This window comes from Flavobacterium sp. HJSW_4, from assembly GCF_042436695.1.
Classification (GTDB): Bacteria; Bacteroidota; Bacteroidia; order Flavobacteriales; family Flavobacteriaceae; genus Flavobacterium.
Map to the genome: position 1 here is coordinate 1 of NZ_JBHNPP010000009.1, position 57671 is coordinate 57671.

The window sequence follows — 57671 nt, forward strand, 5'->3', positions numbered from 1 at the left end:
ATAAATGGAACGACTTTAACAGGGAATGCTCAGACAATAACAGTTTCAAACGGAACGGTAGATATCTCGGCTTCAGGAGTGATTACTTTCACGCCTTCGGCTAATTTTAATTCAACAACCCCAATCAGCATTCCTTATGTAATAAGCGATGGGCATGTTGGAAGTACAGCAACAGCTAATATCAAAATCACAGTTACGGCAGTAAACGATGCTCCGGTTGCAAACGACGACCCTTACACGGTTGCAGAAGACAACACAGTTACTTTAACTCCGTTAAGCAATGACACGGATGTTGAGGACGATGCGCTTTCCATCGTTTCAATCAATGGAACAGCTCTGACAGGAAATGCCCAGACAATAGCAGTTTCAAACGGAACTGTAGATATCTCAGCTTTGGGAGTTATTACTTTCACGCCTTCGGCTGACTTTAACTCGACAACCCCAATCAGCATTCCTTATATTATTACTGACGGGAATTTAACGGCAACAGCCAATATCAAAATCACGGTTACGGCAGTGAATGATGCTCCAGTTGCAAACGACGACCCTTACACGGTTGCAGAAGACAACACGGTTACTTTAACTCCGCTAAGCAATGACACGGATGTTGAAGGCGATGCGCTTTCCATCGTTTCAATCAATGGAACAGCTCTAACAGGAAATGCCCAGACAATAGCAGTTTCAAACGGAACTGTAGATATCTCGGCTTTGGGAGTTATTACTTTCACGCCTTCGGCTGACTTTAACTCGACAACCCCAATCAGCATTCCTTATATTATTACTGACGGGAATTTAACGGCAACAGCTAATATCAAAATCACAGTTACGGCAGTAAACGATGCTCCGGTTGCCAATGACGATCCTTACACGGTTGCAGAAGACAGCACGGTTACTTTAACTCCGTTAAGCAATGACACGGATGTTGAAGGCGATGCGCTTTCCATCGTTTCTATCAATGGAACAGCTTTAACAGGAAATGCCCAGACAATAGCAGTTTCAAACGGAACTGTAGATATCTCGGCTTTGGGAGTTATTACTTTCACGCCTTCGGCTGATTTTAACTCGACAACCCCAATCAGCATTCCTTATATTATTACTGATGGGAATTTGACTGCAACAGCCAATATCAAAATCACGGTTACGGCAGTGAATGATGCTCCGGTTGCCAATGACGATCCTTACACGGTTGCAGAAGACAATACGGTTACTTTAACTCCGCTAAGCAATGACACTGATGTTGAAGGCGATGCGCTTTCTATCGTTTCAATAAATGGAACAGCTTTAACAGGAAATGCCCAGACAATAGCAGTTTCAAACGGAACTGTGGATATCTCGGCTTCGGGAACGATTACTTTCACGCCTTCGGCTGACTTTAACTCGACAACTCCAATCAGCATCCCTTATATTATTACTGACGGGAATTTAACGGTAACAGCCAATATCAAAATCACGGTTACGGCAGTAAACGATGCTCCGGTTGCAAACGACGATCCTTACACGGTTGCAGAAGACAACACGGTTACTCTAACTCCGTTAAGCAATGATACGGATGTTGAAGGCGATGCGCTTTCCATCGTTTCAATCAATGGAACAGCTCTAACAGGAAATGCCCAGACAATAGCAGTTTCAAACGGAACTGTGGATATCTCGGCTTTGGGAGTTATTACTTTCACGCCTTCGGCTGACTTTAACTCGACAACCCCAATCAGCATTCCTTATATTATTACTGATGGAAATTTGACTGCAACAGCCAATATCAAAATTACGGTTACGGCAGTGAACGATGCTCCGGTTGCCAACGACGACCCTTACACGGTTGCAGAAGACAACACGGTTACTTTAACTCCGCTAAGCAATGACACGGATGTTGAAGGCGATGCGCTTTCCATCGTTTCAATCAATGGAACAGCTCTAACAGGAAATGCCCAGACAATAGCAGTTTCAAACGGAACGGTAGATATCTCGGCTTCGGGAACGATTACTTTCACGCCTTCGGCTGACTTCAACTCGACAACCCCAATCAGCATTCCTTATATTATTACTGACGGGAATTTAACGGCAACAGCCAATATCAAAATCACGGTTACGGCAGTAAATGATGCTCCGGTTGCCAATGACGATACAAACGGAAGTATTCCATCAACAGCAAATGCAACATTAATCAATGCGCTAACAGCAACAGATATTGATGGAACAATTGTAAATTATACTGTTGTAACACTTCCTGCACATGGTACTTTAGCTTTAAGCGGAACAGCAGTAACAGTAAATCAAATTTTGACTCCTTTAGAAGTTGCAATGCTGACTTATGATCCGAGTGGTTCATTTACTGGAAATGACACATTTACTTTTATCGCAACTGACGATTTAGGAGCAGATTCTGCACCAGCGACAATTACAATTATTGTTGGAAACAATGCGCCAACAGCAATCGATGATGTAAATAATGGAATTCCATCAAATGCGGGTGCCACAGCAATTAATGCTTTAACAGCAACAGACACAGACGGAACAATTGTAAATTATATTGTAGAAACGTTACCTTCTTATGGTGTTTTAGCACTTTCTGGTGTTCCAGTAACTGCTAATCAAATTTTGACACCAGCAGAAGCGGCAATGCTGACTTATGATCCAAGCGGAACATTTTCAGGAAACGATTCATTCACTTTTACAGCAACAGATAATAATGGAGCTGTCGATGCTACACCAGGAACAATAACAATTCCAGTTATTAAGAGAGATCTTGTCGCAATTAAAGACGAAATTGGTTCTGTTGTAGGGATCAATGAAGTGGTTAAAGTTATCAATGTTTTAGATAATGATACTTTAGATCGTAACCCACTGATAATTTCAGATATTAATTTGAATGTACTGACTCCAGATCCTAATAATGTATTAACATTAAAACCAGACGGAACAATTGAATTAATTCCAAATGCTCCGGCAGGAACTTATACTTTAACGTATGAAATCTGCGAAAAAGCCAATTCAAGAAACTGTACTTCTGCGACTGTTTCAGTTACAGTAGTAGCACCGACAATGACTATTAAAGCAGAAAGTTATTGTTCGAATAATGCAGCTTACGTTTCTTATAGCGTAACTCCAGACAACTTTACACCAACGGGGTCATTAACAATTAATTGGATTGACAGCGCAAATAACGTAGTGGCAACACAAACGAACATGTCTTTAAGCGGAAATGTATTATGGCCGGGAACAGTTGTGGATGGAAATAATCGTCCGACAGACTGGCCGGGATGGGTATTAGTGAATGGACAATGGATGGAAGGTGCTGACGGATTTGAATTGACCAGACCAGCAGTAACAATGCAGTTTACTTTAAATCCGACTCAATCGGTAATTGTAAACTATCCAGCAGCAACGGCTGGTTGTAACGCAAAACCTCAATTCGGAATCGAAGCTGGAAATGACAATGATATTGCAAGAGCAGACGGAATCAATGGTTCATTAGAATTGATCAATGTTTTAGACAATGATAAACTAAATGGACTACCAGTTAATCCGGAAGATGTTATTTTAACAGGAAACAATTTCCCTGCTGGAATTACCTTAAATGCTGACGGAACGATTGATGTTGCTCCTGGAACGCAAGGTGGAAATCATACTTTGACTTACCAAATCTGTGAAAAAGCAAACAGCAATAACTGCAGCACAGCAACGATTCAGATTTTTGTTGAAGTGCCTTCGATTGCATTAATCATGAAAGTTTCTTCTGATGACAATAATGGAAATGGAGCAATAGAAGCTGGAGAGACTTTAACGTACACTTTTACAGTTACGAATAATGGAAATGTACCGCTTAAAAACATATCTATTTCTGATCTTTTACCAGGAGTTATCCTAAAAGGAGGGCCAATTAATTTAGCAGTGGGAACTAGTGACGGTACAACATTTACCGCTACTTACACTTTAACACAAGCAGATATTAATTCAGGAATGGTAAGTAATCAATCTACTGTTTCGGCGATTACGCAAAGTGGTATTGCAGTGACAGACAAATCAGATGCTGAGAATACGGGCGGTGATAAACCAACTGTAATCGAATTCAACGGTTGTGATATTAAAATCTTTAATGCAGTTTCTCTAAATGGAGATAATATGAATGAGAGATTTTACATCCGCGGTATCGAATGTTATCCAAACAATACAGTTCAGATATTTAACAGATGGGGAGTTCTTGTTTTCGAAAGAGATCATTACAACAACAATGATGTAGTGTTCAAAGGATATTCAGAAGGAAGAACAACCGTAAAGGAATCAAACGGATTGCCGGAAGGAACATATTATTACATTTTGAGATATAAAGACAATCAGTCTAAGCCTCGACAAGAAGCTGGATATTTATACTTGACTAAATAATTTTCCTATACTAATAATAATGGCTTAGCAATAGGTTAAGCCATTATTTTAAATCTATAATAAATGAAAAAATTAGCATTAGTTTTATTGTTTTGTTCTGCAGCAAGTTTTGCCCAGCAGGATGCGCAGTTTACGCAATATATGTACAATACCATTAACATAAACCCAGCTTATGCCGGTTCAAGAGGCGTAATGAGTGTTTTCGGATTGTATCGTACGCAATGGGTAGGGCTGGACGGAGCACCCGAAACAAGTACATTGTCATTAAATACTCCTTTAAATAACAAAAACATCGGATTGGGGCTTTCATTAGTAAATGATAAAATCGGGCCTACAACAGAAAATAATATTTCGGCAGATTTCTCCTATTCTATTCAAACATCAGCAGATGCTAAATTGTCTTTTGGTATCAAAGGATCGGCAAATATCTTCAGCCTTGATCCTAATAAACTGAGACCAGAACATCAAGGAGATCCTCAGTTTTCAGACTTTAGAAACAAATTTACACCAAACGTTGGAGCGGGTGTTTATTGGCATTCAGACAAAGGTTATGTTGGTCTATCTGTACCCAACTTTATCCAAACAAGCCGTTACGATGATAATGATACAGCCATTTTTAAAGAGCTGATTAATTATTATCTAATTGCGGGTTATGTATTTAATTTAGATCGTTACGAAATGATCCAATTTAAACCAGCTGTTTTGGCAAAAATGGTAGATGGTTCGCCGCTTCAATTAGATGTTTCTGCCAATTTTCTATTTAATGAAAAATTCACGGCTGGAGTTTCTTACAGATGGAGCGCTGCTTTAAGTGCTATGGCTGGATTTCAGATCAATAAAAGCATGTACATAGGTTATGCTTACGATCGTGAAACCACCAAATTGAACAATTACAATTCAGGCTCGCACGAGATTTTCCTTCGTTTTGAGTTCATGAATAATTTCAACCGAATAACATCACCAAGATTCTTCTAATTATGAATTTTAAAAAAATACTATATACGATTTTTTTGTCTTTCTTCTTTTTTAGCGGAATAGCACAAAAAGCCCTTTTAGACAAAGCTGAAAAAGAATACAATAATTACGCTTACGCGGATGCAATTGAGATTTACGAAAAGCTTGCAGCAAAAGGTTACGAAGAACAAAAAATGTTTCAGCGACTTGGAAATGCCTATTACTTTAATGCAGAATTGGTAAAAGCGGCCAGCTGGTATCAAAAACTTTTTGCATTGAATGCACAGCAGGAACCAGAATATTATTATAGATATGCGCAATCGCTTAAAACATTGGGCGACTATAAAAAAGCAGATCAAATGCTGACTGAATTCAATAAAAAAGCAAGTACAGACACCAGAGGTATTTTGTTTGAAAACAATAAAAACTATCTGGATCAGATTAAGCTGAATTCTGGAAGATTTGAAATTTCGGCGTCGAATGTCAATTCTGAAAATTCAGATTTTGGAAGCGCATTTTTAGGCAGTAATTTAGTTTTTAGTTCAGCTAGACAAATTGGAAAAAAAGAAGGCAAAACCTTTAAATGGACCAATAAAAACTTTACGAATTTGTATGTTGCCGAACTTAAGTCAGATGGAAATGCTAAAACGGTGATGCTTTTAAACAAAGAAATCAATTCTAAATTTAATGAGTCAACTCCTGTTTTTACCAAAGACGGAAAAACAATGTATTTTACCCGTAACAACTTTTTAGACGGAAAAAGAGGGAAAGACGAAAAAAACATTACGCTTTTAAAATTGTATAAAGCAGAACTTGTAGAAGGAAAATGGTCGAACATTAAAGAACTTCCATTTAACAGTGATGCTTACAGCACAGCGCATCCAGCTTTGAGTGTAGACGAAAAGAAATTGTATTTTTCTTCGGATATGCCGGGAACACTAGGACAGTCTGATTTGTTCAGCGTTACTATTAATGGTGATGGAAGTTTTGGGAAACCAGAAAATCTAGGACGCAGCATTAATACCGAAGGAAGAGAAACTTTTCCGTTTATTTCTGGAGATAACGAGTTGTATTTTGCAACTGATGGACGCCCAGGATTAGGAGGATTAGATATTTTCGTTTCTAAAATTTTAAATGACGGCACTTTTGATCAAGTGCAAAATATCGGTGAACCCGTAAATACAAAGTTTGATGATTTCGCTTTTATCATAGACAACAATAATCGTAAAGGTTATTTTTCTTCTAATAAAAAAGGCGGTTCAGGAAACGATGATATTTACAAATTTACAGAAACCAAAAAGTTAGTTTGTGAAAGAACACTTACCGGAACTATTTTAGACAGTAAAGCCAATGAAGCTATAGAAGGTGCCAAAGTAACGCTGCTCGACGAAAATAAACAACCTTTAGGAGAAGTAGTAACAACAGCCGACGGAACTTATAGTTTTAAAGTAAACTGCAGTAAAAACTATTTTATTAAAGTAGAAAGAAAACAATATCCATCAAAAGAAAATCAGGTTGCAATTGCTTACGGTTTGGAGAATAAATTGGACTTTGTTTTAGAAAAAGAAAAAATCGCTGTTATTGCAGCACTTCCAATTTCAGAAGTTAAAAAAATCAAAATCGGAACTGATTTAGGAAAATTGCTTAATATTTCGATGATTTATTTCGATTTAGGAAAATGGAATATTACCGATGCCGCTGCAGTAGAATTGCAGAAAATTCTGGAAGCTATGCAGGAATATCCAAAAATGAGAATAGATATCCGTTCGCATACGGATAGTAGATCATCAGCAAAATCAAATTTGGTTTTATCTGATAAAAGAGCCAAATCGATTATGTCATGGCTGATCGAAAAAGGCATTGCTGCCGATAGACTAAAAGGAAAAGGTTACGGCGAAAGCAAATTGCTTAACAGATGTAAAGACGGCGTAAAATGTTCTGAAGAAGAACACCTAAAAAACAGAAGAAGCGAGTTTTTGATTATCTCGATGTAATAAATTAAAGTTTGGAACAGAGGTCATAATAGCTTCATCCAGATTAAAATCCCCCAAAAGCCTTCAGGATCAATTTTTGATTTTTGGAGGTTTTTGTTTTTTTGACTAGAGCGAGAACGTTCTGTTTTTTTGTATTTATTGTTATTCAGTTTTGTTTTTTAATTCCATGTCTATTCTGTGCATTCCCAAGGCATAATAATTCTCGGTTTCTTTTTTTGTTACAAATCCATATTTTTCAAAGAAACCTGCGGAATGCTGGGTTGTATCAATGATTACGGAAGAATTTTTATACAATCGTTTGATTTCCTCCAATCGATATGATAAAAGTTTTTCTCCAAATCCTTTTTTGTGAAAGTCATTGTGAATGAGTCCCCATGCCAATGTAAAAACTTCATTATTTTGATCCTTCGCATAACCTCCACAGCCAATTACTTTTTGATTATAACTAAGTACATAAAACGGTATGTCATCGATTCCTTTCTCAATTCTCTCCAGAAAATCTGCGAAGTCAAAAACCTCCTGATCTGAAAAGAATTTAGGAACATTCGTTTTAAACGCATCCATACATTCGTTTTTATCGGTATCTCTATATGCTCTGATTGTGATTTCCATTTTTAATTATTATTGATATTTTTTCAAAAGTAAAAGAGCTGAATATTTATGGTAAACAAAAATATAATTAAAACAGCATTTTATTCTTACTTTTTTGCAGTACTTTAAGGGATTTGATGATAATTATTTGGTAAAAATAATGTTTTATTGATATTAAATTTATATTTGCGTATATAAAGAACAGCCAAAAATTAGCTCAGAACAAGAAAATATCAAAATTGATGAAGCGTACTACAAAGAACTCTTTTATTCTTTGTATCCACGCCTTGTGAGCTACAGTTTAAATTTTGTAAAAGATAATTTTCTTGCCGAAGAAGTTGTAGAAAACGTCATGCTGCAGCTTTGGGAAAATCGAGTAAAATTTGAAAAAATAGTCGACGTTAAATCGTATCTCTATACAATGGTTCGAAACGGTTCTCTTTTAATCTTAAAAAAAGAACAGAAAATTGTTGAGCTTGATCATAAACTTTCGGATGAAACCGCAGAATTCGATTTTAATATTTTAGAAGAAGAATTGTATTCAACTTTAATTGAAGCTTTAAATTCATTACCAGAAAAATGTAAAGAAGTTTTTGAACTTTCTTGTTTAGAAGGAATGAAGTACAAAGATATCGCTGAACAGCTCAATATTTCTATCAATACAGTGAAGTCACAACGCGCCCGCGCCATCGAATTACTGAAGGAAAAACTTAAAAATCACTCCGAACTTTTATTTATTTTGCTTTTTCTTTAAAAAAAACAAAAATCTTTCCACCCTTTTTTGATATTCTGCACTCTTAGTTATATAACATTTACTTAAAGTGTTAATAACCGATACTTAATATCAAAAATATGGCTTCAGGAAAGAAAGAATTTATAATCGCTGATCTTATAAGAAAGGAATTGCTTGTAGGGGACTTATCGATCGAAGAAAATGCTTTTTTGCAGGATTGGCTTTCTGTACCCGAAAATCATGAATATTATCAAAAAGTTATTGATTTAGAAACTTTAAAGTCAAAAGAGAGATTTTATAAATCGATTGATGTTGATTCGGCATTCGAACGAATTAAAGAAAAACTAGATTTTAATGACGCGCCTGTAATTTCACTTTTTAATTACAAAAAGGTATTGAAATATGCGGCGGTTTTAGTTCTTTTAGCAGGAATCACTTCTGTTTTCTTTTACCTCAATAAAGAAGAAACAGTAAAAAAACAAGTGGTTGTGGTGAAAAGTATTGTGCCTAAATACAATAATCCGACTTTGGTTTTGGCAGATGGAACCGTAGTTTCTTTAGAACCTAAAAAAGAAAAAATCGTTTCTAAAAATGGTGTAATATCAAATGTAAACCATGTATTGGTTTATGATGCAAAAGCAATGAAAGGTACAACTGGAGGTGAAAATACATTGATTGTTCCTATTGGTGGAATCTACGCTGTTAATCTTTCAGACGGTACAAAAGTATGGCTTAATTCAAAATCTACTTTGAAATATCCTGTGGAATTTAGCGGAAAAACTCGTAATGTGTCTCTCGAAGGTGAGGCCTATTTTGAAGTTGCTAAAAACCAGCAAAGCCCTTTTACGGTTAAAACCAAATCTGGAAACGTAACCGTTTTAGGAACTCATTTTAATGTGAGCGCTTACGCGGAAGACCAAAATTTTGAAACCACTCTTGCTGAAGGAAAAGTAAAAGTTTCGCAAGAAGACGAATCTGTTCTTTTAAAACCAGGACAGCAGGCTCGTTCTAAAAATGCGGGATTAAAAGTAGTAGAAGTTGATGCATCAGTTTATACGGCTTGGAAAGATGGCAAGTTTTATTTCGAAAATGAAAATTTAAAAAACATCTTAATTAAAATGGCAAGATGGTACAACTTTAATGTCAAGTTCGAGCAAAAATCATTAGAGCAGATCAAATTTACCGGAATTGTTTTAAAGGATGAACCTATAGATCATTTCTTGGATATCATTAGCAAAACATCGAATGTGAAATATAAAATAACCAAAGTAAACCAAACGTATGAAGTAACCGTAAGTAAGTAAAAAAGAAAACCGGAAAATATTGGCGTATTTCCCGGCAAGTATTTGTTCAAGTCGAAAAAAGAGTTCGAAGTCTATTAACCAACCAAAACATTTTAAAAGTATGAAAAAAAACCTATCCGCAAAAGATTGTGGGGTAAAATCCGCGCTTTGGGATAAATTTCTTGATCTCATGAAGAAATCCCTAATATTAACGATATTTCTTTTCAATATAGTGGCTTTTGCTTATTCGCAAAAAGTGAGCATAAACGCCAGAAACCAGTCAGTATCATCTGTATTGAAAACAATTACGAGAAAAACCAATGTTGAGTTTTTCTACAGTGATGATGTTTTTGATGCACAAAGAATGGTAAATATATCGGCCAACAATACCGATATTATGGTAGTTCTTAAAGAATTATTGGGAGATAATTATAAAGCAGAATTTGTAAATAATAAACTGATTGTTATTGCTTTAAATACAAAGGCAAAAATTGGAACAGCATCAGTTTTAGAAGAAAAAGTAAAAATAAAAGGTGTTGTCACCAATGCTAAAAAGGAATTTTTAATTGGTGCAACAGTTTGGGTGAAGGGTACAAAAGACGGCGCGATCACCAATTTTGACGGTTCTTACGAAATCATGGCCAAAAAAGGAGATATTCTTGTTTTTGAATATTTAGGATACAAAAAAACAGAAGTTACCGTTAATGACAGTTTGATTATTAATCCAATTTTATTGGAAGATGTAAGTAAGCTTGATGAAGTAAAAGTAGTTTCTACAGGTTATCAAAAAATTGATAGAGAACGTTCTACGGGATCTTTCGCTGTTATAACTGCTAAAGAATTGGAGAAAATTCCAACTTCTAACGTGATAAATAGATTAGAGGGGCAGGTTGCTGGTCTTCAGATTGATTTGATGGAATCTGATAATACATTTGTATATGGTACAGTGTTAGGAAGTGCAGCAGCTGCAACAAGCTATAATTTTGCGATTAGAGGTAAATCTACTTATAGTTCTAATGATATGCCTTTGATTGTTTTGGATGGTACGCCAACTGAATTGGATATCAGAACAATAAATCCGAATGATATTGAAAAGATTACATTCTTAAAAGATGCCGCAGCAGCTTCTATTTATGGAGCAAGAGCAGCAAACGGAGTAATGGTAATTGATACTAAAAAAGGAAAATCAGGAGCACCAAGCATTAATTTTTCACAGAGCTATGGTTTTTCAAATAAACCGACATTGTCTAGACTTCCATTAATGAATTCTTCTCAGGTTTTAAATCTAGAACAAGAATTGGTTGATAAAAGAATGATTATTGATCCGGCTGGTGTTACAAGCTATCTTCCGGCTCCAATTAGTCAAGGAATGGAATTAATGTTCCAAGAAAAAAGAGGACAAATTACAGCATCTGAAAAAGAAGCTGCATTGAATGTTTTGAGAGGCCGTAATACTTATGATCAGTTAGAAAAATACATGCTTCAGGCGTCGACAACGCAAAACTATGATTTGTCTATTAGCGGAGGCGGACAAAATGACTATTCTTATTTAGTTTCTGGATCTTATTCTAAAGAAGAAACTCAAGCGGCTGGAACAGACGGACAACGTTTGACTTTCTTAGCCAATCAGGATTTTAAATTATTCAATTACATCAAATTGAATACAAGTCTAAGAGGTTCTATTTTTAAATTCAACCAAAACGGATTAGGACTAGGGCCATTAGCTAGATCTAGATCTACGTTATTGCCTTATGACCAAATTGTAGACGATAGCGGAAACTCTGTTGGATATTATCAGCATTTTTACAGCGGAGTAACTATTCCGTTGGAGCAAAGAGGTTATCTGCCTTGGAAATATAACTATATAGATGAGCTTAATAATTTGGACAAAACTATTGATGAGCAAAATTATGGTGCTACTATTTCGGCTACTATTCCTTTATTAAAAGGATTAGATGCTGTAGGAAATTATACGATAGAACGTTCTTATTTGTCTAATCCAAATATGTATAATGAAGACACCTATTTTACAAGAGATATTATTAATACAGCCACTTCTGTAGACAGTTTTGGCGAATTATCATATGGTGTTCCAAGAGGTGGAATTTATCAAGGAAGTAAGTATGATAAAAATAGTTATACGGTTAGAGGTCAGTTAAATTATGACGGTATCATTGGCGAAGATCATTTGATTAACGCAATGGGAGGTATTGAAGCAAGACAGGTTAAAGAAAACATTGATGGTGGTACCTTGTATGGATACAATTCTAAGACGCAAACCTCAATTGATATTCCTGCGCAAAATTATCCAGATGTAAGTGGTTATATTGGTTATGCCAGTTATAATAATGTTCTTAAAGAAAGCCGAAGAAGATTTTTGTCTTACTATGCAAATGCTGGTTATACCTTCAAAAATACGTATACTTTAACGGGTAGTGCGCGTTTAGACGATTATAATAATTTTGGTGTAGATAAAAAATTAAGAAGAACTCCGCTTTGGTCTACGGGTGCAAAATGGATCATTAAAAATGAATCTTTCTTAAAAGATGTAAATCTTGTAAACAGTCTTGCGCTTAGAGCAAGCTACGGTTTTAATGGAAACATCAATATGGAGACTTTTCCATTTACCAATATTACTTTAAACGATTCAGATTATTATTCTCAACAACCTTATGCTGGTATTACTTCTCCAGCAAATCCAAATTTACGTTGGGAAAAAACTGGAATTTTGAACTTTGGAATTGACTATGCTATTTTAAATAATAGATTGAGTGGTACAATTGAATATTATACGAAAGACAGTAAGGATTTAATTGTTGAATTCCCTGTGTCTCCTTTTTACGGATTGGTTAATGATAACCTTGTTCGAAATGCAGCAAATTTAAAAGGAAAAGGACTAGATTTTAGTTTAACTGGAACCATTGTAAAAGCTAAAGATTTTTCATGGAATTCAACTTTAATTGTTTCTTATAATAAAACGGAAGTTACCGATTCTCGTTTTACAAGTTATAGCAATTACTTAAACGGTACGGGATCAACACCACCAATTGCAGGTTATCCATTAAATAGTGTTTTTGCATTTAGATCTGCAGGATTAGACGCTACAGGTATGACTCAGGTTTACGACAAGTCAGGAAATATTGTAAATTCTTTTACTTCGCTAAAAGACATTGATGATATGAAATATATGGGAACTAATATTCCTGCTTATTACGGTAGTTTTAGCCATACTTTCAATTATAAGAAGCTTTCATTATTCATTTTGGCAACTTACAAATTAGACTATGTTATGTTTAAACCAACCTTTACGGGTTATGTAAGCCGTGGGACTTTTGGATCTTATGACTTAAATGCAGATATCGATAAGAGATGGAGAAATCCAGGAGATGAAGCAACAACAAATGTTCCTGGAGTTCAAGGTATGGGAGGTTACAGCTATAGCAGATATGTTTTTAGCGACAGCCAAGTTATTGACGGAGATCATATTCGTTTTAGAGAACTTTCATTAAAATATGATTTATCAGATTTAATAAAAAGCAGAGTGGTAAGAAGTGCGGGAGTTACTTTTTCTGCAAGAAATCTAGGTTTCTTTTGGAGAAAAAACAAAGAAGGTATAGATCCAGATTTTCCTCCAGTTACAGGAGCAAACATCAAAACTCCTCCAGTAGCATTGTATTCAATTGGTTTTAATGTTAATTTTTAATTTTTGATGATGAAAAAATATTTAAAATATATCGCCATTACTGCCATAAGTGCATTTGTGGCTAGCTGTGATAATTATGTAGATATTCAGACAGAAGGGAAATTGGTTCCAGAAGAAACTTTAAATTATAGATATCTTCTGAATAACACAAGAATGTTTGACTATACATATGATCTTATAGATGCCGCGTCAGATGATGCTAATTTTACAAACGATACGCAGATAACATCATTAGAATCATCGACTTATTATCGTCCTTTTTTTAATACGTATAAATGGTCAGATCAAATTTATTATGATGGTGAAAAAGATTTCGATATGGAATCTTTGTACGACGGATTGTACTATACAAATGTTATCATTACTGAAGTAATGAAAAGTAAAAAAGGTACTGAAGCAGAAAAATTAGCGATAAAAGGAGAAGCTCAAGTTCACCGCGCTTTTATTTACTTAATGTTGGTAAATACTTATGGAAAAGCATACGATGCTTCTACATCAAATACAGATTTGGGAGTTCCGATTTTTACAACTCCGACAGTTTCTCAAGATATCAGAAGAGCATCGGTTCAAGAAGTTTATAATTTAATTCTTGCAGATTTAAATGATGCTGTAAATTCAGGTTTAAAACCTGTAAATTCAGGATTGAATGTTGCGTTTCCTTCACAAGCATCGGCTTATGCGCTTTTGGCTAGAACGTATTTGTTAATGGGGAATTATCCAGAAGCAAGAGGAAATGCTGAAAAGGCATTGGCATTGCAAAACAAGCTGGTTAATCTGGCTGATTATGAATTTAGTACGTATCCAACAAAGAGGTTTGATTCAGAAATTATTTTATCAAAAGGGAGTTATAATAAACTTCAATATTCGCCAAAAGTTTTACAGTTAAGTGATGAATTGCTTAATTCTTTTGATTCAAATGATTTGCGTTATGTTATGTTCACACAGCCAGCTTCAAATTTTGATTCATCATTTACTTTAGGAAGAGTTTATGCAAAAGAAAGCCTAACAGATGAAGGAAGAAATGCGGGGCCAAGTGTACCGGAAATGATGCTGATTAAAGCAGAAGGAGAAGCAAGAGCGGGATCTGCAAGTGCTGCAATGGCAACAATTAATAAGTTAAGAGAAAGCCGTTTTAGAACTGGAGAATATGTAGCTCTTACTGCAACAGATAATAACGATGCTTTAGTAAAAGTGTTGGCAGAAAGAAGAAGAGAATTGATGGGAACAGCAGGTTTTAGATGGTTTGATTTAAAAAGGCTAAACAAAGATCCTCGATTTGCAAAAACTATAACGCATAATCTTTTAGGTCAGACTTTAACGCTTGCTCCAAACGCAGACCGTTATCAGATGCCATTTGCACCAATTTACTTTGATTATGCTCCACATTTAGAACAAAATAAATAATTAAGTAACTCATAAAAGTGCACTCCTTTTTTGAGTGCACTTCATTTCAAAAAACAAACAAAAAATGAAAAATTTAAAACTGATACTATTTCTTTTTGGTATCACAAGTCCATTACTGGCTCAAACTAGCGGAGAAAAATTCTTTTTAACGCCAGAACATCCAAACGCGGGCGAAGAAATTACAATTACTTACAATGCGACAGATACTCCATTAGAAAATGCAAAACACGTTGAAGGAGTTGTTTATACTTACGATAATTTTAGATGGTTGGCAGACGATATTACTTTAAAATCGACTGGAGATAAAAAATGGCAGACTAAAATGAAGCTTTCTGATAAAGCAGCTTTCATTACTTGCGTTTTTAAATCAGATACAATTAAAGACAATGGTGGAAAAATGACCTATTCTTGGATTCTGGATAAAAATGATGGTTCTTATGTAGCTTGGGGATTTTTAAGAAGTCCTGATTTACAGGATCAGGTTCCGAATATTGTTCATGATAGTGCTTATATCAAAAAAGAAGTTTCTTTATTCTGGATCAATAATGAGTTAAAATACCATCCAAATGCACGTACGCATGTATTTTATGAAGGTTCAAAATTGAAACAATTAGAAACTGGTCAACCACAGCCAAAGCTAATTATGAGAGAAGTTCGTTTTGTTTTAACAGAAAAGAGCTTAGACAATCCAACACAATATAACATTCAGAAAACGATTGGTTTGTTGGAACCTGAACATAAAGTTTTTGCAGATTCTGTTCAGAATGTTTTATTGAAAAGATATCCAAATGGAGTTTGGGCTCGCGACATTGAAATTAAAAAAATATTTAACGAAGGAGATTTCAATAAGAAAGTGGCTATGTATACTGCTTTTGAAAAAAACTTCCCGCAAAGCAATTTCCTAGATGTCAATACAGATACAGAAAGTTTGTTTTATGATAAAATGTTTAAAGGAATTGCTTACAACTATATCGTAAAAAACAAAGATTATAGCTACTCAATCAATAGTGTAAAAAAAGTTTCTTACAATATTTTAGTTGATTATGCTTGGCATTTAATTTCAATTCCTTTTGATAGAGATCAAGAAGGAACTGAAAAAACATCATTAGAAACTTTAAAGAAATATGCAGATGCAATTATTCGTGAAATGGAAAGCAGAGAAGCATTTGTACCCAAAGAATATGTTGGAAAATTATCTTTAAAAGAATGGCAGGCTCAAGCATTGCAAAATGCAGCAAGAGAATATTTTACTTATGCTAAACTTTTAGAAATCTTCAAAAGTTATGATTTATCTAAAAAATACTTAGACAAAATCAAACCAATAATGAAATTTGAAGACGCACAATACAATGAAGTGTATTCTAGAATGTTGTTAAGAGAAGGGAAAACAGCTGAAGCAAAAGCTTATTTGGTTGCTGCTACAAAAGCAAATAAAATTACACCAGAATCTATTGCAACTTTTAAAGATTTGTTTGTAAAAGAAGGTAAGAAAGAAGCTGAGTTTGATGCTTATTATCATTCTTTAAAAGCAGATAATAATGAAGAACACAAAAAGAAATTGATTGCAGAATTAATCAATCTTCCAATCGATGGATTTGAGATGGAAAGCAGCCGTGGTGGAAAAGTAAAATTAGCTGACCAAAAAGGTAAAATTGTGGTTCTTGATTTCTGGGCAATGTGGTGCGGACCTTGTAAAAATGCAATGCCAGGAATGAATATGGCAGTGAATAAATACAAAGAAGATCCGAATGTGAAATTCTATTTTGTTGATACAATGGAATACATCAAAGATTTTAAAGCGCAGACTCAGGCTTTCATTAAAGAAAAAGGATTTGATTTTACAATTTTGTATGATAGTAAAAATCCGAAAACAGGAAAATTTGATGCCGTTTACGACAAGTATTCAAAAGCGTTTCATTTCTCTGGAATTCCGGAGAAAATGATTATCGACCAAAACGGAAATTTAAGATGGATGTCGAATGGTTATTTTGGAAGCCCAAGCGAATTGCTTGACGAAATTTCGATCATCGTTGAATATTTAAAATCTGAGAAAAAATAATTTAGTTAAAAAAAAGGTTAAGTAATGAAAATTGTTCATTTTTTATTTCTCAGTATTTTAGGATTGTACTGTCAGACTGGTTTCGCGCAAACCATCTGGCAGGGACAATACCATTCTTCACGAATCATCGTGGCAGGCGATTTTGACAGTAAAAAAGATTCACTTTTACTGAGTATTCCAGAAATGTCCTATGACTCTATTAAAATAGGAATTAGAACAGAAAAGGATAGTGTTTTCTTTAAAAATGAAGTGTATAATTTTGTTTTTAAAGGAAAATACAACGCTGATAAAACTGCAATTTCTGGTATTTTCAATAATTATTCATTTCCAAATGTTTCAATGGTTTTGAAGAAACAAAATGCTGTTGAACCTTTGTTTTTCTCACAGCACCCTAAGAAACCATATCCGTATCAGGTTATTGATATGACGTTTTTAGGAAAAAACACAAAACTAACTTACGGAGGAACATTGACAATTCCGCAAGGAAAAAAGAAATATCCGTTAGCGATTTTAATCTCAGGAACGGGACAGCACGATCGCAATTATACCTACATGGGAAGAGAATTTTTTACTGTTTTAGCAGATTATTTGGCGCGAAACGGAATTGCTTCTTTACGTGTAGACGATAGAGGAATTGGTAAAACAACAGGCGATTTTCAAAATGCGACAACAGGCGATTTTGCTGATGATATTGATGCAGAAATTACTTATTTGAAAAGTGATAAAAATATTGATGCATCGCACATCGGCCTGATTGGCCATAGCGAAGGCGGAATGATTGCATCGATTGTAAGTTCAAGAAACAAAGATGTAAAATTCATGATCAGTTTATCAGGAGTTGGTGTAAGCGGATTAGAAATGCTGAATCTTCAAAATACAGCGATTCTGAAAAGCTATAATTTCTCAGACAAAGTTGTAGCAAAACAGATGGAAATGTACAACATCATGTTCGATCTTGTTTACAATACCAAAGACGGCGAATCGGCGCAGCCAGCAATGGAAGTAAAGCTGAAAGAGTGGATGCAAAAGCAGGATTCGACTACATTAAAAGAAATACATCTTTTGGACGGGCGCGACAAGGATTTCTTATACCGCTACGGAAAAGATGCTGATAGAAAATGGTATCGTTATAATATTCATTATAAACCAGAAAATTATCTGCCAAAAATTACCATTCCTGTAATGGTGGCAAATGGAGATAAAGATATTCAGGTTCCGGCAGAAGAAAATATCAATTCATTTAAGAAATATCTTGGCACAAAAGATCTTACGACAAAGATTTATCCAGGACTGAATCATATGTACCAGCATTGCAAAAACTGCACGCAGGGCGAAGTCAAAGAACTCGATGAGGTTTTTGCCGAAGAAGTATTGGCAGATGTTTCAAAATGGATTTTGACCCGTTATAAAAAATGATGACAACTACATCTTTGTCAAAGTTTTAAACTTTGACAAAGATTAAATCATCAAACTTTCAATTGTAGTATTTCATTCTAAAATCATGAAAAAAATCTTCCTTTTTATCGCATTTTTCTTTGCGATAAGTAACCTTACTGCCCAAATTTACGACCCTGTTTCGTTTACCACTTCGGTTAAAGAAATAGGAGAGAACAAATATACTTTGAGTATAATTGCCAAAATTGATAAAGGCTGGCATGTTTATTCTCAGAACGTTCCATCTGGCGGACCAGCACCGACAAGTTTTACTTTTCCGAAGTCTAAAAACTACAAAACAATCGGTTCTGTAGTCGAACCTGCGGGACATGAAGTAGATGATCCGGTTTTTAATATGCGAATTAAATACTTTGCAGATAAAGCAGTTTTTACACAAAATATTGAAAGAAAAACAAACGATGCTTTTACTATTGATGCCATCATATTTTTTATGGTTTGCAATGATAACAGCTGTTTGCCTCCAGGAGAAAAAGAAGTAAAATTTACTTTCAAAAAATCAGATACACCGGTTAAAAACGAAGACGCAGCTGCAGTAGCGACAGACGAAAAAAACACAGATTTGCCTGCAAAAGACGAATCAATTACTAAACAGGATACCACAAACAACACAACAAATTCTGTTAACACTGTCAGCAAAGACACTCCTGAAAGTTTAAATAAAACAACAGAAACTAATTCAGGAAAAACAGCCCCTGAAGAAAGTCTTTGGACTTTATTTTTCTTCAGCTTTTTGGGAGGTCTTGCTGCTTTGTTTACGCCATGCGTTTTCCCAATGATTCCGATGACGGTTAGTTTTTTTACCAAACAAAGTAAAAACAAAGCGGCGGGAATTAGAAATGCGATGATGTACGGTATTTTCATCATTGTTATTTATGTGATTTTAGGAAGTTTAGTGACTGCAATTTTTGGTGCAGATGCCTTAAATGCTTTGGCGACAAACGTAGTTTTTAATATCGTTTTCTTCCTGCTTTTATTAGTTTTTGCATTATCATTTTTAGGTGCTTTCGAAATTGTTCTGCCAAGCTCGTGGCTGACCAAAATTGATCAGAAATCAGAAATTGGAGGAGCATTCGGAATTTTCTTTATGGCATTGGCTTTAGCCGTTGTTTCATTTTCTTGCACTGGACCAATCGTAGGTACATTATTGGTTCAGGCGGCAAGTCAGGCGGGAATTGCTCCAATTGTTGGAATGTTAGGATTTTCTTTAGCAATTGCATTGCCGTTTACTTTATTTGCGGCTTTTCCAGGCTGGATGAATTCGTTGCCAAAATCAGGCGGATGGTTAAATTCGGTTAAAGTGGTTTTAGGCTTTTTAGAATTGGCTTTAGCGCTAAAATTCTTGAGCAACGCCGACTTAGTTTTACAATTGCATTTATTAGAAAGAGAAGTATTCCTAGCCATTTGGATTGCGATATTCACTGTTTTAGCTTTTTATTTATTTGGAAAAATCCAACTGTCGCATGATTCACCTTCGACTCATATTTCTGTGGGGAGATTGAGTTTAGGAATTATCGTGCTGTCATTTGTGGTGTATATGATTCCGGGATTATGGGGAGCCCCTTTGCAATACATCAGCGGATTTCCGCCAGCTAAACAATACAGTGAATCGCCAAATGGCTTTGGAAATGCAGTAACTCAAAATGCAGAGAAAAATGAACTTCCTGAAGGTGCCGAAAGCGGTCCAAACGGAATTCCAACTTTCCATAATTATGACGAAGGTTTGGCTTACGCGAAAAAAGTAAACAAACCCGTAATGATAGATTTTACAGGTTATGCCTGCGTGAACTGCCGAAAAATGGAGGAACGTGTTTGGCCAGATCCAAAAGTGCTTTCGGTTTTAAATAATGATGTCGTTTTGATTTCGTTGTATGTAGACGACAAAAGACCTTTGCCAGAAAACGAACAAGTTGTTTCTAAAATTACAGGCAAAGTTTTAAAATATACAGGTCAAAAATGGAGCGAGCTTCAGATTTTAAAATACAAAACCAATGCCCAGCCGTATTATGTTTTAATGGATCATAACGAAAACGATCTGAATAAACCATCAGCTTACAATCCAGATATAAATGCTTATTACAACTGGCTTCAAGAAGGAATCCGGAATTTTAAAAAATAACTAAACATATTGTTGGTTTAATTTTTAAACACATAGAATCATAGGATTATGATTGCGTGAAGAGGCATTTCATTTATTTGAACGAACATAGAAAGTAATCGTAATACTATGTGTTGAGAAACGAGTTTCTCTTCAATTGCCTTTTTAAAAGAAAAATCTATGTTTCTATGTGTTAAGAAAAAGCGGTCCAATAATCAAAAATCAAAAAATATCAAATGAAAATCTTTCAATCAAAATATTGGCTTTTTGTCCTTTTAATTGGATTTAAGGGCGCTGCTCAGTTTTCAACAACAGTTCCGCTGAGCAAAGATGTAGTTTCAGGAAAACTGAAAAACGGAATGAAATATTATGTTCTTCATAACGAATGGCCAAAAGATCGCGTGTGTTTTTATTTCGCACAAAATGTGGGAGCAATTTTAGAAAATGACGATCAAAACGGATTAGCGCATTTCTTAGAACACATGGCTTTCAACGGAACACAAAATTTTGAAGGAAAAGGTATCATTGATATGCTAGAGAAAAAAGGTGTGAGTTTCGGGGCAGATATTAATGCTTATACAGCACAAGATCAAACGGTTTACAATTTGAGTAATGTACCAGCAGGAGATTCAAAATTAATTGATTCTTGTCTTTTGGCATTGCATGATTGGTCTGGTTTTCTTTCTTTAAAAGATACAGAAATTGATGCAGAACGCGGTGTAATTCGTGAAGAATGGCGTACAAGAAGAAACTCAGATTTTAGACTTCGTTTGGAAACAGATAAAGTTTTGTACAAAGATTCTAAATATGCAAAGCGTGACGTAATTGGAGACTTAAATTTGATTAACACTTTTGATTATCAGGTTTTAAGAGATTATTATAAAAAATGGTACAGACCAGATTTACAAGCTGTTATTGTTGTCGGAGATATTGATCCGAAGGAAATTGAAAAGAAGATTATTGAGACTTTTTCTTCTATCCAAATGCCTAAAAATGCGGCTGAACGTTATTATGTTTCTGTTCCTAAAAACAAAGGAATTAATTACGTTTTAGCGAAAGACAAGGAAGCGAATGAAACCAATGTGGTTTTGTATTTCAAAAAGGAATTTGATAAGGTAAAAAGCAACGAAACCATCAGAAGAGATTTAGTGAATAATTTGTGTACGGATATGATGAATAGACGTTATCAGGAATTTATTCAAAATAATGAAACTGCGGTTTTAGGAATTGGAACAGGAACTTCAGAAGTTTCGAGATTGACCAATTCGTATTATTTGTATGTAACGCCAAAAAACAATAAAACGCTTGAGGGTTTCAAAGAAATGATGGTTGAAACCGAAAGAGCCGTTCGTTACGGATTCACGCAGAAAGAATTAGACCGCAACAAAGAAGCAGTTTTGAGTTCTTACGAAAATTTATTGCAGAATAAAGACAAGTTTGAAAACGATGCACTTTCGGAAGAATTGGTTAATTATTTTCTGAAAGCAGAGCCTTTTGAAAGTATCGAAACACAATATGAAAATGTAAAAAAGAGATTGGCTACGATTACATTGGCTGAAATTAATCAGGCGGTAAAAAAACTGCTGACAAACGATAACATTGTCATGGTGGTTACAGGACCAGATAAAAAAGAGGCGGTTTATCCGTCAGAAGCAGAGTATGTGAAAGTAATGACGGATGTAAAGAAAATGCCTCTTGAAAAATACAATGAAACGGATACCGATAAGCCTTTAGTATCTGCTGAATTAAAAGGTTCTAAAGTGGTAAAAGAAACGCCAATTGAAGGAATTGCTGGAGCAAAAAGCTACGTTTTAGCAAACGGCGCAAAGATTGTTTTGTACCCGACAACTTTAGCAAAAGACGAAGTTTTGTTTTCAGCATTTAGTTTTGGAGGAAGTTCTTTAATTAAAACAGAAGATATTCCGTCGGCGCAAATTGCGGTGAGTTTAGTAGAAAGTTCTGGTTTGGGTGCTTTTAGAAGCACAGATTTGAAAGATAAATTGAACGGAAAAATCATTGATATAAAACCATATATCACAGAATTGACAGAAGGATTTAGAGGTTCTAGCAATCAGAAAGATTTTGAAACTTTATTGCAATTATTGTATTTGTATTTTGAAGAGCCAAGATTTGATAAAGAAGCTTACACTAGAATGATTACGGGTTTCAGCAACTCATTAGAAAATACTTTAAATACGAATCCGAAAGTTTTTCAGGATACTATTTCTCAGTTAAATTACAATCACAACAAAAGAGTTCCGCTTTTAGATCATGAGTTTTTAAAACAATTGAGTTTTGAAAAAGCATCAGAACTTTATAAACAAAGAATTCAGAATGCAGGAGATTTCACTTTTGTATTTACAGGAAATCTTCCAGAAAATGTAATTTCTTTAATCGAAAAATATATTGGAAGTATAACATCAGACACAAATAAAAAAGAAAATTTTGTAGACAATAAATTGGATCCAGCACCTGGAATTGCTAAGAAATTATTGGTTCGCGAGATGAATGTGCCAAAAGCAAGCGTTTATATTCGTTTTGTGAAGCAATCACCATACAGTTATAAAAATGTATTTACGTCACATATTTTAGCAGAATTGCTTTCTAAAAAATATCTGGATTTAATTCGTGAAGAAGAGGGTGGAAGTTATGGCGTTCACGTGCAATCTGGAGTGAGTCGTTTGCCGTCAGATGAATATACGATGACAATCAATTTTGACAGTGATCCTGAAAAAGAAGAAAAACTGACAAAAATTGTTTACGAACAAATCGACCTGATTCAGAAAAAAGCGCCAAAAGAAGAAGATGTTCAGACTGTTAAAAACACACTTTTAAAAGGAAGAGCAGAGAAAGTAATGACCAACGGATTCTGGTTAGGCAGTTTAAATAATATGCTGCTAAACAACGAAACTTTTAAAGACGATGCGACGTACAAAAAAGCTTTAAACGAAGTTACACCAGAAGATGTGAAAGCTTTTGCAAAAGAGTTTTTTGCGAAACCAAGTACTGTAGAAGTTATTATGAAATCGAAATCTGAAGCTGCGGCACCAAAATATTAAATGCATTAAGGTTTTTCATTCGTTTTAATTTTAAGAAGTATTTGAATTAGTAAACTTGTACAACTACTTGAAAGACCTATAAAGAGCTGTTTTTGCCAACAGCTCTTTTTTTTGTTTTATAGCGTTTTTTAGACAAAAAAATGTCCTATAAATTTTATTTTTTGAGTTATTCTGTTTTAATTTGACAAAGACGATAAAATCTTAATTCGTCATTTAAGAACGAATCTTTAGATTATAAAGAGTAATTCAAAATTTAATAAATCCTTTTAAGCGCCAAATAGTTAATGATTTATACCAAAGAAAATTTTCCAAAAATAGATTCAGAACGTCATCTGGTTTTTACTATTGTAATGTACGCAATGTTCGGACTTTTGTTTATTGCGATGCTAGGTTTATTAGTCGCACTTCCATTGAGCATTCAGCTGGAGCACAATAGCCAAATGTCTAACAATGAGATGATCTTTAATGTTATTTATTATCCTTTAGTTCTTTGGGCAATTTGGGGACTTTATAAAAATTATCAGCGTCATAGGCTTAAAAAGGTAATCTTGATTTCTATTGATCGTGACGGTCTGCATCACCAACAATTTGATGGTACGGTTAAAAGTGTTTTATACAAAGAACTAGGAAAAAGTACAGAACCGTATATAAATGATATTGATAGAAAAATCGGGACGAAATATTCTCCGAGTTATATTTTTGGTTTTAAAGATGGTGTTAGAATTCCGATTCATTTTTCTACAGCAGAGAATGGACTGTCGTATGTTCCGAAAAATAAATATCAATTAATTGCTCATTTCCTGAAAGGTGCGACTTTATTTTGTCCGCACATAAAAATTTCTCCTGCTGTTTATTCAGATTATTTTATTGATTCTGAGACTTTAGAATTCAATAAAAAAGTCCAGAGCATTACGTATTTGATAGTTTTTATAGTATTGATCATCATCCTTCTTGGAATCGATTTGCTTACAAAATATACAATGGGCTTTTCGTTATTGTTTTAATAGCAAAGTTGCTAGAAGATTTGAAATATTATTTCTGAGCTTTTTTCTTCTTTCTTCCCGTCCAAATCAATAAGCCGGTAATAGGTAAAGTAGCGGCAAAAAGACAGACTAAAAATGCCAAAATTTTGGTTGGATAACCGTAAATGCTTCCCGTGTGAATCGGGTAAATTAAACGTCTTATTTTGTCTCCATTACTGAAAGATTCATAAGGTTTTGTTTTTAAAAATTCGCCTGTATATTTATCAAAATAAACCATACTCGAAATATTCGGAATTGATTTTTCAGTATTCAGTTTAATGACCATCAGACTGTTAATGGTATCAGATGGAATTCTGATTTGTGTGTCTCCTGTGAATTTATAAATACTGTCCGTTTTAGAAAATATCTTTTGATAAAAAAATGCTTTGTCGTTTTTCGGATCAATTTTAGTCGGATTTTCTACTTTGGCAGAAGGCTTTTTTGCTGTTCCGTCTGCTAATAAATAAATACCACTTTCAAACCATTTGTACGACCAAGTTAAACCTGTTAAAGAGATAATCAGCAGAACTAGAAAAGTATAAAATCCAAAAGTGGAATGAAAATCCCAATTGACTCTTTTAAATGATGCACTCCATTTTACGGTTAATCGCTGTTTCAGATTTTTAAGTTTTTTCGGCCACCACAAAACCATTCCTGATAAAAGCATAAAAACAAAAATAAGACAGCTGATTCCCGTAACTGCTTTTCCAAATTCACCCAAAATTAAATGACGGTGCAAGTCGAGCACAACAGAGAAAAAACGGCCTTTTTCGGGGATTGAAGTTTGTACTTTTCCCGTATAAGGGTCAATAGCAAAAATCAAATCTTTTTTGTTTGAATCAGTTCCTGTAACAATTAAAGTTCTTTCGGGATCGTGAAAAGTATGAATGCGTTCGATTTCAGTAATCTTATATTCTTTCTCAATTTTCGCCAGTATAACATCAACCGGAAGTTTTTCGTTTTTGACCGTTGCTACTGTATAAAATTCAGGATTAAAAAACTCGTCAAGTTCTTCTTCAAATACCAATATGCTTCCTGTGAGTGCCACTATAAACACAATTAGCCCGGACGCAAGTCCGAGCCAAAGGTGTAGTAAACCAATATTTTTTTTAAATGTCTTATTCATTTTATTGCGTTCGCATTTTTTTCAAATATAAACAATGCTTTTTAAAATGAATACCCCAATGTTAACAGCCAGTTTGAAGGTGCTCCAGGGAATAAACGGATATAATCGTATCCTCCAACCCAGTAAGTTTTATTCAAAATATTATTAGCATTCAGCTGAATTTTAAATTTATTGATGTTGTAATATAAAGCTCCGTTGAAAAGCGTATATCCAGGAAGCGTTTCTGTAGTTGTCTGGCTCATCGTACGCGTTGTTGCAAAATTAGATCCCATTGCGATTCCGAAATCTTTTAAAGCGCCTTCAGTAAAATTATAACGAGTCCAGATATTTCCTTGCTGTCTTGGCGTGTTTGCTTTTTGTCTTCCAACTTCAACTTCGATTGGACTTTCTGTAATATAAGCTTCATTATAAGTGTAAGCCGCAGAAATACTCCAGTTGCGTGTAATATTTCCGTTCAAATCGATTTCGATACCTTTCGATTCTTCTTCACCCACAGAACGCATTAAATCAGGATTTGTAGTATCATTAGCAGGATATAAAGTATTTTTCTGCTGAATTTTAAATAAAGCTACAGTCACGAAAAGTTTTTCTTTAAACCAAGATGATTTTCCTCCAAATTCAACCATATTACTTTCTAACGGATTAAATGGCCCTCCTGCATTTGGATTTGCCAAAGTCGATGCCGTTTGTGGATTGTAACCTTGAACGTATGTTCCGTATAAGTTAATATTTGGATTAAGTGTATACGTTAAACCAAAACGTGGTAAAAACGAATGCTGTTTTACTTTAGTTTCTGTCGCTTTTTTGTAGTTTACTTTATCTGAATATTCGTCGTAGCGAACACCAATTAAAGCTTGAAAAGCACCAAATTTAATATGATCTTGAAGGTAAACTCCGTACAACGAATAGTAAGTTGGATCAACCTGACGCGCTACGTAGAAATATTTACTCATATCCTTCAATTGCTGCGATGCAAATGGATTGCTTAAATCAAAATGAGCTACGTTTGGAACTGGATTTCCTTTAGAATCCAATAAATAATTGGCTTTGTTCGCAGGATTGTAAGTAGCGATAAAACCATTGTTGGCCGCATTTCTGTAACCGCTTGCTGTTAATTGCGAACCGCCCACAGGAACTTCTTCCTGAGCGTAATCAAAACCTGCAATTAAATTATGGTCTAAAGCGCCTGTCTTAGCTTCATATTTGAAGAAAGTAGAAAGATTGTCGATATAACGTTTACGCTTACGCATAAAAACCTGCATTTCGATTGCAGTCGGGATTGTAGTTCCGTCTCCTGCAGATGCATATTTATTGGCACCACGGTGTTCTAAAAGATCTTCGTTATATCCTGTTCTAATGTACGATCCAGAAAACGATAAACGATCTGAAAACTGATGATTTAACGAAGTTGTAACGATATAAGTTTCTTCTTTTAAATAATCGTTTGTTGAGTTTAACGAATTTGAAGTTTTGGTAGAATACAGATTGTTTTCATAAGTAGACTGTCCGCGGTCCAAGTTTCCGTTTGAGCTGCTGTAAATCAAATCAAAGTTTACGCTTGTTTTATCATTTGGAAGGAAAGAAAGGGAAGGAGCTACCACAATATTCTTATCATATTGTAAATCTCTGAATGAATTGGCGTTTTCATAACCCAAATTCAAACGGTATAAAAGTGATTTATCTTCCGTTAAAGGGCCTGTAAAATCGGCTAAAGCTCTAAGAGTGTTAAAACTTCCTGTAGAAAAACTCACGCTGTTTGCAGCCTGATCTAATGGTTTTTTGGTCACACGGTTCAAAACTCCTCCTGGAGATGCATTTCCAAATAAAGCTGATGATGGGCCTTTTAGAACTTCAACACGCTCTAAATAATTTGCAAGAGGCTGTTTCCAGAATCCTGTCGAAGTACGCATACCGTTAAGTAGCTGGGTGTTACTTCCTCCGTTAACTCTAAAACCTCGAATAGAGATATCATCATAAAAAGTAAACTGGCTCACACCGCTGAAGTTTTTTACCACTTCACCCACACGAATTGCACCTTGATCGGCAATAAGTTCTTTTGTAGCATAAGAAACCGCTTGAGGAAGATCTTTTAAAGCAATTTCAGTTTTTGCTCCGATAAAAGATTTTGTATTTCGGTATGACTTTTCTTTTCGTCCCGTAATTTCTACGGTCTGTAATGTATTGACGTTTTCCTGTAAAACGATTGAAATTTCAACGTTCTCGTTTTCATGCACTTCAACTGTTTTTTCCTGTGGAGTAAAACCCATTGCTGAAAAGAAAATGTTATAAGTTCCAGGTGAGAGGTTTGTAATTTCGAAATTTCCTTTATCATCGGAAATAGCGCTTTTTTTAAGACTTTTTATTGCAATTGAAGCATAAGAAACTGCCTCATTAGATTCGGAAGAAAGTTTTCCTGTGATTTTTGCATTTTGTGCGATACCTACATTCGCGAAGGCGCAAAAAAGCAATAAATAAATGAACTTCATGATGGTTATTTAAGATTTTGGGACAAAATTAATTTTATTTAGATTAATTACAAATAAAAAAGCAAGTTGTTTCAAGATTAAAAAAATAAAAAATGTTATCAATGTATTTTATTAAGATTTAGCTGATTATTTAAGTTGACAGCTATTTTATTGAGTGGTCGAGGATCGATATTTTTAATATTCTCCTGAACGGGTAATGATTATTTTTAAGGCACTAACTTTTCACAGAAAAATGCTGAAGGATCTTTTTCGGGGTTGCGACAGTTTTCATATGAATAGAATCAAACCATTGCACTTCGCTGCTAATTTCGGCACAGCATTCGTTTTTAGAATTGAAAAAAGCACTTTTAAAATTGATTTTATCTTCAATATTGAACTGGTTCATTTCTACTAAAAAAGGTTCGGTAAACATTAGATTTTTATAACAGACCAATCCATGATTTCCTTGCTGAATGCCTAGATTTAACGTAGTGAGTTTCTCTCTCGAAAATCCATTTTCATATAAAAAGCGATATAATAATCTTATGGTATAAGAAACATAAGCGGTATTTTCCATTACCATAACATCATTTACATCTTCACCTGTAACAGTATAATTTTTCCAGATCATAAAAAGCGGGTTAGGTTAGTGGTAAAAAGAGACCGGCTAAGTATGAAACCGGCCTCAGATTGAATGTCAAATCATTCAGAAAACATTTATTTAGTCAGTAAAAAGTTGTAATCGATTTTGACTTTATCAGCAATTTTCTTTCTCACCAAACTTGGAATTTCAATATTGTAATCTTCTGGTTTTGCTTCAAATGAACCATTTAGAGTGATTCCATTAGCTGCTTTCGAAATTTTTACAATAATGCTCACAGGATTTGTTTTGCCATGAATGGTTAAATCTCCTTTTAGAGTAAAATTTTTAGGCGTATTGGTGATTTTAGAAATATCAAAATCGACTATTTTTCCTTTTAATGTAGCTTTTGAGAACTTTTCAGATTCCATATAATTTTCATTGAAATGTTCTTCCATCAAAGCCACTTTAAAGCGGAAGCCTTTTATAAGCACCAATGAAGCAAAATCTCCAGTTGTTTGTTCTAATATTGCAGAAACACTTTTGTTTTCGGCAGCAACTTCTTCATAAGAAGGCATAGTAGCCTGAAACTTGATATTTCCGGTTTTAGTGATCAGTTTTTGTGCTGATGCATGGTTTATTCCAAGTAAAAGGAATGCGATCAGGCAATTAAAAAATATTTTTTTCATAGTAATTAATTTTCTTTTAATCCGTCTGTATTCCATTTTACAATCGCATCAATATTTGCCTGAGACATTCTTCCTCCTTGAGGCATAATACCTTGCTGACCGGTTTGGAGTTGTATTCTGCTCAATAATCCTGCATTTTCGACTGCAACCTTTACTTCAGCATAAGTAGTTAAAGGTCTGAAACCTGCAGATCTTCCACTTTGATGGCAGCCAATACAATTAGCATCGATAATAGATTTTACATTTTTAGTATAAGTTACTGCGGTTGCCGGCTCAGGATCTGGATTCGGATTCGGGGTTGGATTTGGCGTTTCTGTTGTCGGCGGTGTTTCGATATCTTGATAAGTGTCTGAATCGCTGCAGCTTGTAAATATTGCCATTAAAATTGTTAATGCTAGTACCTTTTTCATAGTTTGTTTTTTTTGTTGTTAATTAAAATACTCTGTATAAGTTAAATCCAAAGAAGAAGTCTCCTTTGCCCCAGTCTCCTGATGCATTAGTGATGTATCCGCTTTCGCTCATGGATTGTGAGTTAGTGAAAATAAGCTGGAAAACGTGCCCTCCGGTTTCTATATCAAGACCGACAGACAGAGGGTTTTTATAAAAATCAGGTTTGTCAAAATTGTGCATGTACTCTAAGTTTACAGACAATCTTTTCGTGATTTTATAGCGTCCGCCTCCGCCAAAAGAAAACTGATTGTCTCTTTCAATGTCAGGATTGTAAAGGTTTTTGTGTATAAAAGAAGGAACTAATTCAAACGATAGTTTTTCACTGAATTTTCTCGAAATCAATAATTGCTGTACGTAAGTCACTCGATGTTTAAATTCTAAACCTGGATATTGATCTTTTTCTAAAAATGTATTGATGTCGGCAACACTATATCCCACAATATCTACAGGAAAATGATCGTCTTGTCTTACTAATCTGTACTTTAAACCTGTTTCATACATTTTATTTAAAGTATGTCTCGAAAGACTAGCAGAAAGCCAATCTGTAATTCCGTAAATGCCGCCCAGTTTTGTAGTAGCATTATCAAGTCCGAAAAAGCTGTCAAGACCATCTTTTACAGTGCCAAAACGATGCGAAACAACAAAATAGAATTCCTTTTTTGCAGGCATTTTTGTGGTTTGTAAGGTTACCAGCTGTAAAGCTTTAAACGTTGCGGTAGAATAGTTTGCATCTACCTGAGTAGAATCGAGGCTGTTAAGTAAATCGTCCTGCGAATAAGCCATAGTAGCGATAAAGAAGCAGAAAGGGATTAAGAATTTTTTCATAAATGGTTAATTGTTTGGATTGTTAATCGTGCACTGGTCTAATTTGATTTCCTGAAATAGCTCGTCATAACCAATGCATTTTCCTTTAATGATTGCATTAGGACTTAGGAGATTGTGTTTTGTTTTTTGAGCGAAAAGGCAGAAAACAGTATTTTCAAGTATCATAACAGAATCGGTTTCTTTGGTTACTATACCTGTTACCTCGATAGTTTTGTTGAGGTATTTTAAATCTGCTTTTTTAGGATCGGAGTTGTAATCCTCGATTAGTGTTGCTGCAGTTACGCTGGTTTCCGGATTTTCGGTTGTTATGTTACGGGCTTCTTTAAAAAGAAAACCGTAATAGAAATAGATACCGCCCGAAACGATTATAAGCAAAACTGCAAGGAGTGTGACTGCTTTTTTTCTTTTCATTTTCAATTTTTTTTGATGGGTTCAATAATAAAACAGGCTTGATGCAGATTACCCTACCAAAAAATTGTGATTTTGTCAGAAAAAAATAAAAAATGATTACAAACCTACTTTCGATGTTTGTATGCTGTAGTCTATAAAGAAACTCTAAAACTCACATTTGGAGTTCTTTGCAATGCAAAAGTTTCAACTTCTTCGATAGAATTGGTAAGCGAACTAATTCTATAATATTCGCCTATTTCGTTTTTTCGATTTAAGATATTCAAAATAGATAATCCAATTTTATACTGAATTCCATTAGCGGTTTCCCATTTATAAGTAGAAGAAAGGTTAACCTGCGAAAAAACATGAAGATTGGTATTGTTAGGTCTGTTGTAAACCAAAACAGGGTCTGAAGGATTTATATTAGAATTGTCTGTAGAAGTTCTAGGCCTTCCTGAAGACCATCTAGTTCCCAGAGCGATTTTGAAATTGTTTTTCTCATACATTACAGCCCACGAAAGAGTGTGTGATAGCTCAAAATTGTTTGGAAATATTTGAAATTCGTAATTAGGAAAATCATAGTTGTTATCATTAAAAGTATAACTCAGCCATGTCAGAAAGTGATTAAACTTTTTCTGAATAAGGATTTCTGTCCCTAATACTTCATAATCTCCCGTTGTTCTTACAAATTCTAACTGATTCTGAAAGCCCTGACTTGCAGTGATAATACCGTTTACTCTTTTATAAAAATTTTCTATATCCAAAAGCCAGTCATTCTTTTTGTAGAATAAACTTAAAGACAGCTGTTTGCTTCTCTGAATAGGAACTGTTGCGTTATTAGAAACAATCCAACGCCTTTTTTCGATTCCGAAATAATCTTTTTGCAAATCAATAATCTGTTGCGAATTTTGACTTTTGAGTTCACCTAATAATTCTAGATTAAGGTTTTTGTTAATGCCATAATTAAATTGAACTCGTGGTTCAACAATGCATTTTTGAAATTTTTCAATATAATTAATTCGTGCTCCAGCTTTAAAATATAATCTGCTGATTGTATCATTATATTTTCCTTCAAAAATTAAAGCATGAGTTCTAAGAACATCTTTGACTTTACGATAAAATTCAGGATTGTTTACACGCTCGAAATTGGTAATACCGATTTCATTGAATTGATAACCATCGCTCAGAACAAATTTAGAATTTAGAATATGCTGATTTTCTAAATTGATTCCATTATTGTTTACAGTATTTTCCTGAATCGCAATTTGATTTCCTATACTGTTTTTCTGATTGCCAAGAAGTTCATAAGCCGAATTGTAAATATTGATTTTTGTTGTATTAAAGCTATTCCAGTTTCTATGCCATGATAAATTACCGCCATAATTTTGTTGACGCAAAGTGCTGTTTTCCGATCTAAAAATATCGTAGACTGTTGCACTTTGAAAAACTTCCAGATTATCCTGAATTGTTATCAAATCAAGTATCAGCTGGTCTTTGGTTCCTATTTTTTGGACATATTTGAAAGTAGCATCATAAAAACCGAATTTTTTATCACTTTGGTAATCGACATTCTGCTTTTGATTGAAATCAGTAATAGTGGTATTTTGGAAAACTTTATTGAAATATTCTTTATAAGTAGGTGTTTCTACAAAATCGGTAATCGATTTGCGGGCAGAGATTTCGATAAAACTTTTTTTAGAAAGATTGTATTTTCCATAAACATCAGCGTTTATCATATTGATTCCTGCGCTGAAACTGTTTTTTTCTTCCGTTTGTGGAGTAGTAGAAATATCAACTACACTCGATACGCTTTCGCCAAAAAAAGCAGAACTTCCATTTTTATAAATCGAAATTGTGTGTGCCAAATTCGGATTAAACACAGAAATCAAACCAAAAAAGTGACCAGTTTGAAACATTCGAATTCCATTCCATAAAAACAAATTCTGATCATGCGTTCCTCCGCGAACATTGATACTCGAAACGCTTTCATCGATGCTGTTTACACCCGGAATCTGCTGCATGGCCTGCAATGCGTCTGGTTCAATAAGCCCAGGAAGAATACCAAATTTCTTAGGTTTAATTTCAAATGATCCGTCTGTATTTTTAGAAATACCAGAAGCAAGAATAGATCCAGCTTTAATTTCTTTAAGTTCTGTAACTTCTGGCTCCAAGAATAATTTTAAGCAGTTTTTTGTATCAGCATTGCCAATTGAAATTCTTTTTGAACAAAATCCAACATGACTAATTAAAAGCGAGTTTTTATCCGTTTTCTCTAATTCAAAATAACCTTCTGAATTGGTTGTAGCATGAATTTTTCCTGATAAGTTGAGGTTGGCGTCTTCAATAGGTTTTTTATCTGATGAAGAAAAAATATATCCGCAGATTATCGGAGTTTTGTCTTTGTTTTTATAAACATTAATGAATTTGTTGTCAATGTTTTCAAATGACAAATCTGTGTTTTGAGAAAGATAGCGCAGTTTCTGTTCTAAAGAAAGTGCTTTATTTGGCGGACTTAATTTTATTCCGACAACATTGTCTTCCAGATAATTAAAACTTACCTGATGCTGCTGTTCAATATCAATAATGATTTTATTTAATGGCACAGCTTTTCCTTTCTCCTGACCTAATAAATTGAGGACATAGAAAAAAATGCAAAACAAAAAATGATATTGTTTTGGGCGCAGCATTTATTTTTCGTCAATAATTATTTTATGGTTTGAAACTTTTTGAATTTTTAAGTTATAAGTTGTGCTTAGAATCTGTAATGCGGTATCGAGATTTTCGGCAGGCAACTTTCCTGTAAACAAAGATGTTGTGTCTGTAGTTTTCAACTCAATACTAATATTATATTGTCTTTCAACTTCATCCAAAATTGTTCGGATGTTTTCTTTGTAAAAACTTATCTGATGGTTGATCCATTCTGGTTTTAGCGAATTGGTTTCCATTTTTATCTGATTTCCATTCTGAAAACTTACACCTTGACCATGCGTCAAAAGAACTTGTTTTCCAGCATAGTTGACTTTTACTCTTCCTTCATAACAAACTACATCAAACCTGTTTTTTCTGACCTTAACATTAAACTGTGTTCCTAAAACGGCCACTTTTCCTAGTTTGGTTTCTACTTCAAAACGTCTTCCTTTTGCTACTCTAAAATAGGCTTCTCCTTGTAGTTCAAGATGTCTGTTTTTGTTCCAGTTCCATTTTTTATACTCAATTTCAGAACCTGAATTTAGAACCACTTCAGAATTATCAGGCAGAGAAAAAGAATTTTTTTCTGCAAAACCGGCTGTTTCTGTTTGAGGTACAAGCATATTAAAAGCAAGTGTGATTCCGAGAGCCAGAATAAAAATTGCTGCTGCACGGAATAACCCTGTTTTGTATAACGGAATTACTTTTGGAGCTTCTTTTTTCTGTTTCAAAATAGAAGAAAGCATAGCATTTTCATCCAAATCATCCACCGTTAAATGATCTGTATAATTTTTAATTTTTTGATATTTTTCAAAATCGGGACTGGCTTTAAAAGCAGCTAATTCTTCTTCAGTCAAATCATCGTTAAGCCATTTGGCTAGTAAGTGATTTTTTTTCATTATACCGGTATTATGTTATTAAAACAGTTAGAAATAAATTTACCCTACTTTTAGAGATCAATTTCTTTACGTAAGCTTAACAAAGCTAAATGAATGCGTTTTTCTACCGCTTTTACGCTGATATTTAAGTCGGCGGCAATTTCGCTGTATTTTTTTCCGTCAATTCTGTGCATCAAAAAAGCAACACGTTGTTTTTCGTTTAAGTTTTCGATTGCTTTTAAAAGTTTTGCTTGAAATTGTTTTTCTTCCAAAAGATATTCGGGAGTCTGATTGGTTTTGTCCAAACCTGTAAAATCTTTTTCGTATTTCAGAACCACTTTTTGATGGGCGATTTCATTCAAACTGCTATTGTTGGCTATTGTGTAGATGTAAGATTTTGCCTTTTCGATTGGAACCGAAGAACAGTTCTGCCAAAGTTTTAAGAAAGCTTCCTGTGCTACATCTTCTGCTTTTTCCAAATTACCAAATTTGTAAAAAAGAAAATTGCGAAGTGCTTTAATCTGGCTTTTAAAAAAGGACGAAAAAACAATTTCGTCGCAAGTATCTGACTGGGGGATATGTGGCATTTGGTTTTTGCAGTTTGTAAGATGCAAAAGTATTTGTTTTTAATTTAAGTAGGGTAGAAGCAAATGAGATTGTTTTATATAAGAATAAAATGCTACTAGCTTTTGATAATTTAGTATTAACAACAGACTGAAATGCTTGATCTATTAGTAAAAAAACAATTTCTAAATTTTATTACCTTTGTAAAAATCTAAATATGTTGTCTCTAAGAAAATATTTATTAATCGTACCTTTTCTTTTTTTAGGATCTTGTCAAAGTGAAATTGATGAGCAGAGTTCTAACACACAAGGTACTGTAACGAAGGTTTCTCCGCTGACTTCGTATATGCAGCGAGTGGCGATGGTTCCTACCGTTCAAGATAATGTAATAGATGGATCGAGCTATTGCACCTTAAAATTTCCATACACCGTTACAGTAAATAACACGCAAATTGCACTTAATTCTACTGCCGATTATCAAAAAGTATTTGATAATATCAATGCAAGCTATTATGATGATGATATTGTTAAGATAAATTTTCCGGTAACGATGGTTTACTATAATTATATCGAAAAATTTATTCCTAATCAAAGTGATTTTGATGATTTGATTGACTATTGGAATCTTTACCCTGATCTTTTATCAAAAATCAACGGATTAAATATTAATTATCCCATTACGATTGATATTTATAACAGTGCAAATCAAGCGGCAAGTTCAGTGTCGATTGTAAGCGATCAGAGTTTTTTTAATTTTATTAAAAACCTAACGGACAGCCAGTATATTTCATTAAAATTTCCTATTACTATTGTAGATTATAATAATCAGACCAAATCGCTTAACAATAATCAGGATTTTGAAAATGCTATTAAATATGCGATAGACAATTGTCCAGAAAATAATCTTGTAGCTCTTGATTTTGATACTGTTATTACTAATGGTTCTTGGACTATTTCATATTATTTTAAGGATTCTGATAAAACTGCATCTTACAACGGTTATGAATTGGTTTTTAAAAGTGATAAATCGGTTATTGCTAAAAAAGCTGGAGTTTCTGAAACAGGCCAATGGGAATGCAATATAATTCAGTATGGTGGTAAAGAATTGAAACTAAATTTTAGCTCAGAATTATTTAGTAAACTGAATAACACTAGCTGGAAATTATTTGAGTTTAATAATTCCCAAATCAACTTAAGAAACGTTGGTAATACAACCGATTATCTTTCTTTTATAAAAAAATAAGTGTAATACTTAGAAAACTTATCTCTACTTTAATTATACAGTATATTAAGTCAATAAAAGCATTCCTGAAAAGAATATCAATTCATAAATGGACTTTAATATTAAAAGTTGCACAGCTATGTTCTTTAGGGTAACCAATGTTTTTGTTAGTTCTATTTGTTGCTTTTGCTGAGATCAAAATTTAAATTGGTATTCAATATGAATCCATTATTATTTTGAAAAACATTTTTGCCTTCAATCTGCCTTCCCAGCTGTACGGTTTGATTGAGGTAACCTCCTTCAATTCTTATATTTTTATTAAATCGATAACCTAGTAAAATTCCAATTCTGTTCTGATCAAAAATGTTCATATTTACATTTTTTCCAAATCCAATAAAAATTTCGTCATAAAAAGCTACATAAGGGGTTTTGTCTTTAATTTCATTTCCTTTTAGAGGCACTTGAACCCTGATCATATATCGAATTCTGTTTAATAATGGAAATTCGTCCTCCGTTGTCTGATCTATTGAACTATATCTGCCTACGAATCTTTGTTCTAACATAAATCTATGCGAGAGGTCAACGATTCCTTCTTTATGATTCAGCTGGACCATTTCAAAAATTCTATGTTCCGTAAAATCTCTTCCCATTCCATTTAGTGGTATTTCCCCATAAGGATAGGTTTCGATCCAGCCATAACCAGCTCTAAATTGCACTCTTGAATTTAAGTTGTAATTTACACCAACCCGTAGTAAACTTTGCTGCCATTCGGTAATCATTTCATTTCTTCTCCATTGGTATTCTGTATGTATTCCAAATTTTTCTGAGATTTTAAATGTTCCAAAAAAATTATACCACCCGATGCTGTTGTTTGTGTTGATACGACTATTCTGCCCGATTACTGATTGTAAAGTGCTTGCTAAAAAAATGAAGGCTAGTAAATTTTTTTTCATTCATTATTATTTTAAAAATTCAAGTGTTCCATCTGTCAAATTATAAAATACACCTACAATTTTTATTTCTCCTTTATCTTCCATTTCTTTAAGAATCGGGCTTTTTTTACGAATTTGATCTATAGTGTAAAGTACGTTATTTTCTGATACTAGCTTAACAAAAGTTTCATTTTTGGATGATTTTTCACCTTTAAAATCCTGACTCATTGCTACAGCAGGTTTTATTTTTGAAAGCATAGCCGTAATATTGCCCAATTTCACATCATCAATTGCTCCTTTAATAGCCCCGCAGTGCTGGTGTCCCATTACCAAAACTAATTTTGCACCTGAAACTTTACAGGCAAATTCCATACTGCCTAATAGATCTTCATTTACAAAATTTCCTGCCACACGTCCCACAAAAGTATCTCCTAATCCCTGATCAAATACATCTTCGACTGGTACACGGCTGTCGACACAACTTAGTACAACCGCCTTTGGGAATTGTCCTGGCGCTGATTTTCTGGCTTGCTTGCTGTGATCTCGTACCGTCGTGCTGCCACTTTGAAAACGTTTATTTCCTTCTATAAATTCCTGTAAAATTGCATCAGGTGTAAGTCTGGCTTGCTCTTCTTTAGTCATTACATGCGAAACCACAGGGTTGACATTATTTGGGGTAGAAGGTAGACTTAATTTTTTTGCATTGTCGTTACATGAAACCAAAAGAGCTGTCGTAAAAAGCAGTACCAGTGATTTGAATTGATTTTTCATTTCTTTGTTATAGATTAAATATGCCTACTTTGTGAATCGGTGTTCGGCATGTCCGTTTTACTACATTTCAATATATATAACAGGAAAAAGGATTATTTCCCTACTAAGAAAATTTCTTAAGTAAAAAACTATCCATTAGAGTATTCTTTTTGGATATATAAAGAGGGAATTTAAAAGTCTTAAATTAACTTTAGATGAAGAATATTAAATGCGATAATCAGTTCCGGACAAAGTGAATTTCTGACTTATTAAATAATTTTCTTTATTCCCGGAATCAATAAAACAAGGGAACCAAATATAAAACTGCCGATTATTATTAAGGGAGTCATAACCAAAAGTTTTACTGCAGGTTCAATATTCCAATTTCTTGCACATAATGTAAATACAACTATAATTAACGGATGAAAAATGTAAACCGCAAAACTGCTGCGTGTTACTTTGGTTAGCAGTTTTGATGTTTTATTCCAGTTTCTTTTTCCTTTAATTAAAAACGTTGTCAGAATCGAAAGACCAATCATTTGTTCCCATACTGCATATAACAATGCTTGCCAGTGAAAACCTCCCGAAAACCAAGAAGAAGGCGTATTGAGTTTAAATTTCACAATAAAAAAGACTGGAAAAAACAATAGACAAAACCATACTACTTTTTTGAGCTGTTTGCCTGTTTTTTCTGAAAGCTGATCAAACCAATTGTTTTTTGAGGCCAGTAAACCAATACTAAATAGTGCAACATATTGTGGAAAATGCCCTAGCTGAAATCCAATTGGCTTAAGAATCCATCCGACAGGAAATACAATTCTAACCAAAAAACTAATAATGCCTAAAATTATTGAAAATAATAAGATAGAAAGAGAATTGGGTACAGCTATAGGTTTGTCAAAGGTAATTTTGAAAACTTTTTTTACTATTGCATAAAGTACCGTGAAAAGTAATAAAGCAGCTATGAACCATGTAACACCTAAGTCGATCCAGCTATTGTAGCCACTCAAATATTCGAAAAAAGTAATATGATGCTCTTTCCCAAAATAGTAAACCAAATAACACATAAATGGAGTAAGAATGAAAGAGTAGAAGAGTATTGGAGTTCCCAGTCGAATTAGTCTGTCTTTAATGAATTTAGAGATTCCTTTTTTAAAATAAGAGGAACTGGTAAAATAGGCTGCCAATAGAAAGAAATAGCCCATAAAGAAAGATTGATTAATGCTAATGCATGCTGTTGCAAGAATACGTGCTCCTAAAATACTGGTTTCTTCATTATAATACCAACCTTCGGAAGAAGTGTAAGCAATAAAAGTGTGATGAAGTACAACTAATATGGTCAGAAGAACTTTGATATTGTCGATGTAAAGAAGTTTGTTTGAAGATCCAGAATCCTGATTCTTGGAAGCAATTGCAGTTGTCATAATAATTTTGGTTTTGTGTTATTGATGGCAAACGTACAATAAGAAAGTACAGTAAAGTGGCGGTTGTTACTGACAACTAGCTTTTGTGATGAATAACAAACCTAAGGAATGCATTTGCTGCGAAGTTCCTGATAGTAATCATTGAAACTGTCGACCTGCTTTCTTGAAACCGGAATCTTAACATCGGTTTCACTAAATGATAGGACATATCCTTGCGAGTTTCCAGATACTTTTTCTACCTTAAACATATTTACTAAATAGGTTCTGTGGCATCTAAAAAAGTGTGGATAATCTGTTATTTGATTTTCAAATTGAGTTAAAGAAATCCTTTTTACTTCTGTGGTAATTTGACTGCCATTCGATTTTGTCAATTCGATGTAATTTCCATCAGCTTTTGCAAAAAGTAATTGATCGACGTTTAGGGAAAAATCATCTTGTTTAACCTGTGTGCTAATAAAAAGATCAGATATTAAAGCAGCTTTCTCTGGTTCAACTTCTAGTGGAATAAATTGTAGAATAAATGGTGATCCTTTTTTGGACTCCAAATAAAAACTAGATAATCTCAGAAAAAAATAAAAAAAGATACCCGCAACAAGACAATTTCTAATTTCTTCAAAAAGGTAATTCCATGACCAGTTGTTGGAATTGGTATAAAGTAAATCACGCATTAGAAAGCTTGTAATACCAATAAAAACTAACAAAAATCCAATATAAATATATTCTTTCAGTAAAGTCCATTCTGTTTTATTTTTCAGTATTCTAAAATAATTTACTGTTCTAAAATAAATAAATAGAACGACTGCTGGAGCCAAGGCATGCAAGAAACAAATAAAGAAATAATGCATCCGAAGTTCTGGATCATAAACTCCAAATGGTTTAAATGCTAAAAGAAATAATAAAATGCTAAGGAAAACAACAATTGAACTTTTTATCAGATTTTGAGATTGATATCGTCTGGGATATTCAATTTCATTTCGCAAATGTTCTGTATTGATGTAAAATGGCATGTTAGGAATTTATTTGGGAATAAAAATACAAAAAATAACAAGGTCAGTGCTTTTGAATTTGTTTTGCTGTCAAACTATAAAGACACCAACTTACAAATGATAAGAATTAAAATAAAAAGACCATAATCATTGCTATTTTAATAAATTTTAAATCTAAATCAAAGCCATTTGTTTTTCAGCCCAAGCACTCATTTGGTTGATGAATGGAATTAATTGCTCAAGGCTAAGACATTTATGCTGTTAATGCTCCCTTAATTGTAGAGTCAGTGAACAGAATTTTATCTGGAAAAGTTGCTTCAAAAGGTGTAAAGACATTGGGAGAAGCATTTGATGCGAGCGATTTTTTAAATTCGCTACAGGAAGATGATATAAAAATTACTATGTAGAGAAATCATACGTAAAAATTTAGAACTTAGGATATTATTTCTTAGCATTTTAAGAAATAATATCAAGTCCGCTTTTTTTAGATTGCAATATTATGCAGATTTTTTATCTCCGACATTACAAAAGTGCTCTGTGTACTGCCAATACTTTCGACTGATCCTAATTTATTAAATACGAAATTCTGATAATGTTTCATGTCCTTAGCGAAGACCTTAAGTATAAAATCATAATCTCCAGAAATGTTATAACACTCAACTACTTCGTCAATTTTCATAATATCCTCCACAAAGCTGTTGCCAATATTTCGGTCATGCTGTTTGAGTTTGATGTTGCAGAAAACGGTAAATCCATGACCAAATTTTTCATGGTCTATTAAGGCAATGTATTTTTTGATGTACCCATTATTTTCTAACCTTTTTACACGCTGCAAAACAGGAGTGGGAGACAAGTTCACCTGCGCTGCAAGTTCCTTGATGGTATAACTTGAGTTGTTTCCTAATATTTTAAGCAAAAGCAGATCGGTAGTATCTAGTTCTTCCATAGCATAAAAATCTTTTTACGTTTCAAAGATACATTCAAAAAAGCAAATTATACTTGTTTTCTGTTATAAAATAGCTGAATTCTCTTAAGTGGCGACATTAGACAGCTTTTTTAGTTGTATAAGATAACTTTGCGTAGAGAATTAACCTGAATGAAATTTCAGTTTGTTTTTATTTTTGATCGGATTAGGTTTTATTTAGCTGTGAAGCAAAAGTGAAAATCGCGAACTATCAAATAGGACGATAATAAGGAATATCTTAAAACACATTTACATTGAAGAAGTTATCAAATTTATTAAGTAAAGCAGGTTTCGACGGTTTCCTGTTAATGATTGGCACCATGATTCTGCTGGCTTATTTTTTGCCAAAGCCAGGAATGGTCAAAGAACCTGTTTCGTTGGAAGAGATTGCCAATGTAGGCGTGTCGTTTATTTTCTTGTTTTATGGAGTACGGCTGAGTGTTGAAAAACTAAAAGCAGGGCTTGCTAACTGGAAAATGCATATTGTTGTGCAGTTGACAACCTTTTTGTTTTTTCCGCTCATCGTTTTGGCATTTCGTCCTTTATTGGTTAATACCGGTTTTGAGCTGTTGTGGTTAGGCATATTTTTTCTAGCCGCTTTACCATCTACAGTTTCTTCTTCCGTGGTTATGGTTTCCATTGCTAGGGGCAATATTTCTGCTGCCATTTTCAATGCTAGTATTTCCAGTTTGATCGGAGTAGTGGTTACGCCACTCTGGGTTGGACTTTTTATCGCTTCTGCAACAGGCGATTTTGATGTCACTGATATCTTCATAAAGCTGATTCTTCAAGTCTTGTTACCTGTCATCATTGGCATCAGCCTCAACTCTCGTTTTGGTGCCACTGCCGAAAAATATAAAAAACAGCTTAAATATTTCGATCAGGCAATTATCCTCACTATCATTTACACGTCGTTTTGTAAGTCATTTTCGGAACATCTTTTTGATGGCTTCACTGCCCTTGAACTTGTCGGACTCGCTGCAGGGATGATGGGCTTGTTTTTTTCTGTATTCCTTTGTGTCGGACTGTTCAGCCGTTTGTTTGGTTTTTCAGATGAGGATCGTATTACGGTTTTATTCTGTGGATCTAAAAAGTCATTGGTACACGGTACCGTAATGTCAAAAGTGCTCTTTCAGCACAGTACCATCACCGGTATCGTCTTGCTGCCATTAATGCTTTACCATGCCTTTCAATTGATTGCTGCCAGCATCATTGCTCAGCGTATGGCCCGACGAAAAGAAGTGTAATTTTATTTATGTCCGGTATCTCTTTATTGTTTTTAATAAGAATGAAGGATCAATAGTTTCTAAATTAAAAGTCCGTAGAGTTTTTCGATAAACTCTACGGACATAACCTAAGATAACATTTTTCAATTAATACATTGGAATTTGAACTAAACCGCAAATTCTTTGCGTATAATTTCTGCTCCAGCGCTTAAGGCACTTAACTTACCTACTGCAACGTTTCGGGACAAAGGAGCCATACCGCAATTTGTACTAGGATAAAGATTTTCGATATCAACAAACTCAAGAGTTTTACGTAGCGTGTTGGCTACTTCTTCAGGAGTTTCGATAGTATTGGTTGCCACATCAATTGCCCCTACCATTACTTTTTTGCCACGAACAAGTTCAATTAAATTAAGAGGTACATTCGAGTTGTGACATTCTAGAGACACAATATCAATATTAGATTTTTGAATTTTTGGGAAAATTTCTTCGTATTGACGCCACTCTGAGCCCAATGTTTTTTTCCAGTCATTATTAGCTTGTATTCCATAACCGTAGCATACATGTACCGCAGTTTGGCACTTTAAACCTTCAATTGCTCTTTCTAATGCCGCCATTCCCCAATCGTTGACTTCATCAAAGAAAACATTAAATGCAGGTTCATCAAATTGGATGATATCTACCCCTGCGTCCTGAAGTTCTCTTGCTTCTTCATTTAGTGCTTTAGCAAATTCCCATGCCAATTTTTCTCGGCTTTTATAGTGGTTATCGTACAGCGTATCTACCATTGTCATTGGTCCAGGCAAGGCCCATTTTATTGGTTTATTAGTTTGTTTGCGTAAAAATTTGGCATCATCAACAAAAACTGCTTTCTGGCGTGCAACCTGATCTACAACAACTGGAACACTTGCATCATAACGGTCACGGATTTTTACGATTTTACGATTTTCAAAATCTACACCGCTTAAATGCTCAATAAAAGTGGTTACGAAATGCTGGCGTGTCTGCTCACCATCACTAATTATATCCACACCTGCCAATTGCTGTTCATGCAGAGAAATGCGCAAGGCATCCTGTTTTCCTTCAATCAGCTGATCTCCTTCTAATTTCCAAGGTGACCAAAGTTTTTCGGGTGGTGCAAGCCAGGCAGGTTTTGGTAAACTTCCAACAATTGATGTTGGCAATAATTTCTTCATAATAAAATATTTTAATGTGTCGTATTAATTTAAAGAGCAAAATTGGCAGACCACTGTTCTAAGACACTTTTGTGAGGCTTAATGAAGTGTTCCTCTGCAAATTTACCCTGCTCGATTGCCAGCTGACTGCGCTCTTCTCGGTTGTATACAATTTTTGTTAAAGAGTGGTCTTGGTTTTTTAAACTAGGTTTGTAGCACGCTCCTGCGGCAGAATTACCATTATAAATTTCAGGTCTGTAAATCTTTTGGAATGTTTCCATTGTACTAATCGTACTGATTAATTCAAGGTTAGTATAATCGGCAAGTAAGTCTCCAAAAAAGAAAAACGCCAAAGGTGCAGCACTGTTGGGTGGCATAAAATAACGAACCTGCAATCCCATTTTTTTGAAGTATTGCTCTGTTAAAGAAGATTCGTTTGGCTCGTACTCAAAACCTAAAATCGGATGATGGTTTCCTGTACGTTGATACGTTTTATTATCAGATACGCTCAAACATATCACAGGCAATTTGCTAAAGTGATTTTTGTAACTTTCTGAATGCACGAAATGCTTAAATATATTGCCATGCAGTTCACCAAAATTATCAGGAATGCTAAAGCGATCTTTTCCTTTGTTATGCTCTAAAAGCAATACGCTGAAATCATAATCGCGCACGTAAGAAGAAAAGTTGTTTCCAACAATGCCTTCAATGCGTCTTCCTGTTTTATGATCGATAATATGCGTTTTTAAAATCTCAATCGATGGGAATGTTGTACCGCTACCATCAATATCTATATCAACAGAAACGATTTCCAATTCAACCGAATAACGATCGCTATTAGGATTATCCCAGTCCGCCAAGGCATTAAAACGATTGTTGATCATAGTAATGGTGTTGCGCAGGTTTTCCTGACGGCTTGCTCCTCTTGCCAAGTTAGCAAAGTTGGTTGTTGTACGCGTACTGTTGGAAGGTATATAATTCTCATTGAAATAAATACTCTTTAGAGTGAACGCAAAATCATACTTGACGGTAGTACAGGTGTTTTCCATAATTCTTTTCGTTTATTCTTGAATCTTCTGATTAACTGTAGTTATTTTGTCTTGCAAATTTCAATATTAAAGATTAATAAATCAAAGTTTGGCTTTAAATAGGATAATTATGCTTTTTTGTTGTGTTTTTAAAGTTAATTATACTTTTTATAGGTGTAATAATTATAGGAAACAGATTATTTATCTATAGAAGACTTGGCATCATAGATTGAATCTGCCAGAGATAAACCAAATTTTATCGTCAGATGAACAAAAAAAATAGTAATTAGCTATCTAGCTATTACTTGAAAAATTAACTGTTTTTAATTTTGGATAGAGAGGCTCTGCTATGCGAGCCTCATTAAAGAATAATTTTATTTAAGTGTTATGTGCCATAATTCTGCCACAAAATTTAAACAACTTAATATGTATGTAAAAAAGGATTTTACTTTTTATCGGAAATTTTAAGGCAACTCCAAGTTTACGAATTACCTGTTCAGCCAGCCTTTAAATTCAGCGGCTTTATTTTTACTGATAATAATGTCAATTGCAGATTTAGGTTCAACTTCAATTTTCAGCTGATTATTGCCATATTTTAGAATTTTCGTAATGGCTTTAATGGATAAAATAAATTGTCTGTTTGCCCTGAAAAAGATAGTACTGTCCAATTCGCTAAAAAGTTCTTCCAAACTGCTGTTGCTGGTTGAGGTTTTACCATTTATATCTTTTACATAAGTGATGGTGTTTTCCATATAGATGTAGGCGATTTGCTCAATCTCCAGCGTCACAATTTCGCTTTTCAAATGCGTTAAGATTCTCTTTTTACCCGTTGTAGAAACTTCATTTTCCTGAGTTTTCAAAGTTGAATCAGATTCTAATTTCGATTTGTAATTCGTTAATTCATAATTTAGTTTAGACAAGCTTACGACTTCATTAAAAAGATCTTCGTTTTTGGCTTCCAGTTTTCTTTCATAACGGCTTCCGAAGAGGCGAATCATAAAAAAGGATAATAAAATAATCAACGTTCCGGTTGCGATATAAACTAGAATAAAATAAAACTTCAGATTATTGACCTGCTCGTTGATGTTTTTTAAGTTGGCATGAGAAGCAATAATCCATTCGGTATTTTTTACAGGATATAAATAAATGATTTCAGATTCTCGCTTTGGATCGTTAAAGTTTCGGATACCGCCGCCTTCGGTTTTGTTCTTTAAATAAGAATAAAAATCCTTAGGATCGATTTCATTATTTGTTTTAGAAATATACGATTCGTCCGGCCCAGCCATTCTTCCAATTTTTTCCGGATTTGGATGACACACTTCTTTTCCCGTATGGTCAAACATGCAGATAAATCCGGTTTGCATATCTGTTTTTTCAATGCTTTTCTGAACATTATCAATAATGACTTTCGGATTATTAATTTGCTGTGCCTGATAAGAAACCAGATTGGCCATTTCTTTCGCTTCTCTTTTACTGGATTCAATTTGGATTTTCAAAAACTGTTCGGTACTTAAATCGACCAAATAATTCATGCTGAAATAACCGCAGATGTATACAATCAGAACTAATGATAAAAATGTAAAAAGATAAAGCTTGTCTTTTTTCATGGAAAATTTTTGAATAAGTAAGTCAAATTTAATTAATAATCTGAATTGAAAAGGATGATTCTATAGAAGATATTTTTAAAAATTTAAAAGAATTGATTCATTAGATTTTTTTAAGATGTATCGATATTCGTTCAACTATTTTTTATTCCCTTTTAAGTTCTTTTTTTCCCTTTCGCACTTTTTTCTTTAATTTTAATAGCCCTGCAGGTCTTTCTTTGTGTTAGAAAATTTCAGAACACCCCAATTTATATTTTTTAGATTCTAGTTTTCTTTAGTAGAAAATGAAGTTCATTTTTAGTAAAAAGATAAAATTGATTAAAAAAAAAGCAGTATGGAAAAACAAAAAAAGAACAAGAAAAAGACATTTTTAATTTTGCTTGTAATTGTACTCGCATTATTAATTGGAATGCAATTCGTACGTCCGGAAATTACAAATCCCCCAGTGACGGGAGAGGTAAAAGTGCCACATGAAGTCCAGACGATTCTTAGAAATTCTTGTTACGATTGTCATTCCAACGAAACCAAACTGACTTGGTATGATAAAATTGCTCCTGCTTATTGGCTCGTGGCACAACACGTTAAAGATGGAAGGAAAGGACTTAATTTTTCAGAATGGGAAAAATTAGCTCCTGCAGATCAAAAAGCAAAACTTTGGGAATCTGTCAATCAGATTGCACAAGGCGCAATGCCGTTGAGCAGTTATACGATAGCGCATCCAAATGCGAAAATATCTCAGGCAGACCTGAATGTCCTTAAAAAATACATTTGGAGTTTAAGAGTGAATAATGTTCCTCAGGATACTTCAAAAATCCACGCTCTAAAAGATCAGACTCATGCATTAAAGAAAAAGCAAAGCGTAACAAAAAATCCAAAAACAATTAACGGAATTGGTTATATCGATGATTATAAAAAATGGGCTGTAGTAAGTACAACCCAGCGTCTCGACAACGGAACAATGCGTATTATTTATGGGAATGACATTGCAGTTAAAGCCATAAAAGACAAAAAAACAAATCCGTGGCCAAATGGAACTATTTTGGCAAAGGCGGCGTATGATGAAATTGAAGATGCAGACGGAAATATTTCTCAAGGAGTTTTTAAGCAAGTTGAATATATGATTAAAGACGATCAGAAGTATGAGAAAACCTATGGCTGGGGATTTGCACGATTCAAAACCACAGAATTAATTCCGTATGGAAAAAGAGCTGATTTTGTAATAGAATGCATGAACTGCCATCAGCCTATGAAAAAAAATGATTACGTATTTACTCTTCCAATACAACAATAACATGAAAGCAATATATTATTTCACGACACTTATTTCTTTGTTTTTCCTTTTCGGATGTTTCGATAAAACAAATCAAAATGTTCATAATGAAGAAGCTTCATTACCAGATCAATTAAAAGATAAAGTAGCTGGTTTGATGGTTATTAATTCTTCAATAAATACTAAAAAACAGACGACATCTGTGCTGTACGGAAACCAAAAAGCCATTGAAAGAATTACTGATAATGATTCGGTTATGAGAACAGGCGAGAAGTTCATACGTATAACATGGAACCAAAAGCCAGATCCAAATTGGATTGGTGCTGTTATTCCGGGAAAATTAATTTCATTTGAAACATTGGAATTGCTTTCAGAAAAAGAACCCGTGCTTTATCAGAAAATAGAAGGTAATCCGATGCAGGTTAAAAAAGATACTTTGGGAAATCTGAAAAACATCAAATTCATTCTGCATCAGAAAATGGCTGTTCTTCCATGATAAAGTATTAATTAGAAGTTATCTAATTGGGTTTCACATAAATTATAAAAACTTTCAAAGCTGGTTATGGTGAAACGTGTTTTCTGTAAAACAAAAAAGCCTGCGAATCTTACGATTTGCAGGCTTTACCTTTTTGTGGGGAGAGCAGGATTCGAACCTAAGGCTTGAAACCCGCGTATTTCCTGCATTTTAAATTTTTAAAAACTAGAGTGCCACGATTTTGCCATAAAAATAAAACCACTGATTTTTTGTGTATTAATGTTTTGATTTTTAATTGCTGGAGGCAACTCCAGATTGCGGTTACACAGATAATATCTTTTTTGATTGTGATTTTTTTTTGATGGTAATTAATTGCAGAATGAGATTAGATGCGGGTATATGAAATCTTTCAAATCTTCCGAAAGAATATGTCTATATTTTTGATTGATTAATCCATCCTGAAAAAAAACATTCTCTATAATTTTATTTTCTATAGAAGATACAATTGCGTCTTTGAGTTTGTTAAAATAAGATTGTTAGTTAATTAATAAATTTTTGTTTGTTTTTATTTCAAAGGGAGATTAATGATCTATTTATTCTCCCTTATTTTTTGATCAAAGTCAGTTAATATAATTTAATAAATATACTATTTATATGAAAAGAGAGAATTTTAGCATAAAAAGAAAAAGTTCTTTAAAGAATGTTATATCGATTTTTATTCTGTTGTTTCTTTGTCTCGTTAAGGGGTATTCCCAAAACAATGAAAATACGAGAAGTGCTTTTGAGGTAATAGAAAGATTAGTAGGCAACCGTGCAGCCGATTTTCAGTTGAGCTTGGTTAAAAGTGAAAATAAGCAAGCAGATTGGTTTGAAATCGAAACCACAAACAATGTTGTAAAAATAAAAGGGTCAAACAATACTGCAATCTGTTACGCAGCTTATAATTTTCTTCGCGATATTGGAGCTGCTTTAGCAAGTTGGGAAGGGAATAGGGTGGCTCTTCCTAAGGTTTGGCCAAAATATAGTAAAAAAGGAAATACACCTTTTGAATACAGAGAATATCTAAATGCCTGTACTTTCGGCTACACAACACCTTGGTGGGATTGGAAACGCTGGGAACAGGAAATTGATTGGATGGCTTTGCACGGAATTAATCTTCCAACTGCTATGGAAGGACAAGAAGCAGTGTGGCAGGAATTATGGAAAGAATATGGCTTAACCAATTCGCAATTAGAAGCACATTTTGCTGGGCCAGCATTTTTGCCGTGGCAGCGTATGGGAAATATTAATAGTCTTGAAGGGCCGCTTCCTCAAGAATGGTTTTCGAAAAAAGAAGAACTTCAAAAGAAAATCTTAGACAGAATGCGAGCATTAGACATGCATCCCGTTGTGCCTGCTTTTAGCGGTTATGTGCCTAAGGCTTTCGCCGAAAAACATCCTGAAGCTAAAATAACAGAACTTAAATCATGGTCAGGCGGAGGTTTTGCGAGTACTTTTCTACTAGATTCGAAGGATCCGTTGTTCAAAAAGATAGGAAAGCGTTTTATTGAAATTTACACCAAAACATACGGGAAGTCTGATTTTTATTTGGCAGATTCTTTCAATGAAATAGAACCTCCAGTTTCGGAACATAATAAATATGAAGAACTTTCCAATTACGGAAGCGCTGTTTATGAAACGATAAATGAAGCAGCTCCGGGCGCAGTATGGGTTATGCAAGGTTGGCTTTTTGGAGACAATAAAGAATTTTGGACAAAAGAAGCTACAAAGGCTTTTTTAAGTAAAGTTCCGAATGAGAAAGTGATGGTTCAAGATTATGCCAATGACAGATATAAAGTGTGGGACAATCAGGAAGCTTTTTATGGCAAACAATGGACATACGGCTATGTGCATAATTATGGAGGATCGAATCCGGTGTATGGAGATTTGAATTTTTACAAAGATGAATTGACGAGTTTATTAAAAAATCCGCACAAAGGAAATGTTGTCGGTTATGGAGCAATGCCTGAGGGTTTAAATAATAATTCAATTGTTTACGAATACATATATGATCTTCCGTGGAGTAAAGGCGAACAGCCTGTTAACGATTGGCTGACAAAATATTTAAATGCAAGATATGGTGGGACAGTTTCAGAATCTGTTTTTCAGGCTTGGAAATTATTATTGGAATCAGTTTACAATGTAAAATACTGGGAAACTCGTTGGTGGAATGATAGAGCAGGAGCGTATTTGTTATTTAAACGTCCGACTGCTACAATTACAGCATTCAAAGGAAATCCTGGCGATAAGAAAAAATTGAAAGAAGCTTTGGATCTTTTAAGTAAAGAAGCTAAAAAGTACGATCAAAAAGATTTTATCCAGTATGATTTAATTGATGTTTCAAGACATTATTATTCATTATGTATAGATGAGGATTTAATGGAATGTGTAAAAGCATATCAGCAGAAAGATATTAAAAAAGGAGATCAATTATTTAAAAAGATCGAAAAACAAGCTTTGGATATTGATAAAATGATGTCGGGACAGCCATTAAACGGTTTAGACCAATGGGTAAAATCGGCTTCAGATTATGGAAGTTCTCCCGAAGTGTCTTCATTATATGTAAAGAATGCCAAAACATTAATTACGCTTTGGGGAGGAGAAGGACATCTTAATGATTATGCTTCGAGATCATGGAAAGGAATGTATAAAGGATTTTACTGGCCAAGATGGAAAATGTTTTTAGAAGCTTTAAGAAAAGCATCAGTTGACAACACTCCTTTTGATGAAAATAAAGAAAGAGAATCAATTAAAAATTGGGAAATTAATTGGACAGAAAGCAAATAAAATATCCCTTAATTACAATTACTTCGTATATAAAGATAATTTAACTTAATATTTACAAAATAACTTAAAACCAAACGATCAATATGAAAAAGAAAATTCCCGAAAACGTTTTATTAGTAAGTTTTTAATGATATAATTTTCGAAAAAAAACTTTGCAAAGGCTTACTATCATTGACTTTATAGAAATTATCCATGTTTATGAATAACTTGTCCATTTCTTAACATTTCATTAGCACTAATTTCGTCAATACTATTTAACCAATTAACCAATATCACAATGGAAAAACTTAAACTTTTATTATTAGCCTTCTTCTTTGGCTTCTCAATTAATACCTGGGCACAAAAAACAGAAGTGTCTGGTGTGGTATTAGATGACAAAGGTCTTCCTCTACCAGCTGCGAATGTACTTGAGAAAGGTACAACTAATACTGTAACAACAGATTTTGACGGAAAATTTAAATTTACAGCTTCAAACAAAAATGCAATATTGGTATTTTCTTTTATTGGATTTGAAGATCAGACTGTAAAATTAGATGGGACAAAAACAAATTATTCGATAAAATTGCAGTCTACCACAACCAACTTAGAGCAAGTAGTTGTAGTAGGTTATGGTAAAGGATCTCGTAAAAACTTAACCACTGCTGTTTCTTCTGTTAAAGCTGAAGATTTGAACAGAGGAGCAATTAGCGACGTAGGACAACTTTTGCAGGGTAAAGTTTCTGGTTTGAATATTTCTTCAAGCGGTGACCCTACAAAAACAGCTTCTGTAGTTTTGCGTGGAGCTTCAACATTAAATAGTTCGCAAGGGCCATTTTATGTAATCGACGGTATTCCTGGTGTAGATATTTCTGTGATTTCACCAGATGACATTGCAACTATTGACGTCTTGAAAGATGCTGCTGCAACAGCAATTTACGGTAACCGTGCTGCAAATGGGGTTATCATGGTAACAACAAAAAAAGGAAGTAAAGGCAGAACGCAAGTAGCGTACAATGGATATTTTGGTTTAGAAGAAGTTTCAAATAATCTGGATATGATGAATGCAGATCAGTTGAGAGATTTTACAACTAGAAATAATTTGAACTTTACGCCAGAGAATGATAAAGGAGCTAACACGAACTGGCAAAAAGAAATTTTAAGACCAGGACGTGCAGCATCAAGCAGCCATAACTTGTCTATGAGTGGTGGTGGAGAACATGGAAATTATACAGCAAGTATTACTTCGATTAATAAAGAAGGAGTAATGTTAAAAAGTAATTTCTCTCGTATTATTGCTCGTTTGTCTGTTGAACAATTTGCTTTTGATGACAAAGTTAAATTTGGTTTAAACGTAACTAACTCTACTACAAAATACCAAAATGTACCACAACGTAACACGGTACTTTTGCAAGCAGCAAGTTACCTTCCGATTTCTCCAGTAAGAAATCCTGACGGAACTTTTTTTGAAAATTTTGTGAGTACGGGATATTTTAACCCAGTAGCTTTAATTGAGCATGGTACTGATGAGACTAAAACGGATAACTTGGTAGGAAATCTTACTACAGAGGTAAAACTTCCATTTGGAATCACTTATAATTTGAATTTAGCGCATCAAAGATTAACGGCGTCTCATGGAGAGTTTTATGATAGTTATTATTCACAATACAATAGTGCCAACTTTTACAACAATCCAGATCCGCCTTTGACAAAAACATTGGTTAACTTTGGGGTAAATGGTTCAGCATTAAGAAATGCTTACGAAACTAGAAACAACATTATCGAAAGTTTCTTTACTTGGGATAAAACATTTGGAGAGCATAAAATTAAAGCGGTTTTAGGTTATTCATGGCAGGAAAATACTTTAGGAGACGGTTTTCAAGCTACAACGACAAACTTTCCTGTAGACAATGTTGGATACAACAATTTAGCTTTAAGCAATTATACTTCGGTTAATGGTTATGTTGTAAATTTTGGAGATAGTAAAGCGTATCAAAAAACTCGTTTGATCTCTTACTTTGGTCGTTTAAACTATAATTATAAAGACAAATATCTTTTACAAGGATCACTTAGAAGAGATGGAGGATCTATGTTTGGACAAAATAACCAATGGGGATATTTTCCATCTGTAGGGGGAGCATGGAGATTGGATAAAGAAGGTTTTATGAAAAATCAAGGTTTCTTTAGCGATTTAAAATTAAGAGGAAGCTGGGGTATCACAGGAAACTCTTCTGGATTTAATGCTTACACGGCTCAATTTATATCTGGAAGTTTAGGAACTTTCTATTACAACGGACAACAGATTGGAGCTTACGGACCTAACCAAGCAGCAAATCCTGATTTGAAATGGGAAAAAACAGCTACAGGAAATATCGGTCTTGATTTCACAATCTTAAAAGGAAAACTATCTGGATCTGTTGATGTTTACGACAAGAAAACAACAGATATGATCTTCAACTATAATGTTAATCCAGTATTGGTGCCAGTAGGAACTATTGTTGCCAACGGTGGAACAATGTCTAACAAAGGTATCGAGTTGAGTTTAAGTTCTACTCCAGTAAAAACAGCAAATTTCACATGGAATACGAATCTGAATTTGGCTCATAATAAAAATGAGATTGTTAAATTAACTAGTCCATTTTTTGTTGGTGGAGATTCTATTCGTCGCGTACAGCCAGATGGTGGCGGACAAACAGGAAGTACTTTGCAGATTTTTAAAGAAGGAAAACCTCTTGGGCAATTCTTTACTTTGAAATATGCAGGAAAAAATGCTAATGGAGTTTCGCAGTATTATGATAAAAACGGAGACTTGACTACTACACCGCAAATTGGGGTAGATTACCATTATGCAGGAGATGCACAGCCAAAATTATTAATGGGATGGGCGAATACTTTCCAATACAAAAAATTTGATTTGAATATTTTCTTCAGAGGAGTTTTTGGAAATAAAATCTTTAATGCAACTCGTGCCGATTTATTTAGACCAAGCACAGCAATGACTACTAATATATTAGTTGATGCAGGAAATGAATCGCCAAATGACTTAAACGCTTATAAATATTCAGATCGTTTTATAGAAGATGGCAGTTACATAAGATTAGACAACATGACTCTAGGGTACAATTTTGGTAAAGTAGGAAGATACATAAGCAGTGTTCGTCTTTACCATACTATCAATAATGTATTTGTGATTACCAAATACAAAGGAATTGATCCAGAGGTAGAACAAGGAGGAACAGCTCCAGGTGTAGATTCAAATAATTTCTATCCAAAAACAAGAACATATTTGTTCGGTTTAAATGTGATCTTCTAAAAACTTAATGCTAAAAATTATGAAAAAGATATTAAAATATTTAGGGCTTCCAGTACTTTTAGCTGGTATGGTATGGTCTTGTGATGATCTAGAAGTGCCTATTACAACACAATTGACACCTGAAGTATTTCCTCAAAACTCAACGCAATACATTCAGACAACAGGTCCTGTTTATACAGCATTCAGAGGTGAATTTTCGTTTGCTTGGTGGTGGTCTCAGTCGCTTTCGACAGATGAAGCTATTTTGCCGGCAAGAGGAGGAAACTGGTTTGATAACAGAAACTACATTGCTATGCATTACCACGATTGGAATGCTGACAATGGAATCATAGGAAGCCTTTGGGATTGGTCGTCTAAAGTAATTGGTACAAGCAATCAGGCAATTTCAATTTTAAGACAAACAATGCCTGAAGGTGCAGATAAAAAAACTTTGATTTCAGAGTTAAAAACTATGCGTGCCATTTCTTATTTCATGTTGATGGACAGTTATGGAGATGTGCCTTTGGATACTTTATACGGAGATTTTACTTCTAAGGCTAAAACACCAAGAAAAGAAGTTTTCAATTTTATCGAAAAAGAATTAAAAAGCGCAGTTCCTAATTTAAATCCTGCAACTGGAGTTACTACTTACGGTAGACCTAACAAACAGACTGCAAATGCTATGTTAGCCAAATTATATCTGAATGCTGAGGTATATACAGGAACAGCACGTTATACAGATTGTATTGCGGCTTGTGATGAAGTTATTAATTCTGGATTGTATTCTGTTGAACCAAGAGCAACTTATTTGCAAATGTTTTATCCAAATAATGGACCGCAGATGAAAGAATTCATTTTTGCAGTTCCTTATGATCCAGCAGCAGTTACAGTTGGCTACAACGGACAAATGTATCACGCACGTTATGATGTGCCACGTTCTGAAAGAGCTAAGTTCGGTCTTCCTTTTACGCCAAGCGCGCCTAGAAGTACGTTGCCAGAATTTTATGCTTATTTTAATGATGCTAATGATATTCGTAACAAACAATGGTTGACAGGTCTTCAATATATGAATGATGGTGTTACTCCTGTAATGGTTACGACAACTAAAAAAGGATACGACCAGTTCTATACAGGATCTGACGGTGGAGCAGCTTATACTTATCAGGTGAATTTGACGCCAGATATTATACCTCGCCAAAGTGAAGCTTTATTTGATCTTGGAAATGACGAAATCGCATGGAACATGGGATATAGAAATATTAAATTCTATCCAGACGCAACATCAACAAATCGTAACCAAAATAATGACGTTCCTTTCTTGCGTTATTCAGATATACTTTTAATGAAAGCGGAGTCAATTCTTCGTGGAGGAGCTGTAACCTTAGGCCAAAGTGCAGATGCATTAGTAAATATGGTTCGTTCTAACCGTACAACATCTGCAATTTTAAGCGGAGTAACTTTAGAAGAACTTTACAAAGAAAGAAGCCGTGAGTTTACTTGGGAAGCATGGCACAGAAATGACATGATCCGTTTTGGAAAATATGAAGGATCTTGGGGCTACAAAACAAACTCTGATACTTATCGTCGTGTTTTCCCAATCCCAACCAATGCAATGGTTTTAAACCCAGCTTTGATACAGAATGATGGTTATTAATAATAAAGTTAGTTAAGTGCTCATGGTAGCAAGTTTTAGTCTGAAAAGGGGAAGATCCTAAAAAATCTTCTCCTTTTTAGCAAAAAAAGAAACGAATTGGTTTGGTTTCATTTTTTGAATGCATACAAAGCTTAATCGAATGCGGTTATTGAAAAGCAATGAAAGATTAAGCTTGTGTCATTCTTTTAATTTCAGAATATTTAACCCGATAATTCTTGATTAAATCCTGCCAGGTCTTCAATTTATCATCACAAAAAAATCGTAGCCTAATCTTGTCCCCATCAATACAAACAGCATAATGGAACTGAGTAAAATATATAAAATAGGACATATTGCCATAAGTTTAACGCTTATTTTTTTAGTGTCGTGCAATGCGCAACAAACCATTTCTTTACAAAAGAAAAAGTTGTCAGATATGGTTTACCCGTTGTTGGACACCAAAAATTCAAGATGGTTTTACTTTTCATCAGCAAGCCGTCCGTTTGGTATGGTTAATTTAAATCCCGACACAGAGATTAAAGGCGATTGGGGAGGCGGTTATAAATATACTACAGATACAGTTAAAGGTTTCAGCCATGTTCACGAGTGGCAATTATCAGGAGTTTCTGTAATGCCTGTAACAATTTCGGAAACTAATAAAAAAACTGTTTTCAAAGACTTTTATTCCAAATTCAGCCATAAAACCGAAATTATTACGCCAGGATATCATTCGTTATTATTAGACAGATATCAGATAAAAGCAGAATTGAGCAGTACGCCAAGAGTCGGATTTCATCAATATACTTTTCCTAAAAAAGCACAAAAAGCAATACTTTTTAATCTGAACACTATTTTAGGCCCTTGTGATAATTTGGATGGGAAATTAGAAAAAAACAATGATTATGAACTTTCTGGATCATTAGTTTTAAGCACCAATTTTAGACGTCCAAAACCATTGACGGTTTTCTTTAAAGTTAAAACAAATCAGCCTATTGCTTCTATCGAAAAAGATAATGTTACGGGCAATTATTTAGTCAGTTTTAATGGAAAGAATAGCCAAATATTAATGAAAGTTGGTATTTCGTACACTTCAATTGAAAATGCCAATAACAATATTGAAACCGAATTAACCCACTGGGATTTTAATAAAACGGTTGAAAATTCCAGAAACGAATGGAGCAATTTGTTGGGAAGAATAAAAATTGAAGGCGGAACAGAAACCGAACAAAGAAGATTTTACACTGATTTATGGCATGCTCTGCAAGGGAGAAAAATGATCAGTGATGCAAATGGAGCCTACCCTGACAATACAGGGGAAAAGTTCAGGGTGGGGCACTTGCCGTTAAATGCAAATGGAAAACCTAAGTTCAATCATTACAATTCAGATGCTTTTTGGGGCGCACAATGGACAATCAATAATCTTTGGGGATTGGTATATCCTGAGATTATGGAAGAATTTGTGTATTCGTTAATGCAATATTACAAAGATGGCGGTTCTATT

At 34.2% G+C, this 57671-nt stretch carries 39 protein-coding genes (1 of these 39 running past the window's edge); 20 read left to right on the forward strand and 19 right to left on the reverse strand.

What is annotated here, in order from left to right:
- From ACE01P_RS10570 to ACE01P_RS10580, 3 genes are all read left to right on the forward strand, one after another.
- A partial coding sequence (locus ACE01P_RS10570) for an Ig-like domain-containing protein (RefSeq protein WP_379697213.1) occupies positions 1-4380 on the forward strand: 4380 nt, incomplete at its 5' end.
- A gap of 63 nt (positions 4381-4443) precedes the next feature.
- Complete coding sequence (locus tag ACE01P_RS10575) at positions 4444-5355, forward strand: type IX secretion system membrane protein PorP/SprF (protein WP_379697216.1); 912 nt, start codon at positions 4444-4446, stop codon at positions 5353-5355.
- 2 nt (positions 5356-5357) lie between these two features.
- Positions 5358-7328, forward strand: a complete 1971-nt coding sequence (locus tag ACE01P_RS10580; RefSeq protein ID WP_379697218.1) for an OmpA family protein — start codon at positions 5358-5360, stop codon at positions 7326-7328.
- A gap of 141 nt (positions 7329-7469) precedes the next feature.
- Here ACE01P_RS10580 and ACE01P_RS10585 read toward each other — a convergent pair whose 3' ends face one another.
- Complete coding sequence (locus ACE01P_RS10585; RefSeq protein WP_379697221.1) at positions 7470-7940, reverse strand: GNAT family N-acetyltransferase; 471 nt, start codon at positions 7938-7940, stop codon at positions 7470-7472.
- A 217-nt stretch (positions 7941-8157) separates the two neighbouring features.
- Between ACE01P_RS10585 and ACE01P_RS10590 the strand changes: the two genes are divergently transcribed.
- From ACE01P_RS10590 to ACE01P_RS10630, 9 genes are all read left to right on the forward strand, one after another.
- Positions 8158-8673, forward strand: a complete 516-nt coding sequence (locus ACE01P_RS10590; RefSeq protein WP_379697586.1) for an RNA polymerase sigma factor — start codon at positions 8158-8160, stop codon at positions 8671-8673.
- A 98-nt stretch (positions 8674-8771) separates the two neighbouring features.
- Positions 8772-9956 carry a FecR family protein gene (locus ACE01P_RS10595; RefSeq protein WP_379697224.1) on the forward strand — a complete coding sequence of 395 codons (1185 nt, stop codon included), beginning with the start codon at positions 8772-8774 and terminating at the stop codon, positions 9954-9956.
- A 100-nt stretch (positions 9957-10056) separates the two neighbouring features.
- Positions 10057-13638, forward strand: coding sequence for a SusC/RagA family TonB-linked outer membrane protein (locus tag ACE01P_RS10600; RefSeq protein WP_379697227.1), 3582 nt, complete (start codon positions 10057-10059; stop codon positions 13636-13638).
- A 9-nt stretch (positions 13639-13647) separates the two neighbouring features.
- Positions 13648-15042, forward strand: coding sequence for a RagB/SusD family nutrient uptake outer membrane protein (locus ACE01P_RS10605; protein ID WP_379697230.1), 1395 nt, complete (start codon positions 13648-13650; stop codon positions 15040-15042).
- 64 nt (positions 15043-15106) lie between these two features.
- The gene (locus ACE01P_RS10610; protein WP_379697232.1) at positions 15107-17101 is read left to right on the forward strand and encodes a redoxin domain-containing protein; all 1995 of its coding nucleotides are present in this window, start codon (positions 15107-15109) and stop codon (positions 17099-17101) included.
- 24 nt (positions 17102-17125) lie between these two features.
- Complete coding sequence (locus ACE01P_RS10615) at positions 17126-18517, forward strand: alpha/beta hydrolase family protein (protein ID WP_379697234.1); 1392 nt, start codon at positions 17126-17128, stop codon at positions 18515-18517.
- A gap of 85 nt (positions 18518-18602) precedes the next feature.
- Positions 18603-20672, forward strand: a complete 2070-nt coding sequence (locus tag ACE01P_RS10620; protein WP_379697236.1) for a cytochrome c biogenesis protein CcdA — start codon at positions 18603-18605, stop codon at positions 20670-20672.
- 215 nt (positions 20673-20887) lie between these two features.
- Complete coding sequence (locus ACE01P_RS10625) at positions 20888-23710, forward strand: M16 family metallopeptidase (RefSeq protein WP_379697238.1); 2823 nt, start codon at positions 20888-20890, stop codon at positions 23708-23710.
- Positions 23711-23994: 284 nt separating this feature from the next.
- Positions 23995-24714: a hypothetical protein gene (locus ACE01P_RS10630; RefSeq protein ID WP_379697240.1), complete on the forward strand. Its 720-nt coding sequence runs from the start codon at positions 23995-23997 to the stop codon at positions 24712-24714.
- Positions 24715-24742: 28 nt separating this feature from the next.
- On the opposite strand, the gene ACE01P_RS10635 is transcribed toward ACE01P_RS10630, so the two are convergent.
- From ACE01P_RS10635 to ACE01P_RS10680, 10 genes are all read right to left on the reverse strand, one after another.
- Positions 24743-25858, reverse strand: coding sequence for a PepSY-associated TM helix domain-containing protein (locus ACE01P_RS10635; RefSeq protein WP_379697242.1), 1116 nt, complete (start codon positions 25856-25858; stop codon positions 24743-24745).
- A gap of 41 nt (positions 25859-25899) precedes the next feature.
- Positions 25900-28344: a TonB-dependent siderophore receptor gene (locus tag ACE01P_RS10640; protein WP_379697244.1), complete on the reverse strand. Its 2445-nt coding sequence runs from the start codon at positions 28342-28344 to the stop codon at positions 25900-25902.
- Positions 28345-28558: 214 nt separating this feature from the next.
- A complete protein-coding gene (locus ACE01P_RS10645) occupies positions 28559-28954 on the reverse strand; it encodes a hypothetical protein (protein WP_379697247.1) in 396 nt (131 codons plus the stop codon).
- A gap of 86 nt (positions 28955-29040) precedes the next feature.
- Positions 29041-29592, reverse strand: a complete 552-nt coding sequence (locus ACE01P_RS10650; protein WP_379697250.1) for a YceI family protein — start codon at positions 29590-29592, stop codon at positions 29041-29043.
- Between the two features lie 5 nt (positions 29593-29597).
- Positions 29598-30002 (reverse strand): c-type cytochrome, encoded by a 405-nt coding sequence (locus tag ACE01P_RS10655; RefSeq protein WP_379697253.1) that lies wholly within the window; start codon positions 30000-30002, stop codon positions 29598-29600.
- A gap of 22 nt (positions 30003-30024) precedes the next feature.
- A complete protein-coding gene (locus tag ACE01P_RS10660) occupies positions 30025-30867 on the reverse strand; it encodes a DUF5777 family beta-barrel protein (RefSeq protein ID WP_379697256.1) in 843 nt (280 codons plus the stop codon).
- Positions 30868-30873: 6 nt separating this feature from the next.
- Positions 30874-31278, reverse strand: coding sequence for a hypothetical protein (locus tag ACE01P_RS10665; protein WP_379697259.1), 405 nt, complete (start codon positions 31276-31278; stop codon positions 30874-30876).
- Positions 31279-31409: 131 nt separating this feature from the next.
- A complete protein-coding gene (locus tag ACE01P_RS10670) occupies positions 31410-33917 on the reverse strand; it encodes a carboxypeptidase-like regulatory domain-containing protein (protein ID WP_379697261.1) in 2508 nt (835 codons plus the stop codon).
- Positions 33918-33944: 27 nt separating this feature from the next.
- Positions 33945-34844 (reverse strand): FecR family protein, encoded by a 900-nt coding sequence (locus ACE01P_RS10675; protein ID WP_379697268.1) that lies wholly within the window; start codon positions 34842-34844, stop codon positions 33945-33947.
- A gap of 50 nt (positions 34845-34894) precedes the next feature.
- Positions 34895-35410 (reverse strand): RNA polymerase sigma factor, encoded by a 516-nt coding sequence (locus tag ACE01P_RS10680; protein WP_379697271.1) that lies wholly within the window; start codon positions 35408-35410, stop codon positions 34895-34897.
- Positions 35411-35604: 194 nt separating this feature from the next.
- Here ACE01P_RS10680 and ACE01P_RS10685 point away from each other — a divergent pair, with 194 nt between their 5' ends.
- Complete coding sequence (locus ACE01P_RS10685) at positions 35605-36630, forward strand: hypothetical protein (RefSeq protein ID WP_379697274.1); 1026 nt, start codon at positions 35605-35607, stop codon at positions 36628-36630.
- A gap of 152 nt (positions 36631-36782) precedes the next feature.
- Here the strand turns inward: ACE01P_RS10685 and ACE01P_RS10690 are convergent, their stop codons facing one another.
- The 5 genes from ACE01P_RS10690 to ACE01P_RS10710 all read right to left on the reverse strand — a co-directional run bounded on the left by ACE01P_RS10690 (position 36783) and on the right by ACE01P_RS10710 (position 41647).
- A complete protein-coding gene (locus ACE01P_RS10690) occupies positions 36783-37562 on the reverse strand; it encodes a DUF2490 domain-containing protein (protein ID WP_379697276.1) in 780 nt (259 codons plus the stop codon).
- Between the two features lie 6 nt (positions 37563-37568).
- Complete coding sequence (locus ACE01P_RS10695) at positions 37569-38312, reverse strand: carbonic anhydrase family protein (RefSeq protein WP_379697279.1); 744 nt, start codon at positions 38310-38312, stop codon at positions 37569-37571.
- 248 nt (positions 38313-38560) lie between these two features.
- Positions 38561-39715, reverse strand: a complete 1155-nt coding sequence (locus ACE01P_RS10700) for an acyltransferase family protein (protein ID WP_379697282.1) — start codon at positions 39713-39715, stop codon at positions 38561-38563.
- Between the two features lie 101 nt (positions 39716-39816).
- Entirely contained in the window at positions 39817-40722 is a 906-nt protein-coding gene (locus ACE01P_RS10705; protein WP_379697285.1) for a LytR/AlgR family response regulator transcription factor, read from the reverse strand.
- Positions 40723-41185: 463 nt separating this feature from the next.
- Positions 41186-41647: an Lrp/AsnC family transcriptional regulator gene (locus ACE01P_RS10710; protein ID WP_379697288.1), complete on the reverse strand. Its 462-nt coding sequence runs from the start codon at positions 41645-41647 to the stop codon at positions 41186-41188.
- A 272-nt stretch (positions 41648-41919) separates the two neighbouring features.
- On the opposite strand from ACE01P_RS10710, the gene ACE01P_RS10715 reads away from it, so the two are divergent.
- Entirely contained in the window at positions 41920-42912 is a 993-nt protein-coding gene (locus tag ACE01P_RS10715; RefSeq protein WP_379697291.1) for a bile acid:sodium symporter family protein, read from the forward strand.
- A 146-nt stretch (positions 42913-43058) separates the two neighbouring features.
- Here ACE01P_RS10715 and ACE01P_RS10720 read toward each other — a convergent pair whose 3' ends face one another.
- From ACE01P_RS10720 to ACE01P_RS10730, 3 genes are all read right to left on the reverse strand, one after another.
- Positions 43059-44087, reverse strand: a complete 1029-nt coding sequence (locus ACE01P_RS10720; RefSeq protein WP_379697294.1) for a methionine synthase — start codon at positions 44085-44087, stop codon at positions 43059-43061.
- Positions 44088-44116: 29 nt separating this feature from the next.
- Positions 44117-45115 carry a DUF1852 domain-containing protein gene (locus ACE01P_RS10725; RefSeq protein WP_379697296.1) on the reverse strand — a complete coding sequence of 333 codons (999 nt, stop codon included), beginning with the start codon at positions 45113-45115 and terminating at the stop codon, positions 44117-44119.
- 467 nt (positions 45116-45582) lie between these two features.
- The gene (locus ACE01P_RS10730; RefSeq protein ID WP_379697299.1) at positions 45583-46701 is read right to left on the reverse strand and encodes a LytTR family transcriptional regulator DNA-binding domain-containing protein; all 1119 of its coding nucleotides are present in this window, start codon (positions 46699-46701) and stop codon (positions 45583-45585) included.
- 331 nt (positions 46702-47032) lie between these two features.
- Here ACE01P_RS10730 and ACE01P_RS10735 point away from each other — a divergent pair, with 331 nt between their 5' ends.
- From ACE01P_RS10735 to ACE01P_RS10760, 6 genes are all read left to right on the forward strand, one after another.
- On the forward strand, positions 47033-47989 hold the full coding sequence (locus ACE01P_RS10735; protein WP_379697301.1) for a heme-binding domain-containing protein: 957 nt from the start codon (positions 47033-47035) through the stop codon (positions 47987-47989).
- A gap of 1 nt (position 47990) precedes the next feature.
- A complete protein-coding gene (locus tag ACE01P_RS10740) occupies positions 47991-48464 on the forward strand; it encodes a hypothetical protein (RefSeq protein WP_379697304.1) in 474 nt (157 codons plus the stop codon).
- 633 nt (positions 48465-49097) lie between these two features.
- On the forward strand, positions 49098-51269 hold the full coding sequence (locus ACE01P_RS10745; RefSeq protein ID WP_379697307.1) for an alpha-N-acetylglucosaminidase: 2172 nt from the start codon (positions 49098-49100) through the stop codon (positions 51267-51269).
- Between the two features lie 277 nt (positions 51270-51546).
- A complete protein-coding gene (locus ACE01P_RS10750; RefSeq protein WP_379697309.1) occupies positions 51547-54558 on the forward strand; it encodes a SusC/RagA family TonB-linked outer membrane protein in 3012 nt (1003 codons plus the stop codon).
- Positions 54559-54577: 19 nt separating this feature from the next.
- Positions 54578-56191 (forward strand): RagB/SusD family nutrient uptake outer membrane protein, encoded by a 1614-nt coding sequence (locus ACE01P_RS10755; RefSeq protein WP_379697311.1) that lies wholly within the window; start codon positions 54578-54580, stop codon positions 56189-56191.
- A gap of 298 nt (positions 56192-56489) precedes the next feature.
- Positions 56490-57671, forward strand: partial view of a GH92 family glycosyl hydrolase gene (locus ACE01P_RS10760; protein ID WP_379697314.1) — the 5' portion only. The gene runs 1119 nt beyond the window's last position; only the first 1182 of its 2301 coding nucleotides appear in the window; it begins with the start codon at positions 56490-56492; its stop codon lies off the right edge, out of view.

Excerpts from the sequence above, each read along its gene's own strand:
- ACE01P_RS10600 (WP_379697227.1), top strand. The coding sequence starts at position 10,057 with ATGAAAAAAAACCTATCCGCAAAAGATTGTGGGGTAAAATCCGCGCTT.
- ACE01P_RS10620 (WP_379697236.1), top strand. The coding sequence starts at position 18,603 with ATGAAAAAAATCTTCCTTTTTATCGCATTTTTCTTTGCGATAAGTAAC.
- ACE01P_RS10580 (WP_379697218.1), top strand. The coding sequence starts at position 5,358 with ATGAATTTTAAAAAAATACTATATACGATTTTTTTGTCTTTCTTCTTT.
- ACE01P_RS10660 (WP_379697256.1), bottom strand. The coding sequence starts at position 30,867 with ATGAAAAAATTCTTAATCCCTTTCTGCTTCTTTATCGCTACTATGGCT.
- ACE01P_RS10675 (WP_379697268.1), bottom strand. The coding sequence starts at position 34,844 with ATGAAAAAAAATCACTTACTAGCCAAATGGCTTAACGATGATTTGACT.
- ACE01P_RS10655 (WP_379697253.1), bottom strand. The coding sequence starts at position 30,002 with ATGAAAAAGGTACTAGCATTAACAATTTTAATGGCAATATTTACAAGC.
- ACE01P_RS10635 (WP_379697242.1), bottom strand. The coding sequence starts at position 25,858 with ATGAATAAGACATTTAAAAAAAATATTGGTTTACTACACCTTTGGCTC.
- ACE01P_RS10755 (WP_379697311.1), top strand. The coding sequence starts at position 54,578 with ATGAAAAAGATATTAAAATATTTAGGGCTTCCAGTACTTTTAGCTGGT.
- ACE01P_RS10730 (WP_379697299.1), bottom strand. The coding sequence starts at position 46,701 with ATGAAAAAAGACAAGCTTTATCTTTTTACATTTTTATCATTAGTTCTG.
- ACE01P_RS10645 (WP_379697247.1), bottom strand. The coding sequence starts at position 28,954 with ATGATCTGGAAAAATTATACTGTTACAGGTGAAGATGTAAATGATGTT.
- ACE01P_RS10725 (WP_379697296.1), bottom strand. The coding sequence starts at position 45,115 with ATGGAAAACACCTGTACTACCGTCAAGTATGATTTTGCGTTCACTCTA.
- ACE01P_RS10595 (WP_379697224.1), top strand. The coding sequence starts at position 8,772 with ATGGCTTCAGGAAAGAAAGAATTTATAATCGCTGATCTTATAAGAAAG.
- ACE01P_RS10735 (WP_379697301.1), top strand. The coding sequence starts at position 47,033 with ATGGAAAAACAAAAAAAGAACAAGAAAAAGACATTTTTAATTTTGCTT.
- ACE01P_RS10710 (WP_379697288.1), bottom strand. The coding sequence starts at position 41,647 with ATGGAAGAACTAGATACTACCGATCTGCTTTTGCTTAAAATATTAGGA.
- ACE01P_RS10750 (WP_379697309.1), top strand. The coding sequence starts at position 51,547 with ATGGAAAAACTTAAACTTTTATTATTAGCCTTCTTCTTTGGCTTCTCA.
- ACE01P_RS10575 (WP_379697216.1), top strand. The coding sequence starts at position 4,444 with ATGAAAAAATTAGCATTAGTTTTATTGTTTTGTTCTGCAGCAAGTTTT.
- ACE01P_RS10625 (WP_379697238.1), top strand. The coding sequence starts at position 20,888 with ATGAAAATCTTTCAATCAAAATATTGGCTTTTTGTCCTTTTAATTGGA.
- ACE01P_RS10700 (WP_379697282.1), bottom strand. The coding sequence starts at position 39,715 with ATGACAACTGCAATTGCTTCCAAGAATCAGGATTCTGGATCTTCAAAC.
- ACE01P_RS10585 (WP_379697221.1), bottom strand. The coding sequence starts at position 7,940 with ATGGAAATCACAATCAGAGCATATAGAGATACCGATAAAAACGAATGT.
- ACE01P_RS10680 (WP_379697271.1), bottom strand. The coding sequence starts at position 35,410 with ATGCCACATATCCCCCAGTCAGATACTTGCGACGAAATTGTTTTTTCG.
- ACE01P_RS10685 (WP_379697274.1), top strand. The coding sequence starts at position 35,605 with ATGTTGTCTCTAAGAAAATATTTATTAATCGTACCTTTTCTTTTTTTA.
- ACE01P_RS10665 (WP_379697259.1), bottom strand. The coding sequence starts at position 31,278 with ATGAAAAGAAAAAAAGCAGTCACACTCCTTGCAGTTTTGCTTATAATC.
- ACE01P_RS10615 (WP_379697234.1), top strand. The coding sequence starts at position 17,126 with ATGAAAATTGTTCATTTTTTATTTCTCAGTATTTTAGGATTGTACTGT.
- ACE01P_RS10690 (WP_379697276.1), bottom strand. The coding sequence starts at position 37,562 with ATGAAAAAAAATTTACTAGCCTTCATTTTTTTAGCAAGCACTTTACAA.
- ACE01P_RS10695 (WP_379697279.1), bottom strand. The coding sequence starts at position 38,312 with ATGAAAAATCAATTCAAATCACTGGTACTGCTTTTTACGACAGCTCTT.
- ACE01P_RS10630 (WP_379697240.1), top strand. The coding sequence starts at position 23,995 with ATGATTTATACCAAAGAAAATTTTCCAAAAATAGATTCAGAACGTCAT.
- ACE01P_RS10610 (WP_379697232.1), top strand. The coding sequence starts at position 15,107 with ATGAAAAATTTAAAACTGATACTATTTCTTTTTGGTATCACAAGTCCA.
- ACE01P_RS10650 (WP_379697250.1), bottom strand. The coding sequence starts at position 29,592 with ATGAAAAAAATATTTTTTAATTGCCTGATCGCATTCCTTTTACTTGGA.
- ACE01P_RS10640 (WP_379697244.1), bottom strand. The coding sequence starts at position 28,344 with ATGAAGTTCATTTATTTATTGCTTTTTTGCGCCTTCGCGAATGTAGGT.
- ACE01P_RS10720 (WP_379697294.1), bottom strand. The coding sequence starts at position 44,087 with ATGAAGAAATTATTGCCAACATCAATTGTTGGAAGTTTACCAAAACCT.
- ACE01P_RS10740 (WP_379697304.1), top strand. The coding sequence starts at position 47,991 with ATGAAAGCAATATATTATTTCACGACACTTATTTCTTTGTTTTTCCTT.
- ACE01P_RS10705 (WP_379697285.1), bottom strand. The coding sequence starts at position 40,722 with ATGCCATTTTACATCAATACAGAACATTTGCGAAATGAAATTGAATAT.
- ACE01P_RS10745 (WP_379697307.1), top strand. The coding sequence starts at position 49,098 with ATGAAAAGAGAGAATTTTAGCATAAAAAGAAAAAGTTCTTTAAAGAAT.
- ACE01P_RS10605 (WP_379697230.1), top strand. The coding sequence starts at position 13,648 with ATGAAAAAATATTTAAAATATATCGCCATTACTGCCATAAGTGCATTT.